Consider the following 57,671-nt stretch of genomic DNA (forward strand, 5'->3'; position numbering starts at 1 on the left):
GGCGTCTTCGAGGTGTGGGGCGCGCAGCTCAACGCCGGCGCCGCGGCGCAGGACTACCTGCCGACCACCGGCACGCCGCTCACCATCGAGAACCCCGACCCGGCCGAACTCGTCGTCGCCTCCACCCTCACCATCTCCATCCAGGGCACCAGCGAGATCTCGAATCTGAGCTTCGTGGACTCGTCACGCCCGGTGGTCGCCAGTCTGGTAACCGATGAATGGGCGTCTCCACTCGCCCTCATGCCGTTCGGCGATTCCATCACCTATGGCTGGAGTCTTCAGGACGATTTCGGCATCTCCGGCGAATCCGATGGCTATCGTGCGCCCCTGTGGTGGGACTTCGCTGCGCAGCATCTGCTGGTGGATTTCGTCGGTCCCGAGGATTCGGGTTCACCCAAGCTGCCAAGCCCGCACCACGCCGGCTTTCCGGGACGAACCGCAACCGAGCTTGCGCTGCGGGCCGACCAGCTTGCGCAGCTTCTGCCAGGCCTGCTGGACGATGAGGTGCCGGATGCCATCCTGCTGTTGGCCGGCACGAACGACATCACGCAGGAAACCTCGGCACAGAACGGCATCGGCCAGGACATCCGCGCCATCATCGACACCGTCGCCCAGGCCAGCCCCCAGGTTCACATCTACGTCGCGACCGTGCCGATGATGTCATCCGAGCATGCAAACCCGGCAGAGGTCGCCGCGGTGAATGCCGCGATCGCCAACACGGTCCAGCAGGCGATCACCGATGGCCGGAACACCAGCCTGGTCTCCATGTCCGGCATCACGCTGGCGGACCTGTATGACGGGAAGCACCCGAGCGAGGCTGGCTATGCGAAGATGGCCGGCATCTGGATGGATGCGATCCTGGCCCGGCAGCCCGCCGCGGGCGGCACGCCGGGCGGCACCGCAACGGCGATCGATTCCGCCATCCGCGACCTGGAAGGCAGCGCGTTCAACGACCTGCTCGTCGGCGATGCCGGTGCCAATCTGATCCTCGGCGGCAATGGCAATGACCGGCTGGTTGCCGGCGGGGGGAACGACACGCTGGCCGGAGGCGCAGGCGCCGACCAGTTCACCTTCGAGGCGCAGCCCGGAACCGTGACGATCACGGATTTCAGCAGCGCCGAAAGCGACTCGCTCGTCTTCCTGGGCTTCGCGGGCCTCAACGGCTTTGCGAATATTGCGGGCCAGGTGACGCAGGCGGCGGGTTCCACCATCATCGACCTGCACCCGATCGGCTTCGACCTCGCCATCACGCTTGCCGGCTTCACCGGCAATCTCAGCGACAGCAATGTCTGGTTCGGATAGCCCGGGCCCCTGATGCTGCGGAGCACGCCAGGGGGCGGCCCGGCGCGCGAACGCCAAGCGGTCACAGGCCATGCGTGCGGGTTCCGGGTGAACGATGCGTCCGGCCTTGAAGGCCCCTTCCGCGCGCGCCCGGCGGCACTGGAAGATCGATGGTAGCGGCGAGCGGACTTGAACCGCTGACCCCGGCATTATGAGTGCCGTGCTCTAACCAGCTGAGCTACGCCGCCCCAGGCTACTCGTGCCCACCGCTTAGGTGGACCCCGCAGGCGGGGCCGCGATTACGCCGCCGCCCCGGACCTGTCAATGTTCACCGCGCGCAGGAAGCCACCACCGAGCACCTGATCGCCATCATACACAACGCAGGCCTGGCCGGCGGCGACGATATTGGGCTCGTCCAGCGTCACGCGCATCACCTGCGCGGCGGCGTCCCAGGCCACGCGGGCGCCGCGCGGTGCTTCCCGCCCGCGCAGCTTCACCTGCACCGGGCGCGGCGAAACGGGGGGGTCCACCAGCCAGTTCACCTCGCCGGCCACGGCTTCCGTCTGCGCCAGGGCGGCGCGCGGTGCCACGACGATGCGGCGGCGGGTGGAATCGATCGCGCTGACGAACAGCCGCTCCCCGGCGCCACCCCCCAGGCCGAGGCCACGCCCCTGCCCCACCGTGTAGCGCCCGATGCCCTGGTGCTGGCCGAGCACTTGGCCGGAGAGGTCCACGATCTCCCCGGGCTCCGCCGTTTCCGGGCGCAGCCTCGCCACCAGGCGGTCGTAGCTGCCTTCCGGCACGAAGCAGATGTCCTGGCTATCCGGCTTGGCGGCCACCGCCAGGCCCAGCCGCTCCGCCACCGCCCGCACCACCGCCTTGTCCGGCATGTCACCCAGCGGGAAGCGGCAGAAATCGAGCTGGTCCCGCGTCGTGGCGAACAGGAAGTAGGACTGGTCCCGCACAGGGTCCGCGGCGCGGTGCAGTTCTGCACCCTCCGCCCCCTCAACCCGCCGGGCGTAATGGCCGGTGGCCAGCGCCTCGCAGCCCAGGTCTCGGGCCAGTTCCACCAGGTCCTGGAACTTCACCGTCTGATTGCAGCGGATGCAGGGGATGGGGGTTTCGCCACGGGCATAGGTCGCGGCGAAATCATCGATTACGGCGGCCCGAAAGCGGCTTTCGCGGTCCAGCACGTAATGTGGAATGCCGAGGCCCTCCGCCACGCGGCGCGCATCGTGGATGTCCTGGCCGGCGCAGCAGGCGCCCTTCTTCTGGGTCGCGGCGCCGTGGTCGTACAGTTGCAGGGTGGCGCCCACCACCTCATGCCCCTGCTCCACCAGCAGCGCGGCGACCACGCTGCTGTCGACGCCGCCCGACATGGCGACCAGGATTCTCATGACGCGGCGGCGTCCAGCCCCTGCTGCCAGAAGCGCTGCTCCAGCCGCGCCGCCTCCCCGAAGGTGGCCGTCAGCATGGGGAAGCGGGCGTGGCCGCCATGGCTTTCGCCCAGCGCATCGATGCGGGCCGCGGCCTCGCGCGCCAGCTTCTGGTAGCTGTCGGAGCCATAGGCCTCGATCCAGCTCTGATACGGGTTGCCCTGCAGCTTCCGCGCCGGGTCGGCCAGGATACGCAGCGCGACCTCGCCATACCCCACCGTGCAGGGGGCCAGCGCCACCTCCAGGTCCAGGATGTCGCCAGCCAAGCCGCGGTCGATGACGTAGCGCGTGTAGCTCACGGTCTCCGCCGATTCCGGCGTGGCGCGCACCTTGGCCTCCGGGATGCCCCATTCGGCGCAATAGGTCAGGTGCATCGTCGTCTCGGCCAGGATGGCGGAGATAGAGGCGGTCTTCTCCCGCATCGCCTCCAGGCTCTCAGCCTTGAAGACGGCCAGCGCCTTGGCGCGGGCGAACTGGATCAGGAACAGGTAGTCCTGGATCAGGAAGTCCTGGAAGGCGACGAGCGGCAGGCTGCCATCGGACAGGCGGCGGCAGAACTCATGCCAGGTATAGGCCTGCCAATCCGCCGCAGCATCGGCGCGCAGCCGGCGGAACAGCCCGCCTTCCCGGCCGAAATCCTCCCAAGGCGACATGCCCGCCTGCATCATCAGCCGCCGGCGTTGCGCGTGCCGGCCGGCAGCTTCACCACCAGCCCGTCCAGGGCCTCGGTCATGATGATCTGGCAGCCGAGGCGCGACGTCTCCTGCAGGTCGAAGGCGAGGTCGAGCATGTCCTCCTCGTCCTCGGTCGCATCGGCCAGCTTGCCGTACCAGGTGCCGTCAACCACCACGTGGCAGGTGGAGCAGGCGAGCGAGCCCTCGCAGGCGCCTTCGATGTCCACGCCGTGCTTGTGCGCAATCTCCAGCACCGACAGGCCGAGCGGCGCGTCCACTTCCCGGGCTACCCCGTTCCGCTCGATGAAGGTCATCTTCGGCATATCCGACTCTACTCCGCCGCGCTTGTCCTGGGGGTATCACCCGAGGCGCCATTGCTGTCCGAGGACTCCATGGCCCGGCGCCACGCGGCGGCCAGGGCCGCGGCTGCTCGATCCACATCCAAGGGCGAGGTAAAGCGGCCCACCCCGATGCGCAAGGTCGCTCGCGCCTGGGCCGGTGGCAGATCCAGGGCCTGCAACACATAGGAAGGCTCGACCTCGGCCGAGGAACAGGCCGAGCCGGTGGAGACGCAGACCTCCGGCGCCGCCGCCATGATGTCCTGGGCCGTGACGCCGCCGGGGAAGGAGACCGACAGGTTGCCGGCCACGCGCGCCTCGGTGCTGCCGTTGACGACGAGGCCCGGCACGGCGGCTTCCAGCGCGGACCGAAAACGGTCCCGCTGCCCGGCGATGCGGCCGGTATCCAGCGGGCCTTCCAGCGCGGCGATGCGGCAGGCCTCGCCAAAGCCCACCACCAGCGGCGCCGGCAGGGTGCCGGAGCGCAGGCCGCGTTCCTGCCCACCGCCGGAAAACAGCGGCGCCAGGCGCACCCGCGGCCGCCGGCGGACATAAAGCGCGCCAATGCCCTTCGGCCCGTACACCTTGTGGCCGGACAGGGAGAGCAGGTCGGCGCGGATCTCCGCCACATCCAGCGGAATGCGTCCCGCCGCCTGCGCCGCATCGGTATGGAACAGCGCCCCATGGTGCTTCACCAACGCGCCGATCGCCTCCAGGTCCTGCACCACGCCAATCTCGTTGTTCACCGCCATGACGGAAACGAGAAGCGTCGGCGCCTCCGCCAGGGCGGCTTCCAGCACCGTCAGATCGAGCAGCCCATCCGCCCGCACCGGCAGGATCACCGGCTCGAACCCTTCCGCCTTCAGGTCCTTCACGCTCTCCAGGACGCATTTGTGTTCGGTGGCCAGCGTGATGACCCGGCGGCGCTCGGTGCCCTGGGCCGCGGCGAAGCGCGCGGCGCCCTTGATCGCCAGGTTGTTGGCCTCCGTCGCGCCGGAGGTGAACAGGATCTCCGAAGGCTCGGCGCCGATCAGCTCCGCCACATGGGCGCGCGCTTCCGCCACCGCCGCCTCCGCCGCCCGCCCCATCTCATGCTCCACGGAGCCGGGATTGGCGAAATTCTCCTCCCACCACGGCCGCATCGCCGCCAGCACGCGCGGATCGGCCGGCGTGGTGGCGTGGTTGTCGAGGTAGATCGGGCGGTTCGCGCGGGTCATGACGTTCAATTGGCCCCGCCGGCGGCGCGACGCGAGAGCCGATTCTGCATGGCCGACCACGCGGCGAGGAAACGCTCCGGCGCATCATCGGGCGCGTTCCAGGGCAGGGAGACCCGGATGCCGCCCTCCGCCTGGCCCATCGCCGCCAGCACATGGCTGCGCCCGACCTTGCCGGAGGAACAGGCAGCGCCGGCCGAAACCTGCACGCCGGCGAGATCCAGCGCGATCACCTGCGTCTCCGCCGCCGCGCCGGGCAGGATGAGGTTGCTGGTATTGGGCAGTCGCGGCGCCGCCTGCCCGGCCACCCTCGCGCCCTGCGCCAGGCAGCCGGCCTCGATCGCATCGCGCAGCGCCGCCAGCCGCGCGGCCTGCGCCGGGTCCGCCGCTGCCGCCGCCGCGCCGAGGCCGGCGATGGCGGGCAGCGCCTCCGTTCCCCCGCGCCGGCCGCGTTCCTGGCCGCCACCGGCGATCAGCGGCGCCAGTTCCAGCCCGGGTCGCAGCAGCACCGCCCCGGCCCCCTTCGGCCCGCCGAGCTTGTGGCCGGAGATCGCCAGGCTGTCCGCGCCCAGCGCCGCCAGGGAAACCGCCCCCCGCCCGGCCGCCTGCACCGCATCCACATGCAGCAGCGCGCCCTGCGCCCGGCACAGCGCGGCGGCCTCGGCCAGGGGGTGGATCACGCCGGTCTCGTTGTTCGCCGCCATCAGGCAGACCAGCGCCGGCGGCCCCGCCAGCATGGCCTCCAGCGCATCCAGGTCCAGCGTGCCGTCGCTGAGCACCGGCAGCAGCGTGGCGCCCGGCGCGGCGGCCAGCACCGCGGGGTGTTCCGTGGCGCCCGCCAGCACCCGCCGGCCGGCGGCAAGGGCGCGGATCGCCAGCGCATTGGCCTCGGTGCCGCCGCTGGTGAAGACCACCTCCCCGGCCCCGGCGCCGAAGCGCGCCGCCACCTGGTCCCGCGCCGCCTCCAGCACCCGCCGCGCCGCGCGGCCGGCGGCATGGACGGAGGACGGGTTGCCGGCCAGGTCGAGCGCCGCCAGCACCGCTGCCCGCGCCTCCGGCCGCAAGGGCTCGGTGGCGTTGGCGTCAAGATAGAGGGTCATGGCTCCCAATTACCGGTGTTTCTGGTACCGGCGGTTCCGGCGCCTGGACGCAAAGCGGCCTGGTGGCGCGGCCGGCGATCTGGCCCCGCACCACATCTTCCAGCGACACACCCGACAGGAACAGGTGGATCTGGTTGCCGAGCTCGGCCCAGAGGTCGTGCGTCAGGCAACGCTCGCCGGCGAGGCAGCCGGGCCCGCCATCCTCGCAGCGCGTCGCCTGGATGGGCTCATCCACCGCATCGACGATGACGGCGATGGAAATCTCCCGCGCCGGGCGCGCCAGGCGGTAGCCGCCGCCGGGGCCGCGGGTGGAGGCGACCAGCCCGGCGCGGCGCAGCGGGCCGAAAAGCTGTTCCAGATAGGCGAGGGAAAGCCGCTGCGCCTGGGCGATCTCCGCCAGGCTCACCTGCTGGCGGCCTGCCTGCTGGCCCGGCGGGTTGACATGCCGGCAGGCCGCCGCCGAATCGCCGTCGCGCGCGGCCAGCTCGACCATCGCCATCACGGCATATCGACCACGGGTGGAAAGCCTCATCCGGGTCTCCCGTCCTGCGTGTCTGAGAGGCGGAAAACTGGTTCGGGCCGCGGTGCCAAATGATGAATGTCCGTACATATGACCCTGGAAACGCGCGCCCGGCGCAGGAACCTGCGGGCCGTGCCGTGAATCCGATATGAAATCTGAACCTGCCTAACCTATATTGTGGGAACCCTGGGACTCGGGAGCCTGCCCCGGGGGTGTCCACGGGCGCGGGCTGCCGCACTCACCAGAACCACGATTGAGGCTGAATGCCTGCGACCCCAGTCGCCTGCCCAAGGCTATTGTTCCCGACCAGCGGCGTCAACAATGGGCGTCGGGCCGCGGAGCCGGCCATGGGCTGGAATTTCCTGGACCAGCATCGGCAGGACGTCGATGGCGGTTCTTCACGTGCCTGTGGCGCGCCGCGATGGCGGCGATTGGCTTCCCAAACGGCCAGGAGGCGGGCGGAACGCGCACGCCCATCTCCGGCCATGGTCCATGGCAGACGGCGCCCCCCGGGGCCCGTCGCACCGTGGACCCAACATGGACTGGATCGACAGGACGATGCCTGAAGTCATGTTTGCCGGGCCGGATGGCCGGCTCGAGGGTCGCTACCACCATGCGAAGCAGGCCAATGCGCCCGTAGCGCTGGTTCTGCACCCGCATCCGCTGCATGGCGGCACCATGAACAACCGCGTCGTTCATGCGCTGTACCAGCGCTTCCAGACGATGGGCTTTTCCACCCTCCGCTTCAATTTCCGCGGCGTCGGCCGCAGCCAGGGCCGCTATGATGGCGGCATCGGCGAAATCTCGGATGCCGCGGCCGCGCTGGACTTCCTGCAGGCGGTGAACCCCAACGCGTCCTCCCTCTGGGTCGCGGGCTATTCCTTCGGGTCCTATGTCGGCATGCAGCTGCTGATGCGGCGGCCGGAGATGGGCGGCTTCGTCTCCGTCTCCGCCCCGGCCAGCCACTATGATTTCGGCTTCCTCGCCCCCTGCCCCTGCAACGGTCTGATCCTGCACGGCTCGGATGACGAGCTGGTACCGGAAGGCAGCGTGCGGAAGCTTGTCGACAAGCTGAATACCCAGAAGGGCATCGCCATCGACTACCGCGTGCTGCCCGGCGCCGGCCACATCTACACCCCGCCCCAGGCGGAACAGGTGGCGGATGCCTGCGAGGACCACGTGATGGGCATGCTCAACCGCAACCGCATGGCGCTCGCGGCGGACTGATCCAGCACGGGGTTGCAGGCGGGCCGCGCTGCCCGCCTGCGCCCCGTTCTAAAGGAGCGGCCCCACCAGCCGCCCTCCCGGCGTCGGCCCCGGCGCGCCGGTGGTGCCGGGGAAGGTCAGCGGCAGCCCGCGCCAGACGCGCGCCGCCAGCACCCCGAAGGCCTGCGCCTCCAGCGCATCCCCATTCCAGCCCGCCACCTCCACCGCCCGCACCGGCTCGGCCAGCGCGGCGCCCAATGCCCGCATCATCGCGGGATTCCGTCGCCCACCGCCGGCCACCAGCCATTGCACCGGCGGTTCCGGGAAGTGTCGCGCCGCGGCGGCAACGCAGATCGCGGCGAAGGCCACCAGCGTCGCGGCCCCATCGGCGGGCGACAGCGCCGGGGCGCCGGCCTCCTTCAGCGCCCGGTCGAAATCCAGCCGGTCGAGCGATTTGGGCGGCGGCGCGGCCAGCCAGGCATGCGCCATCAGCGGCGCCAGCACCCCGCCATCCGCCTGCCCCGCCAGCGCCAGGCGGCCATCCCGGTCATAGGCCTCGCCGGTCGCATGTCGGGCCCAATCATCCAGCGGGCCATTGGCGGGGCCGGTGTCGAAGGCCACCAATTCGCCGTCGCGGCCGATCCAGGTGACATTGCCCACCCCGCCCAGGTTGAGGATCGCCAGCGGCTTCGGCAGGTCCCGCGCCATCGCCGCATGCACCACCGGCACCAGCGGCGCCCCCTGCCCGCCCACCGCGACATCGGCGGACCGGAAATCATGCGCCACAGTCAGCCCGGTCTCCCGCGCCAGTCGGGCGGCGTCGCCCACCTGCCAGGTGAAGCCCGCCACGTTCGAGCCCGGCCGGTGCGGGCGGTGCAGGATGGTCTGGCCGTGGAAGCCGATGAGATCCGCCTCCCACTTCACCGCGCGCACCGCCTCGATATGCCGCTCCGTCAGCCGGTCGATGCAGGAAGCGAGGAAGGGGTCGTCGGCCGGGATCTCCCCCGCCCCGCTCCCTGAGGCACGATCGAGCAATTCGCGCAGGTCGCGGCGCAGGGAGGGATGGTAGGGCAGCGTCAGCACCGGGCCGAGCCGGCCGATCGCCTCCCCATCCGTTTCCACCCATGCGGCATCCACCCCGTCGAGGGAGGTTCCGCTCATCAGACCTATGGTTCGCAGCATGGCCCCAACGTGCTACGCCGCCGGCACTTCCGGAAGCCCCACAGGACCACCCGAACCCGCCATGACCGCCACCCAGGACTTCCTGCACGCCGCCCGTGAGCGCGGCTTCATCCACCAGGTCACGGATGCGGAGGGGCTCGCCGCCCAGGGGCGGGTGACCGCCTATGTCGGCTTCGACTGCACGGCGGACAGCCTGCATGTCGGCCACCTGCTGTCGATCATGCTGCTGCGCCTGCTGCAGAAGACCGGCAACCGCCCGGTGGCGCTGATGGGCGGCGGCACGACCAAGATCGGCGACCCGTCCTTCCGCGACGAGGCGCGCCCGCTGCTGACCGATGCGCAGATCGAGGTGAACAAGGCCGGCATCCGCCGCAGCTTCGACAGCTTCCTCGATTTCGGCCCCGATGCCGCCGTCATGCTCGACAATGCCGAATGGCTGGACAAGCTGGAATACATTCCCTTCCTGCGGGAAGTCGGCCGGCATTTCAGCGTCAACCGCATGCTGACCATGGACAGCGTGAAGCTGCGGCTGGACCGGGACCAGCCGCTCAGCTTCCTCGAATTCAACTACATGCTGCTGCAATCCTACGATTTTCTCGAACTGCACCGGCGGCTGGGCGTGACGCTGCAGATGGGCGGATCGGACCAGTGGGGCAACATCATCATGGGCGCCGACCTGGTGCGCCGCATGGCGGGTGCGGAAGCCTTCGGGCTGACCACGCCGCTGCTGACCACCGCCTCCGGCGCCAAGATGGGCAAGACTGCCTCCGGTGCCGTCTGGCTGAACCCGGACCGGCTGGCGCCCTACGACTACTGGCAGTTCTGGCGCAATGCGGAGGATGCCGATGTCGGCCGCTTCCTCGCTCTGTTCACCGACCTGCCGATGCCGGAGGTGACGCGCTTGGCCGCGCTGGCCGGCGCCGAGATCAACGAGGCGAAGAAGGTCCTGGCGACCGAGGCCACCGCCCTGCTGCATGGGCGCCAGGCCGCCGAGACCGCCGCCGAGACCGCCCGCCGCGCCTTCGAACAGGGCGAGGCGGCGGAGACCCTGCCGAGCCACAGCACCGCCCTGCCCGCCGCCGTGGTGGACATCCTGGCGGAGGCGAAGTTCGTCGCCAGCAAGGGCGAGGCGCGCCGGCTGATCGCCCAGGGCGGCATCCGCCTGAACGACGCGGCCGTCGGCGATCCGGCACAATCGGTCACCACGGCCGATTTGCGTGACGGCGCCGCGAAACTTTCGGTGGGCCGGAAGCGTCACCTGCTGGTGCGCCCGGCGTCCTGAACCGACCCGCGCCCGGCTGACCGCCGGGCACCAGCCGCCGCCGCACGGGACAACTTTGCCCGCGGGCTGCTCCGCCGGGTGGTTGGAGGCCGGCGTGCGGCAGGCAAGGGTATTGGAGGCGGTCCGATGGCCGGCCATGCCGGCCATTCCGGAGGCCTGGCTTGGCGCGCTGGCCGCCATGGCGATCGGCATCGCCGTCATCGCCGGCATCTATGGCTGGCATATCCTGCCCCCCTGGCACACCGGCTGGATGCTGGAAGGCACGATCGGGCCGGACCCGGTGCAGTATTGGCTCGGCTGGACCTATTTCGCCCGCAGCCCCTGGGCCTGGCCACCCGGTGCCAACCCGGATTGGGGGCTGGAGGTCGGCTCCGGCATCTTCTTCTCCGATTCGATCCCGCTGCTCGCCTTCGCCTTCAAGGCGCTGCGGCCGCTGGTGCAGGTGTCGCAATATTGGGGCCTGTGGATCTTCGCCTGCGGCGCATTGCAGGCGCTGCTCGCCTGGCGGCTGGTCGGGCTGGTCACCGCCGACCCGCTGGCACGCCTGGCCGGTGCCGCGCTGTTCGTGCTGCAGCCGATCCTGCTGAACCGGCTCGGCGGGCATTTCGCCCTGGGTGGGCAGTTCCTGCTGCTGGCCGCGCTGTATCTGTGCCTGACCTCCGCCCCGGCCTCGGCCCCGGCCTGGCGCCGGCTGGTCGCCTGGGCGGGGCTGGTGCTCGCCGCATCGCTGATCCACGCCTACCTGCTGCCGATGGTCGCGGGCCTCTGGGCGGCGGATTGGCTGGGCCGCGCGCTGCCACGCGACCGCCGGCCGAAGCCCCTGGCCGCGGAGGCGCTGGCGGTACCCGCGGCGGGTCTGGCCGGGCTCTGGGCCGGTGGCTTCTTCCTGCTCGGCGGCGGCATGGGCGGCACCTGGGGCGGGTTCGGGGCGATGCAGCTCGACCTGCTGGCGCCCTTCGACCCCAGCCAATGGGGCCGCTTCCTGCCGCAACTGCCGCGGCCGGATCACCTGGAGGCGCGCGACAGCTATCTCGGCCTCGGCACCATCCTGCTGTTGCTGGCAGGTGCGGCCGCCTTCCTCTGGCGCCCGAGGCCGGGCCTGCCGCGCCGCTGGCCGCTGCTGGCCGGGCTCGCCGTGATGCTGGCGCTCGCGGTCACCCACCGGGTTTCCCTGGGTGGGCAGGTGGTGCTGGTGCTGGCGGAGCTGCCGCCGCCGGTGCTGGCGGCGGCCGATGCGCTGCGCGCCTCCGTGCGGTTCTTCTGGCCGCTGGCCTATGCGCTGATCCTGGGCGCCATCGCCGCCCTGGCGCATGTGCTGGGCGGGCGGCGTACCGGGCTGCTGCTGGCCGCGCTGCTGCTGGTGCAGCTTACCGATCTGAAGCCGGGCTTCGACCGGCTCGATCGCTTCTTCCGCCCCGCCCCCGCCACCGCCGCGCTGCGCCTGGCGGACCCGTTCTGGATGGCGGCCACCGCCCGCTACCAGCGCATCCGCCTGGCGCCAACCGGCATGCAGGCCCGGCATTGGGAGGAGGTGGCGGTGCTGGCCGCCACGCGTGGCCTGCCCACCGATGCGGTCTACCTCGCCCGCATCGACCCGGCGCGGGTCCAAGCGCTGAACGCCGGAACGCTGCACCGCCTGGCATCCGGCCAATACGAGCCGGGCAGCCTCTATGTGCTCGGCGACGACGCCATGCTGGCGGCGGCCCGCGCCGGCATGGATCCGGCGCGGGACCTGCTGGCGCGCTTCGACGAGGTGTGGGTGCTGGCGCCGGGCTGGCATGCCCCCATCATGGCGTCGCCTGCTGGCCGATCCCGAACAGACCGCGGAGAAAGCCCGGTGTCAGCGCCGCCAGGGGGTTGACGCTCACCGCCGGGTCATCCGCCGGGCCGCTGACCCGGAAGGTCGCCGCGAAAAGCCCGCCGCCCGCCTCCGGCGCGAACAACCGGCCGAGGATCGGGATATTGCCGAGCAGGGAGTTGAAGAAATAGGCCGGCACGATGGTGCCCGCCATGTTCAGCCGCTGCCGTCGCCGGTCCAGCGTGCCCGTCGCCGTCAGGCCGAGCGAGGCGGAGAAGGCGCGCGCCTCCCCCAGCGTCAGCACATCCGGCGTCAGGCTGAAGGGCGCGATCAGCCGGCTGAAGCCGAGGCCGGGGCCGGAGGCGGCCTCCATCAGCCCGTACAGCGTCATCGCCTGCAGCAGCTTGGCCACCGCCGGGGCGCCGCGCACGGCGAAATCGCTCATCTCCGCGGTGCCGGATAGCGGCGCGCCGGGGCGGTTGCTGGCATAGCTGGCCTGCACCGAGAGCCGCCCGCCTTCCAGCCGCCGCAGCACGTCGAAGCTGCCAAGCAGCGCGCCGGCATCCTCCGCCTCCAGCCGCAGCGACCGGCCGGCACCGGCCGGCGTGATCCGCGCCTCGAACGGGCCGCGCGGCCCGGCCCGGCCGGACAGGGTGCCCGCTCGCACCACGCCGCGGCCGTCCACCCGCACCTGCGCAGTGACGGCCGCCAATTCGCGCCCGGGGCCGAGCAGCACCCGCTCGAACCGCGCATCGGCGGCGAAGGAGGGGCCGGTCTCGTTGTCCGGCGCGGCCGCGGCCGCATTGCTGCCGTCTTCCGACATGGTCCGCCGCAGATCCAGCACCTGGCCGCGCAGCGTCAGCGCCCAGGGGCCGCCCGGCTCCAGCGGCGGGCGGGCCTCGCCGGTGAAGCGGCTGTCCTCCACCACGCCTTCCGTCACCGCCACCCGTTCCAGCCGCGTGCCGCGGGTGAAGCTGGCGCTGCCGCGCAGGCGCATGGCGGGTCCTTCGACGCGGAAGCTCTCGATCGCCGTCAGATCCTCCCCGGCCAGGCGCAGCACCATCTCGCCGCCCGCATTCTGGCCGGGCGGCTTGGACCAGGCGAGCGGGTCGATCATCAGCCGGGCCTGGCTCAGATCGGCCCGCACCGTGGCGGTGCCCTGGCCGTTGCGGCGGCGCTCGGTGCGCACATCGAGGCCGACCTGGCCCTCGATCACCTCGGAAAAGGCGAGGCCCAGCGCCACCAGCTTCCGCGCATCGGTCTCCGCCCGCACCGTCTCCCGCATCACCACCTGGCCGGGCGGGCCGTTGCGGAAATCCATCTCCACCGTCAGCCGCGCGGCGATCTCGGCGAGCGTCGCGGTGCCGCTGGCACGCAGGCCGTTATTGTCCACCGTCAGTTCCACCGTGCCGCGTTCCAGCGGCCGGCCGAGCAGCACATCAGCCATCCGCACCTCCCGCAGCCGGGCCTGGACGCGCAGTTGAAGCTGCTCCACCGGCAGGTCGGACAGCAGCGGGAAGGCGATGTTGAGCCGCGCCTCCATGCTGCCGCGCGGGTCCTTCACCGGAAACGGCCGGCGTTCGAACAGCCGCAGGCGCGGGTGCTGCACCACGGCCAGCGCATCCGGGATGGGGCCGACCAGGTTGAATTCCATCTGCGCGGTTTCCTGCCCGCCCGGCGGCAACAGGAAGCGGATGGTTCCGTCCCGCACCGTCACCGCGCCACCGGATTGCCGGCCGCCGGTGACCTGCATGCGGATCTCCTCCAGCCCGAAGGTGACGGTGCCGGCGGCACCCTCGGCGGGCGGGATCGGGCGCAGCCAGTGCACGGTGGCCTCCGCCACCTGCAGCGTACCGTCCAGGCTGGTGATCCGCGCATCGGCCAGCCCCGGCGCGGCCTCGGCCGCGATGCGCCAGCGGCCGTCGCGGGCGGTGCCGGCGGTCAGGTTCTGCACGATCCAGCTTCGCACATGCGGTGCCAGGTCTTCCGGCCAGTGGCGGGGCAGGTCGGCGATCGGCACCGCATCCAGCCCCAGCGTCGCCTCCCCGCGCCAGCCCGCGCCGGCACGGGCGGCCTCCGCCTGCACGGTCAGACTGGGCGGCGTGGCGCCGTCCAGGCGCAGCAGGGCGCGCGGGATGGCGATGCGGCCCGGCTCCGCCGCCACATCCAGCTCCAGCCTGGACATGGCGACCCGGCGGCCCTCGCCGAGATCCAGCACGCCGGGGCCGGTGGTCAGCAGGGCCTGCAGGTTGCGGAAGCCACCATCGGCGCCGAGCCGGGCGCGCGCCTCGATCCGTGCGGTGGCGTCCAGCCGGGCCAGCGGCGCCAGCGCCGGGGCGGCCTGTGCCAGCAATGCGGGCCGCAATTCCGGCAGCAGCAGGTGCAGCGCCAGCGCGGCCGGCCCGCCACCCGGCACCGCATCCAGCTCCGCCCCGATGGTCACCGGCACGCGTTCGCCGCCCAGCAGCAGCGTCGCCACCGCCTCCCCGATCAATCCGCCGCCGAGCCGGCGGCGCAGCGTGACATCCGCGCCATCCAGCACCCAGGTCAGGCCGAGCGCCGCATCCTGCACCACGATCCGCCCACCGATGATCCGCAGCGACTGCAGGGCCGCAAGCGGCGTCCGGTCCGAAGCCGGGTTCAGCAGCTCGGCCAGGACGGATTCGAGGCCCGTATCGGAGAGACCGGTGTCTGGTGGCACCGTATCCGCCGGCACCGTATCCGCCGGCACCGTATCGGACGGCACGGCATCGGCGGGAACCGGATCAGCGGTGGCCGGCGCCGTGCCCGCATCCCCCAGCAGCAGGGAGAACCCGCCCCCCGCGTCGCGGCGCAGGGTCAGTACCGGCTGGTGGAATTCGATCCGGCGCGGCGCCAACTCGCCGCGCAGCAGCCAGGACAGCGAAAGGCTTACCGCGGCATCCGGCAGGTCCATCCGCACCGCGCCCCCCGGCTCCACGAGGCGGACGCCGGACAGGCGCAGCTCGACGGGTGTGAGATGACCCTCGCGCCAGCCCTGCCAGCCGATGCTGGCCTGGCCGACCTCCAGCAGCGCCTCCGGCGGGGTGCCGTCGGCGCCCGGGGCGTTCAACTGGTCCGCGATCGCCTCCGCCAGGAAAGGCAGCTCGATCGGCCCCTGCGAGAGACGGAAGGCCGCCGCCCCGGTGGCCAGCAGCAGCAGCACCGCAAGCGTGCAGCTCAGGCGCAGGGCGCGATGCGCCTCCCGCGCCACTTGACCGGCGGCGCGCCTCATCGCCACGCTGCACCCCAATGCCGAATACCCGGTCGTTCCCCGCCCAACCCGATCCCGCAAAGCCCGCCAGCGGGATGGGGCTGCCCGCCAATGGCTTGCCACGGCCGCATGATGCGGAGGCGGCCGCCGTGCTCGCCGGCCGCTTCGCGGAACGTGGCGCGGCGGAGCGCGGCTTCGGCGCCACGCCGGAAGGCGCCGCGCTGCTGGCGGCTCTTGGCGGGCACAGCCCCTATCTGGCGGACCTGGCGCTGCGCGAATCGGCCACGCTGCTGCGGCTGGTGGAACGCGGGCCGGATGCCGCCTTTGCCCTGGCGCTGGACCCGCTGGGCCGCGCCGACCCGGAAGCGACGCGCCCCGGCGTCGCCAGCCTGCTGCGCCAGGCCAAGCGACAGGCGGCGCTGATCGCGGCGGTGGCCGACATCACGGGGCTCTGGGCGCTGGACCGGGTGACGGGCGCGCTGTCCGACCTCGCCGATGCCTGCACGGACTACGCCTGCGCCCATCTGCTGCGGGAGGCGCAGGCCAGGGGCGACCTGAAGCTGGCCGGCGGCGCCGCACGGCATGACCCGCGCGCCACCTGCAAGGGGTCGGGCCTCGTGGTGCTCGGCATGGGCAAGCTCGGCGGGCGGGAGCTCAACTACTCCTCGGATATCGACCTCATGGTGCTGTATGACCCGGAGGTTGCAACCTACGACGCCGACCGCGCCGGCGCCATCTATGTCCGCCTCGCGCGTGATCTGGTTCGCCTGATGGATGAGCGGACGGAGGGTGGCTACTGCTTCCGGACCGATCTGCGCCTGCGGCCGGACCCGGCGGCCACCCCGCTGGCCGTCAGCCTGCCGGCCGCCATCATCTACTACGAGAGCATGGGCCAGAACTGGGAACGCGCCGCCATGATCAAGGCGCGCCCGGTGGCGGGGGACCGCGCGCTGGGCGAGCATTTCCTGCGCGAGATCCGCCCCTTCGTCTGGCGCCGCCACCTGGATTTCGCCGCCGTCGCGGACATCCACTCGATCAAGCGCCAGATCCACGCCCATAAGGGTCACAAGGGCGCGCATGCGGAGGTGCAGGTCGCCGGCCACGACGTGAAGCTCGGCCGCGGCGGCATCCGCGAGATCGAGTTCACGGTGCAGGTGCTGCAGCTGATCTGGGGCGGCCGCGACCCGGTGCTGCGCGACCCGACCACCCTCGGCGCCCTGGCCGCGCTGGCCGCGGCGGGCAAGATCGAGCGGCGCGCGGCGGCCGACCTGGCCGATGCCTATGGCTTCCTGCGCCAGGTGGAACACCGGCTGCAGATGGTGGCGGACCGGCAGACCCACCGGCTGCCGGAGGATGCGGAGGGCCTGGCTAATATCGCCTCCTTCATGGGGTTCGAGGGGCCGGAGGCCTTCTCCGCCGCGCTGGTCGGCCATCTCAGGCGGGTCGAGCGACGCTATGCCGGGCTGTTCGAAACCTCCCCCGATCTTTCGGCCGGCGACGATGTGCAGGGCGATCTCGTGTTCACCGGGGTGGAGGACGACCCGGCGACGCTCGCCACGCTGCGCGGCCTGGGCTTCCAGAATCCGGCCGCGGTCGCCGCCACCGTGCGCGGCTGGCATCACGGCCGGGCGCGCGCCACGCGCAGCGAAAGGGCGCGGGAGTTGCTGACCGCGCTGATGCCCAGCCTGCTGGCCGCGCTGGCGAAGCAGCCGCAGCCGGATGCCGCGCTGATGCGGCTGGATGCCGCCCTGGCGCGGATGAGTACGGGTGTGCAGGTGCTGTCCCTTCTGGCGCGCAACCCGGCGCTGCTCGACCGGCTGGCCTTCGTTCTGGGGGCGGCGCCGCAACTGGCCGACCACTTCGCCCGCAACGCCGCGGCGCTGGACGGGTTGCTGGCCGGCCACGCCGCACCCGGCACCGACCCCGCCGCCTCCCTGCCCGCCTTGGTGAAGGACGCCCGCTTCCTGGAGGAGGCGCTGGAGGCGGCGCGGCGGCTGGTGACGGAGGGCAAGTTCGAGATCGATGCCGCCGCGCTGGAAGGCCGGCTGGACACGGATGCCGCAGGCCTCGCCCGCAGCGGGCTGGCGGATGCCGCGATCGGCGCGCTGCTGCCGCGCATCACGCAGGATTTCGCCCAGCGCCACGGCAAGGTGGCAGGCGGCGCGCTGGGGGTGGTGGCGCTCGGCAAGCTCGGCGGGCGGGACATGCTGCCGGGCTCCGACCTCGACCTGATCCTGGTCTATGACCATCCGGCGGAGGCGCCGGAAAGCAAGGGCGGCGCCAAATCCCTCGCGCCCTCCCAGTATTTCGCGCGGCTGGCCAATCAGATGGTCGGCGCGCTGACGGCGCCGGGGGCGGAGGGGCGGCTGTACGAGGTGGATATGCGGCTGCGGCCCTCCGGCTCGAAGGGGCCGGTTGCGGTCTCATTGTCCTCCTTCGCCCGCTACCACACGGAATCGGCCTGGACCTGGGAACGCATGGCGCTGACCCGGGCCCGCTTCGTCGCCGGCGCCCCGGCGCTGAAGCGCAAGGTGGAGGCGGCGATCCGACAGGCGCAGACCCGGGCGGCGGATGCCGCGCAGGTGCTGGCCGATGCGCGGGCGATGCGGGCGCGCATGCTGCGCGACCTGCCGGCGGATGGACCGTGGGATGTGAAGCACATGCCGGGCGGGCTGGTGGAGGTGGAGTTCATCTCCCAGGCGCTGCAGGTGGCGCATGCCCATCGCCTGCCGGCGGTGCTGTCCCCCACCACCCGCCTGGCGCTGGCGGCGCTGGCCAAGGCGCGCATCCTGCCGGAGGCGGAGGCCGCCGCGCTGGTAGCGGCCGACCGGCTGTGGCGGGCCATCACCGCGCATCTGCGCCTGACCGTCGGCCGCTGGCCGGAGGAAGCGCTGCCGGAGCCGGTGGCGCTGGCGCTGGTCGCCGCCACCGGGCACCTGCTGCCCGCAGCGCCTGCCGCCGGGGCGGCGATTGACCAACCGGCCTACCGCGCACAGATGCGCGCCGTCGCGCAACAGGTGCGCGCCAGCTTCATCCGCCATGTCGGCGACCTCGAGACGTCCTGAACGGAGCCCCCGATGACGAATGCGACCGAAGGCGCCCCTGCCCCGGATTTCTCCATGCCCGCCTCCGGCGGCCGCACCGCCAGCCTGGCGGAACTGAAGGGCAAGCCCTTCCTGCTGTATTTCTACCCGAAGGCGGATACCCCCGGCTGCACCAAGCAGGCCTGCGGGGTGCAGGAGGCCTTGCCCGCGCTCGGCAAGATCGGCCTGACCGTGATCGGCGTCTCGCCGGACCCGATGAAGCCGATCGAGAAATTCGCCCAGAAGTTCAACCTGACCTTCCCGCTGGCCTCCGACGAGGATCACAAGGTGGCGGAGGCCTATGGTGTCTGGGTCGAGAAGTCGATGTATGGGAAGACCTACATGGGCATGGAGCGTTCCAGCTTCCTGGTGGCTGCCGATGGGCGCATCGCCAAGGTCTGGCGCAAGGTGAAGCCCGAGGCGCATGCCGCGCAGGTGCTGGAAGCCGCGAAGGAGTTGTGATGGAGCAGCAGGCAGGACAGGGATACTCGCCCGAGGCGCAGCCGAAGCTCAGCGCGGACGCCGTGGCCTGGGCCTTCCGCCTGTTGATCGGCCGCGACCCCTTCTCGGCCGAGGAGGTGGAGGCGCATCGCAACCTGCCGGACCTGGCGACCCTGCGCCGCGCCTTCTCCAACACCTGGGAATTCTACGACTTCTTCGACGCGGCGGTGGAAGGCGTGCCGGCCTATGGCATGCCGCTGTTCCTGCTGCGCCCGCCCGCCGACCCCGCCTTCCCCTACCGGTTCGAGCCACCGAGCCTGGAGAATCCGGTGGGCCAGATGTGCACCGCCGCCCAGTTCGAAGATCCGGTCTTCGCCGAGATCGCCGAGGCGATGGGCATGGCGCCCACCCAGTCCCGCCGCAGCTGGGAACAGGCCTGGATCGTCTCCCTGCTCGCCACGCACGGCATGATCGCGGCCGGCCGGCAGGGGATCGGCTTCGGCGTCGGTCGGGAACGCATTCCCTCCCTGCTCGCCTCCCGCGGCGTGCGGGTGCTGGCGAGCGATGCGCCGCGAGGGCCGGACGATGTGCAACTGCCGCCCGGGGCGCAGCAGATGGCGCTGTTCCACCCGGAAATCCTGCATCTGGAGGATTTCGAGGCGATGGTGGGCTACCGCGACATCGACATGAACCACCTGCCGGCCGACCTCGACGAGCAGTTCGATTTCTGCTGGTCGGCCTCCGCCGTGGATCGCCTCGGCTCGCTCGCCGCCGCCAGCGCCTTCCTGGAGGAAAGCCTGCGGGTGCTGAAGCCGGGCGGCATTGCGGCGCATACCTTCACCCTGAACATCACCTCCGACGTGGCGACGGTGGACCACCCGACGCTCGCCATGCTGCGCCGGCGGGACCTGGAGGCGCTGGCGGCGCAGATCCAGGCACAGGGGCATGAGATGCTGCCGGTGAACCTGCATCCGGGGCTGGAGCCGCAGGATGCGGAAGTGGCCACCAAGCCGGATGGCCCGCCCCGCCCGAAGCAGCGGCACGGCGCGCTGGTCATGACCTCCTTCGGCCTGGCGCTGCGGAAGGGCGCGTGAAACGGCGCGAACTTCTTTTTTGCGGGGGGTTCGGCTAGATCGCCCCGACTCAGGCAACCTGGCTCAGGCAATATGCCAAGGCTTCGGGCGCTGCTGGCCTGATTCGTCATCCTGCTACGCGTTCCACGCTTCCGGGGCGGAAGCCGGGCCCGCTGCCCGCCGCCCCGTTGTCGCGCCCGATCGGAGGCTTTCTGCCGCATGCTGCGTGATCTGCTGTCGCTCCCCGGCCGGGTCTTGCACCTGCAGCGTCGGCTGGAGGCTGCCGTCGCCTATTTCGCCGCCCGCACGCATCCGGTGCACTACACGCCGACCGCCTATCTGGGCGACCACACGGCGCTGACGGTGCTGCAGGGCCGGCTCAAGATGTTCGTCGATACCCGCGGCAACGACATCGCGCCGCACCTGCTGATCGAGGGCACCTGGGAAACCAACTACACCAGCCTGTATGAGAAGCTGATCCGGCCGGGCGACACGGTGCTCGACCTCGGCGCGCATCTCGGCGTCTATGCGCTGCTCGGCGCGCTGGCCACCGGCCCGACCGGCCGGGTCGAGGCGTTCGAGCCCAATCCGCGCTACGCGGCCCTGCTGAAGCGGTCCCTCGCGGTGAACGGCCTGTCCGGGCATGCCACGGTCAACAACATGGCGGTGGGCGCGGAGGAAGGCATCGCGGAGCTTCTGTTCTCCTGGGAATGGGGCGGCGGCGGGCATCTCTCGGTGCATCCCGGGCATGTGCCGGATGACGGCGTGGCCCAGGCCTGCCGGGTGGTGGCGCTGGACACGATGTTCCCCGACCCGGCCTTCCAGGTGGACATGGTGAAGATGGACGTGGAGGGCACCGAGGCGCGGGCCGTGCACGGCATGTGGAACCTGCTGGCCCGGTCACCGCGGGCCAAGGTGATGTTCGAATTCGCGCCCGGCATGCTGGCCGCGCAGGGCAGCAGTGCTGCGGACCTGGTTCAGCTTTTCGTGCGGCTGGGCTTTCGTTTCTGGAATATCGGCGAGCGGTCCGAGTTGGAAGCCGTGGAACCGGAGACGCTGGGCGCCATGACCGATGGCGTACGGAACATCCTGGCGGCGCGGGAATTGCCCGCACTGGCCTGACGCCCTCCGCCTGAACCGGGGGCCTGAATGATAAGGAGGCCCGCCGGATGACATCCCGCCCCGCCGTCACCGCCGCCGTGCTGATCACCTGCGGGGTGCTGTGCGCCGCGCTGGCGATGGGGCTGCGGAATTCCTTCGGCCTGTTCCTGGCGCCGATGACGGAGGCCAATGTCTGGACCGCCTCCGGCTTTTCCTTCGCCATCGCGCTGCAGGTGCTGTTGAACGGCATCAGCCAGCCGATCTGCGGCCAGGTGGCGGATCGCTGGGGCGGCCGTGCGGTGGTGATGGGTGGCGCGGTGCTCTACGCCATCGGCATCCTCGGCATGCTGATGGCCGCGCAGCTGGGCGTGTTCACCTTCTTCGCCGGCGTGGTGATGGGCATCGCCGTCTCCGCCGCCGGCATGCCGGTGATCATCGCGACGCTGACCCGGCTGCTGCCGGAAAACCAGCGTGGCCGGGCGGTGGGCCTTGGCACCGCCGGGTCTTCCTTCGGCCAGTTCCTGGTGGTGCCGCTGGCCGGAATCGGCATCGCGGCCCTGGGGTGGGAGACGACGCTGGCGCTGATGGCGGCCGCCGCGCTGCTGATGATCCCGCTCGCCTGGACCCTGGGGGAGCCGCCGCGCGCCAAGGTGGCGCCGAAGGACGAGGAGACGGCCCGCCAAGCGCTGAGCCGCGCATTGCGCACGCCGAGCTTCTGGTTCCTGTTCTTCGGCTTCTTCGTCTGCGGCCTGCACATCTCCTTCCTCACCACGCATCTGCCCGGCTTCGTGCATTACTGCGGCCTGCCTGTCGCGGTGGGTGCGGGTGCCATCGGGCTGATCGGGCTGTTCAACATCGGCGGGTCGCTGGCGGCCGGGGAGCTGACGCAGCGCTGGAAGCGGCGGGAGCTGCTGGTGATCATCTATGCCGCGCGCGGCGTGCTGATCACCGGCTTCATGCTGCTGCCGAAGACCACCACCACGGTGATGATCTTCTCCGCCATCATGGGGCTGCTGTACCTTTCCACGGTGCCGCCGACGGTGGCGCTGGTGGCGCGCAATTTCGGCACGCGCTGGCTGGCCACCATCTTCGGCCTGGTCTTCCTGGGCCACCAGCTCGGCGGCTTCACCGGCGCCTATATGGGCGGCGTGGTGCTGGACATGACCGGGTCCTACGACCTGATGTGGTGGATCGGCGTCGGCGCCTCCGCCTTCGCGGCGCTGGTGCACCTGCCGGTGAAGGACCCACCGATGCCTCGCGCTGCAGGCGCGGCGGCGTAGGGCGCCGCAGGCGCGGCGGCGTAGAGCGCTGCAGGCGCGGCGGCGTAGGGCGCTGCAGGCGCGGCGGCGTAGGGCGCGGCGGCGTAGATGGGCAAGCACGCCTGAAAGCCCTCTCCCCCACTTCCTACGGAGGAAAGGGCTTTTCCGCAGCGGCCCTAGGATGCGGGATAGGGCGGCCTGGTGAACCCGGCGGGCGAGCTCGTAAAAATCTCGCAGCCAGTCTCGGTCACGCCGACACTGTGCTCGAACTGGGCGGACAGGCTGCGGTCGCGCGTCACGGCGGTCCAGCCATCGGCCAGCACCTTTACCTCCGACCGTCCCGCATTCACCATCGGCTCGACCGTCAGGAACATCCCCGGCCGCAGCTCCGCCCCCTGCCCGGGCCGGCCGAAGTTCAGCACATCCGGCAGGTCGTGATAGACGCGCCCCAGGCCGTGGCCGCAGAAATCGCGGACGACACTGAACCGCGCCGCCTCCACATGACGCTGCATGGCGAAGCCGATATCGCCCACCGTCGCGCCGGGGCGGATCGCCGCGATGCCCTGCATCATCGCCTCATGGGTCACGTCCATCAGGCGCATTGCGCGCGTGGAGACCTGGCCGACGCCATACATGCGGCTGCTGTCGCCATGCCAGCCATCCAGGATCGCCGCCAGGTCGATGTTGAGGATGTCGCCCTCCACCAGTGTCCGCGTGCCGGGGATGCCGTGGCAGACGGTGTGGTTGACCGAGATGCAGGTCGCATGGGCATAGCCGCGATAGCCGAGCGAGGCGGGCCTCGCCCCGTGGTCCAGCACGAATTCATGGCACAGACGATCGAGCTCGGCCGTGGCGATGCCAGCCCGGACATGCGCCGTGATCATGTCCAGCGCGGCCGCGACAAGCCGGCCGGCGGCGCGCATCCCGGCGAAATCCTCGGGCGGGTGCAGCTTGATGCTTCGGGCTACGGCAGGGTCGTCCATCGGTCTTCCAAGGTGGCTGGGGGCGGAGTTCGGAACAGCGGGGCGCCGTCAGGCGGCGGCGGCAGCCGGCGTGCCCTGGCCGGCGACAAGGGGCATCCCGGCATGCAGCTCGGCGATCATCCGCCCCACGAAGGGCGGCAGCGCGCCGCCCTGGACCAGGTAGGGGCGGAGGATGGCGATGGGCCCGTCGAAGATCAGGAACCTGGCCCGCGCCAGATCCTCCTCCCGCGCGGCGCCATCGCCGCAGGCGGTGACGCAGGCCCGGAAGGCGGCGTCGAATTCATCCTCCAGCCTCTCGAGTGCCAGCCGCAGCGGCGCCGGGGGCGGCGAGTCCTCGAACAGGGCGACCGGCTCGTGCAGCAGCAGGAAGCGGGCGCGGCGCTCATTCTCCCCGCACCAGGGCAGGATCGCCAGCGCCGCCTCGCGCGGATGGCCGCCAAGCAGGAAGGGCGCCAGCGCTGCGACGAATGAGGCATAGGCCGCATTCCAGGCGGCGCCGAGGACGGCCGAGCGGGAGTCGAAGCGATGGTAGATCGAGCCCGTTGGCGCCCCCACCCTGCGGGCGATGGCCTGCATCGTGGCGGCGGTGGGCCCACCCTCGGCGACCAGCGCCATGGCTGCATCGAGAAAGTCGTCGCTGGAGAAGCGTGCGGTGCGGACCATGTCAATTAGAATGCACATATTAGAATGCACTGTCTACTTGGCCAAGCCGCCTCGGACGGCTCGAACAACACCGCGGCAGAGCCGGCCGCGCGGCGATGGTCGCCACCCCCCTGCCCGCGCTATGCTGGCCGCCAATGGTGAAGGAGCGCGGGATGCGACGGTGGATGCTGGTGGCGGCAGCGGCGGCAATGGCACTCGGCGGCAGCGCCGGGGCGCAACAGGGAACTCAGCAGGGCGATCCCCCGCATGCCTGGGTCTTCGGGTCCTGGACCGGCGGCATCTTCCCGCCCGGCGAGACCAGCGGGCCAAGCTGCACCGGGCGGCCGACGGTGATCTTCACCAAGGACGTGGTGCTGCGCGCCTCCGTCTTCGATGTCGCCTACCGCCAGCGCATCATCGAGACGGTGGCGACCAGCCCCGACGTGCTGGAATTCCGCTTCGTGCCGGCCGCCGGCCCGGCCGGGCCGCTCGCCTCCCGCCTGCCGGCCGATCTCGGCTTCGGCTGCGCCACCGGGCCGAATGCGCTGCGGGTGGAACGGCGCGGGCCGAACGAGATCGCCTTCCCGAACTGCACCGACTTCCCCTCCCCGTTGCAGCGCTGCGTCGGGAACTGAAGGCGTGCGTATCGCGCTGATCCACGCCCTGCGGCATTCGCCGCCGCCGATCGAGGCCGCCTTCGCGGAGGCCTGGCCGGAGGCGCGGCTGATGAACCTGCTGGATGACAGCCTCTCGGCCGATCTGGCGCGGGACGGCGCGCTGACGCCGGCAATGACGGAGCGGTTCCTGACGCTCGGCCGCTATGCGCGCGGCACCGGGGCGGATGGGGTGCTGTTCTCCTGCTCCGCCTTCGGACCCTGCATCGAGGCTGTGGCGGCGGAACTCGCGCCGATCCCGGTGCTGAAGCCGAATGCGGCGGCGATCGAGGAAGCGGTGGCGATCGGCCCGCGCATCGGCCTGCTGGCGACCTTCCCCGGCACGCTCGCCTCCATGCCGCCGGAATTTCCGCCCGGCGTACAGGTGGTGCCCTGCCTGGCGGAGGGCGCGCTGGCGGCGCTGGATGCCGGCGATGTGGAGGCGCATGACCGGCTGGCGGCGGAGGCGGCGCGGCGGTTGGTGGACTGCGACGTGATCCTGCTCGGCCAGTTCAGCCTGGCGCGGGCGGCCCGGGCGGTTGCCGCCACCACGAACTTGCCCGTGGTGACGACGCCGGGGAGCGCGGTGCGGCAGCTGAGGGCGCTGCTGGGCGCATGACCACGGTCGCGTCCGCGTCGGGCGCCGCGATCTCCGGCAGGTCGCGCGCGCCGGCGTAGCGTTGCAGCGCCTCGATCCGCTTCTCGATCGGCGGATGGGTGGCGAACCAGGCGGGGCCGAGGCTGTTCGCGCCGTCATGCAGCAACAGGGCGCGGACCTGGCTGGGCATGCCCTCCATCGCCTCCTGCCCCGCCAGCTTGCGCAGCGCGCCGGCCATGGCGTCCGGGTCCGCCGTCATCTCCACCGCACCGGCATCGGCCAAATATTCGCGGTTGCGCGAAAGCGCCATGCGCAGCGCGATGGACAGCACCCAGGCCAGCGCCGCGATGGCCAGCGCCAGCAGCACGAGCAGCATGGCGCCACCCCTGCCCTTGCCGTTGCCGCTTCCGCTGCTACCGGTGCCACCCGGCAGGCGGCGGATCCGGCCGAGGCGCAGGCCGCGCCACATCACCTCCCCCACCATCGAGATCACGCCGGCGAACACCGCCGCCACCACGCCGAGCCGGGCATCGCCGTTGCGGATATGGGTCAGTTCATGCGCCAGCACGGCGCGCAGTTCACGCGGCGCCAGCGCGTTCATCAGCCCACGCGTCACCGTCACCGCGCCCTTGTCGCGCGTCAGGCCGGAGGCGAAGGCGTTGCGCGCCTCGGTCTCGATCACCGCCAGGCGGGGCATCCGCATGCCGCGGCTGATCGCCAGTTCCTCCGTCATCGCCCAGAGCGCCGGTTCCTGGTCCCGCGTCACCGGCCGGGCGCCGGAGATCACGTCCAGGATCCATTGGTTGGAGAACCAGGCAATGGCGAACCAGATGCCGGAGATCAGCAGCGCCACCGGGATGGCGGCCGGCAGCAGGCCTACCGAATCCCGCAGCCCCTGGCCGAAATCATCGGTGCCTGCCGCCGCGAACAGCAGCGCGACGGACCAGGTGATCAGCGCCAGCAGCACCGGGAAGCCGGCCAGCAGCAGCAGCGACCGCAGGCCGGTATTCCAGATATGCGTGCGCAGGCCATGGGTCGGCAGCATCGCGCCGGCCCCGGTTCAGAACTTCACCTGCGGCGCATTCTTCGTCGCCGCCCGCTCGGCCTCATCCAGCTCGAAGAAGCCCTTGGGGCCGAAGCCGAGGGAGCCGGCGAAGAACACCGCCGGGATCGACTGGATCGAGGCGTTGTATTCCGCGACGCTGTTGTTGAAGAAGCGCCGGGCCGCGGCCAGCGTGTTCTCCACATTGGACAGCTCGCTCTGCAGCGACAGGAAGTTGGTGTTGGCCTTCAGGTCCGGATAGGCCTCGGACAGCGCGAACAGCCGGCTGAGCGCGGCACCGAGCTGGCCTTCGGCGGCGGAGGCCTGTTCCGGGCCCTGCGCGCGCACGGCGGAATTGCGCGCGGCGATCACCGCCTCCAGCGTGCCGCTCTCATGCGCGGCGTAGCCCTTCACCGTCTCGACCAGGTTGGGGATCAGGTCGTGCCGCTGCTTGAGCTGCACCTCGATATCCGCCCAGGCCTGCGCCACGGATTGCCGCAGCGAGACCAGGCGGTTGTAGATGACGACCAGCCACAGCAGCAGCAGGACGACGAGACCGAGCAGCACCCATTCCACGGGCAGTATCCCCCAATGCCGGCGCGGATGTTACGCGGCCGATGCGCGCTCCGATAGGATGGCGTCGGCGCGGCGGAACGCATCCGCCATGCGGGCCGCCGGCATGGCGCCGCTGAACAGCAGGTGCCGGTCCATCAGGAAGGAGGGCACGCCGGAAATGCCGCCCTGGCGTGCCGCCAGGTCCTCCGCCAGCACCTCGGCCTTGAGATCCTCGCCCGCCAGCATGGCGGCGACGGCATCCGGCGGCAGCCCGGCGGCGCCGGCCAGCTCCACCAGCGTCGGTACGTCGCCGACGTCGCGGCCTTCGTGGAAGTAGCCGCGGAACAGCGCCTCCAGCACCTCGTTCTGCAGGCCCGCGGCGGCGGCCATGCGGATGACGCGGTGGGCCGCCACGGAATTCGGCGTGCGCTGCATCAGGTCGTGCCGGAACTCCACCCCGGCGGCGCGGCCGGCCTCGGCCACATTGGCGTCCAGCTCCCGCCCACGGGCCTCGGAGCCGAATTTCTGCGCCCGGTAGACCGCCCGCACCACGCCTTCCTGCGGCATGTCCGGGTTGAGCTGGTAGGGGCGCCAGCGGACGTTGAAGCGCAGCCCTTCCGCCGCCAGCTCGGCCAGCGCGGCATCCAGGTTGTGCTTGCCGATCCAGCACCAGGGGCAGACCACGTCGGACAGCACATCGAGGGTACGCATCGTCGTCATGGCCGGGCTCCTCCCGCGGGTTGGATCGATCTGTCGCCCATCCTGGGGTCCGGGCGCAACCTCCGGATGCGGCCGATTTACCATGGGTTAGGTGATTGAGGCGCATTCTGGACGCTTCGAGGACCCAGCAATGCAAGTCTCCGCCACCTCCAGCGCGGCCGGGGCGCGGCACCTCGCCACGCTGCTCGCCAGCCTGACCACCGGGCAGATCGGCATGCTGCAGCCGGAGATCTTGGGCCGGGTGCCGCCGGTGGCGTTGGCGGGGCTTGCAACCGGCCAGGTGGCGGCGCTGTCCACCAGCCAGGTCGCGGCGCTGAAGCCGGCGCAGATCGCCGGGCTGGGCAGCACGCAACTCGCCGCGCTCGACAGCACCCAGGCGGCGGCGCTGACCAGTACGGCGCTGGCTGGGCTGACCGGTGCGCAGGCGGCTTCGCTTTCCGCCACCGTCTTCGGCGCGCTGGCCACCTCGCAGATCGCCGCCCTGCCGCCGGCCGCCATCGCCGGGCTGTCCACGGAAAGGCTGGCCGCGCTCGGCGCCACCCAGGCGGCAGCGCTGGACCGCAAGCAATTGCTGGCGCTGAAGCCGGCCCAGGCGACGGCGCTGGCGACCACGGCGATCGCGGCGATGGGCACCAGCCAGATGGCGGCCTTGCCCACCTCGGCCATCGCGGCGCTTGGCACGGCGCAGCTTGCGGCGCTGGCGACGACCCAGGTGGCGGCGCTGAGCCGGTCCCAGGTCGCGGCCTTCGGCGTGGCGCAGATCAGCGCGCTGGCGCCGGCGCAACTGGCCGTGCTCGGCCCGCAGCAGCTTGCAGGATTCACCGGGGCGGAGGTGGCGGCGCTGTCCACCACGGCACTCGCCGGCCTGTCCACGGACCAGATCGGCGGTCTCGGCGCGGCGCAGGTGAAGGCGATTGCGCCGGACCGGCTGGCGGCGCTGAGCGAAAGCCAGGTCGCCGCGATCTCGGCCTCCGCCATGGCGGTGCTGACGCTCGGGCAGGTGCAGGCGCTGGCAACCACCCAGGCGGGCGCCCTGACCACGACGCAGATCCGCGCGCTGGGCAGCGTCCAGGCCCGGGCGTTGACGACGATGCAGATGGCGGCGCTGTCCACCACCCAGCTTGCGGCTCTGACCCCGGCGGCGCTGGCCGGGGTGGAGGGGGCGGATTTCGATGCGCTGTCCACCGGCCAGATCGCCGCCTTCGGCACCGCGCAGATCGCGGCGCTGAAACCGGCGCAGGTCGCGGCGATGGGCACCACGACGCTGGCGGCGCTGGACACGGCGCAATTCGCCGCACTGTCGCGCAGTGCCATCGGCGGGCTGACCACGGCACAGCTCGGCAGCCTGGGCACCACGCGGCTCGCCGCGCTGACCACGACTCAGATCGGCGGGCTGGGCAGCGCGCAGGCGGCGGCGCTGGACCTTTCGGCGCTGGGGACCACGCAGATCGCGGCGCTGGCGCGCACCGCGGTGCCGGGGCTGGCCGGCACGGCGCTGGCGGCGCTTGCCTCCACCGCGCTGGCCGCGCTCGGCACGGCGCAGCTTGCCAATCTCGGCTCCGCCCAGGTGGCGGCGTTGGGCAGCGCGCAGGTGGCGGGGCTGGCCGGAACCCAGGTGGCGGCGCTGTCGAAGGCCGCGTTGGCCGGGCTGGCGACGACGCAGCTTGCGGCGCTGGCCACCAGCCAGGTTTCCGCCATGGGCAGCGCGCAGCTGGGTGGCCTGGGCAGCAGCCAGCTGGCCGGGCTGGCGGCGACGCAGCTGGCCGCTTTGTCCAGCAGCCAGGTCGCCGGGCTCGATGCGGCGGCGCTGTCCGGGCTGGTCGGCGCGCCGCTGCAGGCGCTGGATGTGGCGGGGCTGGGCAGGCTGCAATTGATGGGCTTCGGCAGCGCGCAGCTTTCGGCGCTGGCCCCCTCGCAGATCCAGGCGCTGTCGAGCACGCAGCTTGGCGGGCTGGATCGCTACCAGGTGCAGGCGCTGCCGGATGGCATGATGGCGCTGCTCGGCACCGCGCAGATCGGCGCGCTGACCGCCGGCGGCATGCTGGGGCTGGAGGCGGCGGACCTCGCCGCGCTGTCCACCGACCAGGCGGCGGCGCTGAAGCGCACCCAGGTGGCGGCGCTCGCCAGCACCCAGGTCGGGTTGCTGGGTGCCACCCAGCTCGCGGCGCTGACGACCACGGGGCTGGCCGGGCTGGGTTCGGCGCAGGCGGCGGCGCTGGGCAGTACGGCGCTGGCCGGGCTGGGCAGCGCGCAATGGGCGGTGCTCGGCACCGCCGCGCTTGGCGGCCTCGCCGCCACGGCGCTGGAGGGGATCGGCAGCGCCGGGCTGGGCGCGCTGGGCGCGACGCAGATCGCCGCCCTCGGCACGGCGCAGTTGATGGCGGCGACCAGCAGCCAGCTTGCGGCGCTGGACACGACCCAGCTCGCCGGGCTGGGCGCCACCCAGATCGGCCCGCTGGACGGCAGCCAGCTGGCCGCGCTGGCGACCGGGCAGGTCGCGGCCCTGGCGCCCGCCGCGCTGGGCGCCCTCGGCACCGCGGCCGCCGGGCAATTGGCGGCGACGCAGATCGCGGCACTCGGCACGGCGCAGATGGCAGGGCTTGCCGCCACCGCGATCGGCGCGCTGGGAACGACGCAGTTGGCGGCGCTGGCGACCAGCCAGATGGCGGCGCTCGGCACGGCGCAGCTGGGCGCGCTCGGCAGCAGCCAGGTGGCGACGCTGGCAACGACGCAGCTCGCCGCGATCACCGCCCCCGGCATCGCCGGCCTGGCGGTCGCGGGGCTGGACGGGACGCAATGGGGCGCGCTGGCGACCGGCCAGCTTGCCGCGCTCGGCTCGGTGCAGGTCGCGGCCGTGTCCTCCGCACAGGTGGCGGCGCTGGCGAGCACGCAGTTGCAGGCGCTGTCGGCTGGCGGCATGGCGGGGCTGGCGCCGCAGGGGCTCGCTACGGCGCAGATCGCGCTGTTCGACACGGCCCAGCTGGCGGCACTCGGCAGCGGTCAGGTGGCGGCGCTGGCGGCGACCCAGGTGGCCGCCCTGGCCTCCACCCAATTCGCCGCCCTGTCGGCCACGGCGCTGGCCGGGCTGGACCTGGCGCTCGCCCTGGACCGGCTGCCGGCGCTGACGGCAATTCAGGCCGGCGGGCTGGGCGCGAGCCAGGTCGCGGCGCTGTCGACCACGGCGCTGGCCGGGCTGGCCGATACGCAGCTTGCCGGCCTGTCCGCCACCGGCATCGGCGGCCTCGGCACCACGCAGCTGGAGGCGCTGGGCACGCGGCTCGGCGGGCTGGGATCGGCGCAGATGGCGGGGCTGGGATCGATGCAGGTCGCCAGCCTGTCCACCACCACCATCGCGGCGCTATCCGCCAGCCAGATCGGCGGCCTGTCCTTCGGCGGCACCAGTGGGCTTGCCACCAGCCAGATCGCGGCGCTCGGCACGGCGCAGGTGGCGGCGCTGCGCGGCCAGCAATTCCTGGCGCTGGGCACCGCGCAGGTGGCGGCGCTGTCCCTCACCCAGCTTGCCGCGCTGGGCGGCACCCAGGTGCAGGCGATGTCCCCCGCCCAGCTCGGCGCGTTGGACAGCGCCCAGGTTCAGGCTCTGGGCGCCACCGCCATCGCCGCGCTCGATGCCGAGCAGGTGGCGGCGCTGGCGCCGGCGGATGTGGCGGCGATCGAGCCGGGAGACTTCCTCGGCATGGCGACGGCCGCCGTGCAGGCGCTGGATGCCGGGCAGATCGCGGCGGTCACCACGGACCAGCTTGCCGCCATGCGCGCCCGGCAGATCGAGGCCTTCAGCCGGACACAGCTCTATCAGATGACGCCGGCGCAGCTGACCGCGCTGTACGGCTGATCAGACCGCGTTCTGCGCATCGCCAGGCGAAGCGGCCTGAGGGGCGAAGCTTCGAGCCCAGGCCTGCAACCGTTCCGGCACCTGGGCGAGCACCTCCGCCCCCGCATTGGCGAAGGCGAGCCGCAGGTGGCGCTGCTGGCCGGGACCGAAGAAGGGGCCGGGCAAGGTCATCAGCCCCTGTTCGGCGGCCAGGGATTCGGCGGCTGCCTCGGCATCCGGCGCGCCTTCCGGCAGGCGGAGATAGGCGAAATAGGTGCCGATGGCGTCCAGCCGCCAGCCGGGCAACTGCCCGACCCCGGCGCGGAACAGCCGGGCACGTTCCGCCATCAGGGCGCGGTTGCCGGCGCGCCATTCGGCCAGCGCCGGGATGGCCCAGGTGAGCGCCGTCTGCGCCGGCCGCGCCGGGCAGATCTGCCAGGTATCCAGCGCCTTCGCCAGTTGCGCCCGGAAGCCCGGCCCGGCCGCCACCGCGCCGACCCGGTGGCCCGGCACGCAATAGGCCTTGGAGAAGGAGTACAGATGCACCAGCCCGTCCCGCCAGGCGGCATCCGCGAACAGGGCGTGCGGCGGGGATTGGGCCTCGGTCAGGAAGTCCCGGTAGGTTTCGTCCAGCACCAGCCAGACGCCGCGGGCGCGGCACAGCTCGGCGAAGGCGTGGATAACCTCCGGCGGATAGACCGCGCCGGTCGGGTTGTTCGGCGTGACCAGCACCAGGGCGCGCACCGGGTTGGCATCCATCAGCGCGGCGGCCTCGGCCGGGTCCGGCACGAAGCCGGCCTCCGCACGGGCCGGCAGCGGCACGGCGCGGACCCCGCGCATGGTCAGGGCCATCTGGTGGTTGAAGTACCAGGGGGCAGGCAGCATCACGGCATCGCCGGGCGCGGCCAGCACCGCCATGGTCATGGCGAAGGCCAGGTTGCAGCCGGCGGTGATGGCGATATCCGCCGCCGTGACCCCGGCCCCGTAGAAGCCGGAGATGTCGGCCGCCAGGGCTTCCCGCAGCGGCGCATCGCCGTCGTTCGCGCCATAGCCGGCGCAGGCGACGCTGCCGGCGGCCTCCGCCAGCCTTGCGAGCAATTCGGGTGGCGGCGGGTAGCCGGGCACCGCCTGGGTCAGGTCCAGCGCCGGGCCGGCGCCGCCGGCATAACGGGCCGCCCAGGCGCGGGCGGCCGGGATCGGCGGTTCGGCGGTGGCGCGCAACGGGCCGGAGAGTGGGGCGGAGAGCATCATCCCGCCAAACTGCCGCCAGCCGCTTCCGCCGGCAATGCATCCTCGATCAGCGGCCGGCCGGTAACCTGCCGCCAATGGTGCCAGAACAGCCGCGCCGCCAGGCCGCGCCAGGGCTGCCAGGCGCGGGCGATTTCCGCCAGTTGCTTCGGCGTCGGCCGCGCCGGCAGCCGCTTCAGATGCGCGACGGCGGCGGCCAGCGCGATGTCGCCGCTCGGGAAGATATCCGGCCGGTCATGTGCGAACAGCAGGTGCACCTCCGCCGTCCAGCGGCCGAGGCCGCGAATGGTGCAGAGATGCGCCACGGCTGCCTCATCCGCCATGCCGTCCAGTGCATCCAGCCGCAGCGAGCCATCCAGGCAGGCGGCGGCGAGCGCCCGGGCATGCGCGGCCTTGGGGCGCGACAGGCCGCCGATGCCGCAGAGCACATCATCATGAAGGCCGACCAGCACCGCAGGGTCCAGCGCGCCCGGAATGGCAGATAGCCGGCGCCAGATCGCGCCCGCCGCCTGGTTCGAGATCTGCTGGCCGCAGATGGTCCGCAGCAGGCCGGGCAGGCCCGCCGGGCGGCTGCGCCAGGGCAAGGGGCCAGCGGCTGCCTCGATGGCGGCGAGGTCCGGATCGGCCTGGACCAGCGCCGCCATCGCCTCCCGCACCCAGGGGGGCGGGTCCGGGAAGAAGGGCGGCGGGGACGCAGGAGAGAGGGTCATCCCCGCCGCCAGTACAGCACGCCACCCCGGGGCGGGAGGGGGGATTCCCGCGGCCAGGAGCCGGGCCGAGTCCGGGATGGCGCCTGTGCTTCGCTACATGCGGCCGGCGGGTTACGGCGAAAGGCCGAAAAGCATGATGAAGTGCAACGCTCCGTAACCGGCACCCCCAGGGTCACATGCCGCAACATCCGCCGGGCTTTCCCGCTAGGGGCCGGCGCGCGGCGCGCTATGTTACAGCCATGGACGCAACAGCCCCGCATATCCTGGTGGTCGATGATGACCGCGAAATCCGCGAACTGCTCGGCAAGTTCCTGGAGAAGCAGTCCTTCCGCGTGACCGCCGCGCGCGATGCGCGGGAGGCAAGGAAGCTCTGGCCGCTCGGCCGCTACCACCTGGTGGTGCTCGACCTGATGATGCCGGGCGAATCCGGCCTGGACCTGGCGCGCTGGCTGCGCACCCAGTCCGAGGTGCCGATCGTGATGCTGACGGCGATGGGGGAGGAGACGGACCGCATCGTCGGGCTGGAACTCGGTGCCGACGACTATGTGGCGAAGCCCTTCAACCCACGCGAATTGCTCGCCCGCATCCGCGCCGTGCTGCGCCGCGCGACGGCGGATAGCAGCACCGGTCCCTCCCAGGAACCGCCCGCCCGCGTGCTGCGCTTCGCCGGCTGGGTGCTGGAGCCGACGCGCCGCCGCCTGCTGAACCCGCAGGGCGCGGAGGTGCCGCTGACCGGCGGCGAGTATGAATTGCTGATGGTGCTGGTGGAGCGGCCGAACCGCGTGCTGACGCGGGACATGCTGATGGATTTGCTGCGCGGCCGCCAGGCCGGGCCGTTCGATCGCGCCATCGATGTCGCCGTGTCCCGCCTGCGCCGCAAGCTGGAGGATGACGGCCGCAACCCGCAGGTCATCAAGACCGTGCGCGGCGGCGGCTATGTGCTGTCCGCCACCGTCGAGCGCGGCTGATGCGCCGCCTGCCCGGGCTGCGCTGGCTATGCTGGCTATGGCCGCGCAGCCTGGCCGGGCGCACCGCGCTGGTGCTGCTGGTCGGCCTGGTGGTGGTGCAGGCGGCGGGGCTGACCATTCATGCGCTGGACCGCGTCGATCTGCAGCGCTTCCAGCACGCCCGCGAAATCTCCCAGCGTTCCTTCGGCGCCTGGCGCAGCCTGCTGCAATTGCCGCCGGAGCGGCGCCGGGCGCTGGTCGAGGACCTGGACATGCCGCCGGGCCTGCGCGCCACGGTGGACGATGTGGCGCTGGCCCAGCCCGGCTTCCCGCCGCCGCCGCCCAGCCTGGTCCGCCTGCTGCGGCTGGACGCGCTGCGTCATGCCCCTGCCCGCTTCCGCCCGCGGGAGGTGCTGATCGCTACCCATGGCCACCCCGGGCGGCTGATGGTCAGCCTGCGCTTTCCCGACCAGGGCTGGCTGAACCTGCGGCTGGAGATGCCGCCGCCGCGGCCCTGGCATTCCTTCACCTTCCTCGTCGCCTTCGTGGTGATGACGCTGGCCGCGCTGGCGCTGACGCTGTGGACGGTACGGCGGCTGATCCGGCCGGTGACGGCGCTGGCCCAGGCGGCGGACCGGCTCGGCCGCGACGTCAACGCACCGCCCCTGCCGGAGACCGGCCCTATCGAGGTCGCCACCGCCGCGCGCGCCTTCAACACCATGGCCGAGCGCATCCGCCGCTTCGTCGGCGACCGCACCCAGATGCTCGCCTCGATCGGGCATGACCTGAAGACGCCGATCACCCGGCTGAAGCTGCGCGCCGAATTCCTGGATGATGACGAGCAGCGGCGGAAGATGCTGGCCGATCTGGACGAGATGGAGGCGATGATCGCCGCCACCCTCGCCTTCGCCCGCGACGATTCGCGGCGCGAGCCATCGGTTGCCGTCGATCTCGCCGCGCTGTGCCGGACGGTGACGGATGAGGCGGCTGATGCCAGCCCGGATTTCGCGGAGCTGATCACCTATATCGGCCCGGAACACCTGACGGCAGTGGCGCGGCCCGGCTCGCTGAAGCGGGCGCTGGCCAATCTGGTGGGCAATGCGGTGGCCTATGGCGGCTCCGCCACCCTGCGGCTGCAGCCGCCGCAGGCCGGGGTGGTGAGGATCGCGGTGGAGGATGACGGCCCCGGCGTACCGGAGAGCGAGCTGGAAAACGTGTTCCAGCCCTTCCATCGGCTGGAGGCGAGCCGCAACCGGGAAACCGGCGGCACCGGCCTCGGCCTGCCGATCGCCCGCAACATATTCCGCGCCCATGGCGGCGACGTGGTGCTGCGGAACCGGGCGGGCGGCGGGCTTTCGGCGCTGGCCACGCTGCCGGTCTAATCGGCCGGAGGCGTCAGGGGCCGAACAGGGCCAGTGCAACCTCCCCGGCGGCCAGGCTGGCGGTCAGCCCGAACAGCGACCAGCGCATCGCCTCCCGCCACGCCGGTTCCCGCGCGGCCGGCCGATCGAGGGTTTGCCGCAGCCCGCGCGGGCGCGGCGGGATGCGAAGTTCGGCCGGGATATCGGCCTGGGTGGAATATCCGAGGGCGATGGTGCTCATGGGCTGAGAGGAACATAAGAGGAACATGAACGCAAGCCGAATCATTGCGTCCTGCCGCATCACGCCACTGCGCCACCCACCTGCGTATCGTGGCCCTTGTGAAATTCCCGGCGCACCGTGAACATGGCCGGAGGGAAGGAGCGCCGCATGTCCGTATCCGATGGAGCGCCGCCGGGCCGTCGCCTCCTGATCCTCCGGGTCACGACGCTCTGCGTGGCGACGCTGCCATGGGCGGCCGGGGCGCAGGGCGCCAAATCCGGTGGCGGAGGCGTGCCGGACACCAAGCGCAATGGCGGCGCCCCCTCCCCCAGCGGACAGACCGACAGCGATCCCGGCGACCCGCCTGGCCGCGGCCGCGGTGGCAGCCGCCCGCCGGCCGGGGTGACCGACCAGGATCCGGGCGACCCGCCCGGAAACGGTCGCGGTGGCCGGGGGCCCGGCGGCGCGACGGATAGCGACCCAAGCGACCCGCCCGGTCGTGGCCGCGGCGGCAGTCGCCCGCCGGCCGGGGTGACGGACCAGGATCCGGGCGACCCGCCTGGAAACGGTCGTGGTGGCCGCGGACCCGGCGGCGCGACGGACAGTGATCCGGCCGATCCGCCCGGCCGCGGCCGCGGCGGCAACAGGGCGCCGCTGGGCCCGAGCGACAGCGACCCTACGGACCCGCCAGGCCGTGGCCGCGGCGGTAGCCGGCCGCCGCGCAAGGGCGCGGATGGGCCGACGGATAGCGACCCCTCCGACCCGCCCGGCCGCGGCCGCGGCAATGCGCCGGAGACGAAGCGGATCTAGCTGGCCGCGGCAAAGGACATCCTGTTCAGGGGGAAGCGACTTCCCCCGAACGGCCGCAGCCTGCCAGGCGGCGAAGCCGGCTAGAAAACGCGCATCCGGTCGTCCTGGTCGCTGTCCCGGCGGGTCAGCGCATCCCGCGCCAGCCCTGTGGCCGAAGCCGCGCGGGGCAGCGGCGGCAATGCCGCCAGCCGCGCCAGCGCCGCCTCCGTCCCACCCGGCCCGGCCAATCCGGCAAGCCGGGTGCCGGCCGTGGCGCGGTCGCCCTGGCGCAGCGCAGCGGAAGCGCCGTAAAGCGCGTTCACCGCGACCTGCGGCGAGGCATCCTGCCGGAAGCCCAGCGCGGCACGCGTTTCGGCCCGTGCCCGGCGAAGTTCCGTCGAAACCAGCGGGTTCATGTCCCGCCAGGCGCCGCCGAAGCCCAGTTCCACGGTGAGATATTCGAGTTGCGCCAAGGCCTCCGCCGCCGCGGCCGGGTCGCCCGCCAGGCTGGCCGGCGTGGCGAAGGCATAGGAGGAAGCCAGGATGGCGCCCCGCGTGGGGTCACCTGCGCCGCGCCCCTCGGCGCTCGGTGGCAGGAACACCGATTCGGGCGGGGGCATCGGCGCGCACCCCGCCGCGAGCAGCAGGCCGGTGGCAAGGGCGGCGTGGACAAGGCGCATGGGGGCCTCTCCTGGCAAAAGGACGCTGACAGCAGAATGGTGCGCCCCGCCGGCCCCGCCAAGTCACGCCTCGGCGCGTCCTACCCCCGCGCCACGCTGGCGCCCTTCAACCCCGCGCCAGGCTGGCGCCCTCAACCACGCGCCAGGCTGGCGCCCTTCAACCACGCACCAGCCTGGCGCCCTCAACCACGCGCCAGGCTGGCGCCCTTCAGCCACGCGCCAGGCTGGCGCCCTTCAGCCACGCGCCAGGCTGGCGCGATGCCGCTTGGCCAGTGCGACATAGCTGGGCGCGGTCCGGTCGAACTTGCCGCGTTCCTCGGCGGACATCACCCGCACCAGCTTGGCCGGGCTGCCCATCCATAGCTCGTTCGGGCCGATCACCTTGCCGGGCGGCAGCATGCCGCCGGCGCCGAGCATGCCGCCCTCCTCGATCACCGCGCGGTCGAGCACCGTGGCGCCCATGCCGACGAAGGCGCGGTTCTTCAGTGTGCAGGCATGCACGATGCAGGCATGGCCGATGGTCACGTCATCGCCGATGATCAGCGGCTCCGCCCCCGCATTCAGGTGCAGCACGCTGCCATCCTGGATGTTGGTGCGGGCACCGATCCGCATGATGTTCGTGTCGCCGCGCAGCACGCAGTGGTACCAGACGCTGCTGTCCTCGCCGATCTCGACATCGCCGATGACGATGGCGGTCGGCGCCACCCAGGCCTCCGGATGAATCTTGGGGGTCTTGTCCTCGAAGGGGATCACGGGACCGGTCATACGTTCTTCTCTCCCTAGGCGGCCAGCGGCAGGGCGGCGGTGACGTCCACGCCCAGCATCAGGCCGATATTCTGCACAGCGGCACCGGAGGCACCCTTGCCCAGATTGTCCAGCTTGGCCACCAGCACCGCCTGGCCCTGGGTGGCATTCCCGAAGACGCGCAGCTCCAGGAAATTGCTGCCGTTCAGCTCCTCCGGCGCCAGCCGCGCCTTCGGATCCGCCGTCTCCACCCGCACCCAGCCGCTGCCGGCATAGGCGCTCCGCAGGCAGGCTTCGAGATCGGCCGGACTCGGCTTGCCGTTCAGCAGGTCGAGATGCAGCGGCACGGAAACCAGCATGCCCTGCGCGAAATCGCCGACGGACGGCACGAAGATCGGCCGCCGGGACAGCGCGGAATAGAGCTGCATCTCCGGCACGTGCTTGTGCTCGAGGTTGAGCCCGTACAGGAAGAAGGGCGCGGCGGTGCGGTTCGGCTCGAACTCCGCGATCATCTGCTTGCCGCCACCGGAATAGCCGGAGACGGCATTGACGGTGATGGGGTAGTCCGCGGGCAGCAGGCCCGCCTCGACCAGCGGACGGATCAGCGCGATGCCGCCGGTCGGGTAGCAGCCGGGGTTGGAGACGCGCATGGCGCCGGCGACCGCCGCGGCCTGCACCGCATTCAGCTCGGGGAAGCCATAGACCCAGTCGGGGTCCACCCGATGCGCGGTGGAGGCATCGATCAGCTTCGGCGCATCGGCACCGAGGCCGGCCGCCATGGCGGCGCTTTCCTTGGCCGCGGCATCCGGCAGGCAGAGCACCACCAGATCCACCTCCGCCATCAGGGCGCGCTTGGCTTCCGGGTCCTTGCGCCGGTCGTCGGGGATGGAGCGCAGCGCGATGCCCGGAAAATGCGCCAGCCGGTCGCGGATCTGCAGCCCGGTGGTGCCGGCTTCGCCATCGATGAAGACGCTGGGGGTAGGTCCCTTGGCCATGGTCGTGTTCCCTCGGATCGCACGCATGCCGCCCTCCGGCGGCCGAAAAAGCAAGAGGGGCAGGCCCTTGCGGACCTGCCCCCCTGTATATCCAGCCATGCGGCCGGGCGTGACGCCCGTCCGCGAGGCGTCAGCGCTTGGAGAACTGGAAGGATCGGCGGGCCTTGGCCTTACCGTACTTCTTGCGCTCGACCACGCGGCTGTCGCGCGTCAGGAAGCCGGCCTTCTTCAGGATGCCGCGCAGGCCCGGCTCGTAATAGGTCAGCGCGCGGGTGATGCCGTGGCGCAGCGCGCCGGCCTGGCCGGACAGGCCACCACCGACCACCGTCGCGAAGACGTCGAACTGCTGGTCGCGATCGGCGACCAGGAAGGGCTGGCCGATCACCATGCGCAGGACGGGACGCGCGAAATAGGTGGTGGAGGGCTTGCCGTTGACCACGATGTTGCCCTTGCCGGGCTTCACCCAGACGCGGGCGATCGCGTTCTTCCGGCGGCCGGTGGCGTAGGAACGGCCCTGCGCGTCACGCTTCGGCGCGACGACGACGGCGCCTTCGGCAGCGGGGCCACCGGCGGCCGCAACCAGGTCCTTCAGTTCGGCCAGGGATCCACCGGTGCGCGGGGCATCGGTGCGGGGCGCGTCGGCCTGGGGTGCTTCGGTCTCGCTCATGGTCAGGCAGCCTTACCAGCGGCGGCCTTCGCAGGGGCGCCGAAGACGTTCTTGCGGTTCATGGCGCCGACATCCAGCGCAGCCGGGGTATTGCCGGCATGCGGGTGTTCCGGCCCGGAATAGACATGCAGGTTGCGCATCTGGGCGCGGCCGAGCGGGCCACGCGTGATCATGCGCTCCACCGCCTTCTCCAGCACCCGCTCGGGGTGCGGGCTGGCCAGGCGCTCGGCCAGGGTGCGGCCCTTGATGCCGCCGGCGTAGCCGGTGTGCCAGTAGAACACGGACTGTTCCGCCTTCTGGCCCGTCACGCGCACCTTCTTCGCGTTGATCACGACGACATGGTCGCCGCAATCCACATGCGGGGTGAAGGTGGGCTTGTGCTTGCCGCGCAGGCGGTTGGCGATGACGCTGGCGAGGCGGCCGAGCACGAGGCCCTCCGCGTCGATCAGCACCCAGTTCTTGGTGACCTCCGCCGGCTTGATGGAGGTGGTTTGCCGAGTAAGCATCTGCTTCGTAATTCCGAGTATCGGTCTGGCGCGCTGTATCGGGGGACAGGCCCGGAAAGTCAAGCGAAACCGGGCTTTTCGGCTGACGGTATCAGGATACCGTCAGCCACGCAGAACCGCAACACCCGTCAAGCCAGCCCGTGGCACGCAGCGCGACCGCAACCCAGGAGAACCCGCATGTTCAGCCACGCCACCCTCGGCACCAACGACTTCCCCCGCGCGCTGGCCTTCTATGACGCACTGCTCGCCCCGCTCGGCCTTGGCCGCTTCCACACCGATGAAGCCCAGGGCCAAGCCGGCTATGCCGCCAACCCCGAGGCGAGCCCGCAATTCTGGCTGATGCGCCCGATCGATGGCCGCCCGGCCAGCCCCGGCAACGGCACCACCCTGGCCTTCGAGGCGCCGGACCGCGCCACCGTCCGCGCCGTCCATGCCGCCGGCCTGGCGCAGGGCGCCACGGAGGAGGGTAGCCCTGGGCTGCGGCCGCATTATCATGCCGACTATTACGGGGCGTATCTGCGCGACCCGGATGGCAACAAGCTCTGCTGCGTCTGTCACCGCCCGGAAGACCGCCCGGAATAAGGTGGGCGGCGCCGGAGCATGGGGAGACAGCAAGATGACCGGCAAGACAGACGCGCCGAAGCCGCATGGCCTGGGCAGGAATGCCTCCAACTACGGGGACCGCGACTTCGCCCTGTACCTCCGGCGCAGCTTCGCCAAATCCATGGGCTACAGCCAGGCGATGCTGGACAAGCCGGTGGTCGGCATCGCCGATACCGGGTCCGACTACAACAACTGCCACCGCACCGCGCCGGAGCTGATCGAGGCGGTGAAGCGCGGCGTGCTGGCCGCCGGCGGCCTGCCGCTGGCCTTCCCGACCATCAGCATCTGCGAACCGTCCCTGTCCCCCTGCTCCATGCACTACCGCAACCTGATGGCGCTCGACACCGAGGCGATGCTGGCGAACCAGCCGATGGACGCCGCGGTGCTGGTCGGCGGCTGCGACAAGACGGTGCCGGCGCAGCTGATGGCCGCGATCTCGTCCGGCACGCCCAGCGTCATGCTGGTGGTCGGGCCGATGCTGGCGCAGTCCTTCGCCGGGGAACGCCTCTCGGCCTGCACCGATTGCCGTCGCTACTGGGCGCGCTACCGCGCTGGCGAAGTCTCGGGCGAGCGGATCAAGACGCTGGAGGGCAAGCTGGCCACCACCGCCGGCACCTGCGGCGTGATGGGCACCGCCAGCACCATGGCCTGCATCGCCAGCACGCTCGGCTTCATGCCGCTGGATGCCGCCTCCGCCCCCGCCGTGCATGCCGACCGGCTGCGCATGGCGGAGGAAGCCGGCGCGCAGGCGGTGCGGCTGATCAACAAGCCCGTCACGCCGCTGTCGCTGATGACCCAGGGCAACCTGGACAACGCCGTGCGCGTGCTGCTGTCGATCGGCGGGTCCACCAATGCCGTGGTGCACCTGGCCGCCATCGCCGGCCGCGCCGGGCTGAAGCTGGACCTGAAGCGCCTGGACGAGCTCAGCGAGACCACCCCGGTGCTGGTCGACCTGAAGCCGACCGGCGAGGGCTACATGGAGGATTTCCACGCCGCCGGCGGCATGCAGGCGCTGCTGTGGGAGATCCGCGACCTGCTGGACCTCGATACGCTGGACCTGGATGGCGTGACCCTGCGCGACCGGATCGGCGATGGCAGCCACTTCGTCGACCGCAAGATCATCCGGGCCAGGGAAAAGCCGGTGAGCCCGGTCGGCGGGCTGGTGACGCTGTATGGCTCCCTCGCCCCGGATGGCGCCATCCTCAAGCGCAGCGCCGCCACCGAATCCCTGTTCGAGACCGAGGCGCGCTGCCTGGTGTTCGACGGGCTGGAGGATCTGGCCAACCGGGTCGACGACCCGGAGCTGGACGTGCTGGCCACCGATATCCTGGTGCTGAAGAATGCCGGCCCGCGCAGCCCCGCCGGCATGCCGGAAGCCGGCTACCTGCCGATCCCGAAGAAGCTCGCCCGCCAGGGGGTGAAGGACATGGTGCGGATCAGCGATTGCCGCATGTCCGGCACCGCCTTCGGCACCATCGTGCTGCATGTGGCGCCGGAAGCCTCGGTTGGCGGGCCGCTGGCGCTGGCAGAGACCGGCGACCGCATCCGGCTTTCCGTCAAGGACCGCCGGATCGAGCTGCTGGTGGCGGAGGATGAGATGGCACGGCGCCGCGCCCTGTGGTCCCCCGCCCCTGCCCCGGCCCGCGGCTGGGACCGGCTTGTTCACGAACAGGTGACCCAGGCACCCCAGGGCGCCGACCTGGCGTTCATGCTGCCACCGGGACGCTAGCCGCCGCCGCCCCGGGGCCTGTGCGCTGGCGGCCGGAGGGTGCCGCCACGCTTGCTATCATCGGGGCTTCCGGCCGAACCGGGGCGGCGCTGTGCCGCGCCCTGCTGGAGGCGGGGCGGCCGTTCCGCCCCCTCGTCCGCAACCTGGCGCGCTGGCGGGCGCTCAATCTGCCGGCCGCCGCCCGGCCGGCGGACCTGACCCAGTATGACGGGCTGGCGCAGGCACTGGAGGGCGCCAGCATCATCGTGTCCTGCGCCCATGCCCGATATACGCGCTGCCTGTTGACCGCCGCGCCGCCCTGGGCGCGCCTCGTGCTGCTCGGCTCCACCCGCCGCTTCTCACGCTGGGCGGATGAGCATGGGGATGGGGTGCGCTTCGGCGAGGAAACCCTGCTGCTCTCCGGCCGTCCCGGGGTGATGCTGCACCCGACCATGATCTATGGCGCACAGGGCGAGGACAACGTCCAGCGCCTGGCCGCGCTGCTGGAATGGCTGCCGGCGGCGCCGGTGCCCGATGGCGGCCGCGCCCTGGTGCAGCCGATCCATCAGGACGACCTGACCCGCTGCATCCTCGCCGCCATCGACCAGGTCTGGACGGGGCCGGAGGCGCTGGTGGTGGCGGGGCCGCGGCCGGTGGCCTACCGGGATTTCCTGACCGCCGTTGCCCGCGCCGCCGGGCTGCGCCCGCCGCCCGTGGTTTCCCTGCCCGGCCCGCTGCTGCGGGCGATGGCCCCGCTCAGCTGCCTGCTGCCCGGCCTGCCGCGCATCCGCATGGCCGAGCTGCGCCGGCTGTCGGAGGACAAGGCCTTCGACGTGCGGCCGATGCGGGAACGCCTCGGCGTGGTGGGCGTGCCGCTTGAATACGGCCTGGCGCGCTGCTTCGGCACGCCCCTTGCCGTGGGCCGGAACCGGACGCAAACAGGGCGGGTCCAGGCGGAGCTGCACCATGCCCATCATCAATCGTATCGCTGAATTCCACCCCGAGATGACGGAATGGCGGCACGACCTCCACCAGCATCCGGAACTCGGCTTCCATGAAACCCGCACCAGCGGCGTGGTCGCCGCCAAGCTGCGTGAATTCGGCTGCGACGAGGTCATCACCGGCATCGCCACGACCGGCGTTGTCGGCGTCATCCACGGCCAGGGCGGCCCGAACGGCCGCGCCATCGGCTTCCGCGCCGACATGGACGCGCTGCCGATCGAGGAAGCCACCGGCAAGCCCTGGTCGTCGCGGACCCCTGGCATCATGCATGCCTGCGGTCATGACGGGCACACCACCATGCTGCTCGGTGCCGCGCGCTACCTGGCGGAAACGCGCAACTTTGCCGGCACCGTCTACCTGGTGTTCCAGCCGGCGGAGGAGAATCTGGCGGGCGGCGAGGTGATGGTGAAGGAAGGGCTGTTCGAACGCTTCCCGATGGACCGCATCTTCGGCCTGCACAACTGGCCCGGCGCGCCGGCCGGCGTGTTCCTCCATGCGCCCGGCCCGGTCATGGCCGCCGTCGCCAATCTGGAAGCCACCATCACCGGCCGCGGCGCGCATGGCGCCATGCCGCATAACGGCATCGACCCGATCCTCATCGCCTCCCACATCGTGACGGCGCTGCAATCCGTGGTGGCGCGCAACGTGAACCCGCTGGAAGCCGGCGTCATCACCATCGCGCATATCAAGGGCGGCTTCACCTTCAACGTCATCCCGGAAAGCGTGCAGATGCAGGGCACCGCGCGCTGGTTCCTGCCGGAAGTGGGCGACCTGCTGGAGGCGAACTACCTGCGCATCGTCAACGGCGTCGCCGCCAGCTTCGGCGCCACGGCCGAGGCCAGCTTCACCCGCGCCTACCCGGCCACGGTGAACGAGGCGGAGAGCACCGTCATCGCCGCCAAGGCCGCCGCGACCGTGGTGGGCGAGGCGCGTTCCCGCCCGCTGCCGCAGCCGACCATGGGGGGCGAGGATTTCAGCTTCATGCTGAACGAGAAGCCCGGCGCCTACCTGTTCCTGGGCGGCGGCAAGGGCGAGGGCGATGCCATGGTCCACCACCCGAAATACGACTTCAACGACGAGATCCTGCCGGTCGGCGCAAGCTGGTTCGCCACCTTGGCGGAGCAGGTGATGCCCCGCCGGTAGGGCCCGGGGCGGCAGGCCTTCTGGTCGGCGGGCTTCAGGGCGCGACGGCGCGCGCCCGCAGCCCATCGATCAGGCCGAGCAGCCGGCGCGTCTCGAAGGGCTTGCGGAGCACCGCGTCGAAGCCGGCGGCGCGGCAGCACTCCTCCACCTGCTCGGCCGGGTCCGCGGTCAGCGCGATCAGCGGCAGGCGGGATTGGTCGCCGGGCAGCGCCCGCACCGCGCGGGCCACGCCCAGCCCGCCGAGGCTCGGCATATGCAGGTCCAGCACCGCCAGGTCGAAGCTGGCCCGGTGCAGCGCGGCCAGGGCGGCGGGGCCGTCCGAGGCGGCGGTCACGGCATGGCCGGCGCGTTCCAGCACGGTGGTCAGCAACAGGCGGCTTGCCGCCACATCCTCCGCCACCAGGATCCGCAGCGGCGTCCCGGCGCGGGTCAGCCCTGGCGAGGCGCCAGGACGGAACGGCACCCAGAATACGAAGCGCCTGCCCTGGCCCCCGGGGAACTGGCTCCCTGAGGCTTGGACCCCGGAGGATTGGCCCGCCGAAGCTTGCCCGCCAGAAGCTTGCCCGCCAGAAGCCTGGGCGGCCAAAGCCTTGCCCGACCCGCTCTCGGCGCCGATCGCGCCACCCATCGCCTCCACCAGCCGGCGGCAGATCGCCAGGCCGAGCCCGCTGCCGCGGCCCGCCAGCAAGGCGGAGGCCGGTGCCACGCCTTCCGGCCCGGTGTCCCGCGCCGGATCGAACAGGCGCGGCATGTCGGCCTCGGCAATGGCCGGCGCCTCATCGGCCACCGTGATCTCCACCCGCTCCGGCCGCGGCGTCAGCCGGGCGGAAAGCACCACCTGCCCCGAGGGGGCGGCGCGGATGGCATTGTCAAGCAGCTTGGTCGTCACCTCCCGCAGCCGCATCGGATCGCCGCGGATCCAGCGTGGCAGGCCGGGGTCGATCGCCAGGCGCAGCACCAGGTCCTTATCCGCCGCGGCGGGCCGCATCAGCGCGATGCATTCCTCCAGCAGCGGCGCGATCTCGATGTCCGTGTCCTCAAGCTCGATGCCGCCATCCTCGAGACGCGCGAAATCCAGCACGTCGCCCACCAGGGCGAGCAGCGCCTGCCCTGCCTGGCGCTGCCGTTCGACCAGCAGCCGGGCGGGTGCCGGCAGTTCGGCCTGTTCCAGCCGCTCGCAATAGTCGAGCAGGCCGCTCAGCGGCGCCCGCAATTCCTGGCTGACCGCCAGCATCATCTCGCTGCGCCGGCGGTCCTGTTCGGCGGCGCGGGCCAGGGCTTCCTGCTGGCGCCGCTGGTGCTGCGCCTCCTGCCCATGGTCGCGCAGGGCCATGCGGGCGGCGACGCCGAGGCTGGCCACGAAGGCGGCGGCACCGAAGGCGGCCAGCAGCCACCACGCGGCGGCCCGCGTCAGGCTGCTGGGCGGGGCGGCCACGACCAGCGACCAGCGGCTGGCGCCGACCGGCTGCGCCAGGGCGAAGACGCCATTCACCTCCACCGGAGCGGGAGAATGTCCGAAGGCCGGGCGCAGCGCCTCCGGCTCCGCACGGCCGGTGGCGGCGCGGGCGACCAGCCGGCCATCGCCGTCCAGCAGCAGGGCGGACCAGTCGGGCGGCAGGCCGGCGCGGTCCAGCATTTGTGCGAAGGTCGTCGCCTCCTGCGTCGCGACCAGGGCAAAGCGCACGGCGCCATCCACCCGCACCGGGACGCGGAAGGAAATGCGCCCCTGCATCAGCCCGCCCGGCGCCGATTGGCCGGTACGCAGCACGCTGCCGACGGCGGCCAGATCCTCGACCGGCGGCAGCGCGGCGCCTTCGGGGTAGCGCAGGTTCAGCAGCTGCTTCTCGCCATCGGTCAGGGCGATGGTGAACCAATGCGGCTCCCGCGCCAGCAGGCGCTGTGCCTCCTGCCGGAAGCCGGCGAGGTCGCCGGATTTCAGGTGCTGCGAGCCAGCCAGCGCATCCAGCGCGCGCAGCCCGGCGCGCATTTCGGAATCCAGCCCGGCGACGAGGGTTGTGGCGGTCCGCTGCAGGTCATCCTGCCGGTCCGCCCTGCGTTCCGCCTGCACGCTGATCAGCAGCAGCAGGCCGAACAGCGCCAGCGGCAGCAGCGCGAGGAACGGGGACAGCAGGCTCAGCCGGCGCCAGGCACGGCCCGAACGCTGATCCGTGGCGCGAGGCGGATCGGGGAACGCTGCGAAAGGGTACACGTGCGCGCGGCCGCCTTCGGGTACGGGTGCAGGGCGAGACAAGGCCGGAGGCAGTGCCGACCTTACATCGATCTAACCATTCCGAAGCGCAATGTCACCCATGGTACCGCGCGCTGGCTGCAGCGCGGCACCCGACCGCAACCGGGCTACGCCTGACTGGAAATGGGGCTATTGCGGCTGGATGCGGGCAGCGGCAACCAGCGCCCTGTTGCGGGCGATCTCCGCGGCAATCACCTCGGCGAAGCGGCTGGCGCTCTCGGCCAGCGCCGTGAGGCCAAGATCCGCCATGCGCGCGGCCACCGCCGGTTCCGCCGCCGCCTGGTTCACCGCCGCATTGGCGCGGGTGACGAAGGCCGCATCCAGCCCCTGCGGGCCCCATACGCCGGTCCAGCCCTCATAGACCATGTCGGCGAAGCCGGCCTCGACCAGCGTCGGCACATCCGGCAGCACGCGCTGGCGGGCGGCGGAGGTGACGCAATAGGCGCGCAGCCTGCCGTCCCGCACCAGCGGGATCGCCGGCCCGAGCGGCGCGAAGAACAGGCTGACAGCGCCGGAAACCAGGTCGTTCATCGCCGGGCCGGTGCCGCGATAGGACACGAAGGTGCTCTCGACCCCCAGCTTCTGCCACAGCGCCGCGGTGGCGAGCTGCCCGACGGAGCCGAGCGAGGATCCGGCGAAGGAGAATTGCTCCGGCGTCGCACGCAGCCCGGCCAGCAGCGCCGCCATGTCCCGCGGCGCCAGCCCGGTGCCGCCGACCAGCACATAGGGGATGGAGACGGTGCGGGCGACGGGGGTGAAATCCGCCTGCAGGTCGAAGGGCACGTTGCGCTGCACGAAGGGCAGCACCGTCAGCACCTCGTTCGAATAGAGCAGCGTGGTGCCATCCGGCGCGCTGCGCGCCACCAGTTCCGCGCCCACCACGCCATTGGCGCCGGAGCGGTTCTCGATCACCCAGGCGCTGCCCAACGCTTCCGCCGCGCGCGGCGCGATCAGCCGGGCGGTGAGATCCGTGGTGCCGCCGGGGGGATAGGGCACGACCAGCCGTGCGTTGCGGCCGCCCTGGGCGAAGCTTGCCCGGCTGAGCAGCGGTGCGGCCAGCGCACCGAGACCCAGGGCAAGCGAGGCACGGCGCGTCAATCCCGCAGCGTCAACCATCCGGCGTTCTCCCAGCGGACCATCTTTTCCGCGCCCTGGCAGGCGCGGCCGACGATACTTCACTGCCTAAGCATGTGCCGGAAGAACGCGGAGGGTCAAGCGGCGCCCGGGCAAGCCGGGCGCCGATGGTGTCACAGCGCGAAGTCGGAATTGAACAGGGTGTGCAGCCCCGCAACCCGGATCGCCATCTCCGCCGCCCCGCCATTGCCGGCATCGACCAGCACCAGCGTATCGCCGCCATCATGCTGGTAGCGGACGGAGCCCTGGCCGCCGCCGACGAAGGCACCCGTGCCGGCGAAGGCGAAGGCCTGGTTGCCACCCAGCCCGGCATGGGCATCGATCTGGCTGAGATCGATGCGGTCACCCTCGAACCAGGACAGGTCGAGGATGCTGTCCGGCGCCGCCACCGCGCTTTCGCCCAGGCTGGCGAAGATGAAGCGGTCGGCGCCGGCGCCGCCGGTCATCTCATCCTGCCCGGCGCCGCCGAGCAGCACGTCGTTGCCGCCACCGCCCGCGATGGTGTCGTTGCCGGCGCCGCCGGTGATGCGGTTGGCGGCGTTGTCGCCGGTCAGCCGGTCCGCATGGGCGGAGCCGAGCAGGTTCTCCACCTGGATGAAGACATCCCCCGCCGCAATGCCGGTGTTGAGCGACGGATCGGCGAAGGAGACGGTGAGACCGGCGGCGGACGCCGCATAGGTCGCCGTATCCACTCCCGCGCCGCCATCCAGCACATCCGCGCCGGCGCCGCCGTTCAGGATGTCGTTGCCCGCGTCGCCGATCAGCGTATCCGCGCCGCCGCCGCCGCCGAGCACGTCATTGCCCTGCAGGCCCTCGATCACATCGGCGCCGCCGGTGCCGGCCAGCGTGTCGTTGCCGAAGGTCCCGGTGATCGGTGCACGTTCCACCGGCAGGCCGGGGGCGACATTGGTGCCGGGGACGAAGGTGATGCCCGGCATGCTGCCATCGGTCGGGTAGTAGTCGTTCATCACGATGGCGCTGTGGGTGCCCAGGTAGATCACCGTGCGCCCATCTACCCGCTGCACCGCGGCCGCACCGCCATAGCCGTAGATGGTCAGCGTATCGCCCTCGCTCGGCTTGAAGTCGAGCAGCAGGTCCACGCCATCCCCCTTCTGCCAGACGAAGCGGTCGGCGCCGCCATCGCCGGAGACGGTGTCGCCGATCACCACGCCGGTGATGGCACCGCCCACCAGGGTGGCGCGGCCATCATCCTTGCCGCCGACGACCACGTCATTGCCATCATGGCCGGCGACGCGGTCATTGCCGGTGCCGCCCTGGATGGTGTCGTTGCCGCCATTGCCCTCGACGATGTCGCGGCCGGCGCCGCCGAACAGCACGTCGTTGCCGCCCTCGCCCTGCATGCGGTCATCGCCATTGCCGCCCTCGGCCCAGTCATGGCCCTCGCCGGCCTCGATCGTGTCATTGCCGTTGCCGCCGAAGATCACGTCGTCGCCGGCATTGCCGTGCAGGTTGTCGTTGCCGCCGTCGCCCTGGATCTTGTCGTTGCCTTCATGGCCGTTGATGGCGTCGTCGCCGTCATTGCCACGCAGGCAGTCGTCGCCGCGCAGGCCGTTGATGTTGTCGTTGCCGCCCAGGCCATCGATGTGGTCGCCCTGCTCGGTGCCCGGGAAGGCATCGTTGCCGGGGGTCAGCAGCGTGGCGGGCAGGTCGCAGGTGCCCACCACATCCGGGATGAAGCCGGCATCGACGGTCAGCAGCACGGTGCCCTGGCCCACCGAGATGATCCCGGTGCGGCCATTCGCCGCCGCGTCGCTGTCAGCCGCATCGTCGCCGACATTCTGCAGCGTGGCGCTGTGGCCGGACGGCGTGTTGAAGCGCACCACGTAGTCGCCCGGCCGCAGCCCGTCGAACAGGTAGAAGCCGGAGGCATCCGTGGTGGTGGTGGCCAGCACCGTGCCGCCGGTGCTGAGCAGGCGCACGGTGACGCCACCGATGCCCGGCTCCTCCGCATCCTGCTGGCCGTCGCCATCGCGATCCGCCCAGACCCGGTCGCCGATGGAGGCGGCGAACAGCAGCCCCGCATCCAGCGTCTTGTTCACCTGGCCGGAGGTCAGCGTGACCTGCTGCGTCTTGCCGGTGACGAGGTCAGCATCGCTGTCCTTGGCGTCCGCGCCCTGGTCCTTCGCGGTGAAGACGGAGCCGCCCAGCGGGACGAACTGCACGGAATAGGTGCCGGGCAGCAGGTCCTTGAAGGCGTAGGTGCCGTTGATCGCCGTGGTGGTGGTGGCGATGACGGCACCGCCCGCATCCAGCAGCCGCACGGTGATGCCGCGCGCGCCCGGCTCGCCCTGGTCCTGCACGCCATTGGCATTCAGGTCACGCCAGACGCGATCGCCGATCTCCACCCGCTTGAACAGGCCGGCATCGAGATCCGTGCGCGCATCGCCGGAGAACAGCATGATCGGCGGGATGGTGCCATCCGCCAGCGCATCGCTGTCCTTCGCATCATTGCCGCCGGCATCCTTCGGCGACAGCTCGTAGCCGGGCAGCGCATCCACCTTCACGCCATACAGGCCGGGCGCCAGGCCGTCGAAGCTGTACAGCCCGCCGGCGTCCGTCTGCGTGGTGCCGATGACGTTGCCGCCGCCATCCAGCAGCTTCACCGTCACATTGGCCAGGCCCGGCTCATTGCCATCCTGAACGCCATCGGCATCGAGGTCGTGGAAGACGCGGTCGCCGAGCGAGGCGGGAATGTAGAGGCCCGCATCCAGGTCGCGCGTCACCTCGCCCGGCAGCACCTGCACCGCGGCGGTGCGGCCGTTGTTCGGGTTGGCGTCGCTGTCCACCGCATCGTCGCTGCCGGCATTGCGGATGGTCAGCCGCTCACCGGCCGGCGTGACGAAGCGCACGCTGTAGAAGCCGGTGATCAGATCCTCGAACAGGTATTCGCCATTCGCATCGGTAGTGGTGGTGCGGCCGGTCGGACTGCCATTGGCATCGAGCAGGATGACCGTGACGCCAGCGCGCGGCGCCTCCCCCGCCTCCTCGATGCCGTCGCCATCGCGATCCACCCAGACGCGGCCGGTGAGGTCACCCAGATAGAGCAGCCCCGCATCGACATCCGTGCGGTCCTGGCCCGAGGTCAGGGAAATGACATCGGTGCGGCCGGTGGTGCGGTCCGCGTCGCTGTCCAGCAGGTCCCCGCCCTGGTCCTTCTTGGCGAAGGCACGGTCGGCCGGGGCCAGGAATTCCACGCGGTAGTCGCCGGGCTTCAGGCCATCGAAGCTGTACAGCCCATCAGCATCGGTCTGCGTGGTGCCCAGCACCGTGGCGCCATCGGCCGAGAGCAGGCGGACGGTGATGCCGGCGATGCCCGGCTCCCCGCCATCCTGGATGCCGTCATTGTCCAGGTCGTCGAACACCTTGTCGCCGAGGGAGACCAGCCGCACCAGGCCGCCATCGACCGTGTTGTCGGTCTCGCCGGAGGAGAGGTTGACGAAGCCGGTGCGGCCATTCGCGCCGATGTCGCTGTCGCTGGCATCCGCGCCGATGTTCTGCACGGTCGGCACATAGCCGGCCTTGCTGATCTCGACGCGGTAATCGGCAGGCGCCAGGCCGGTGAAGCTGTAGAAGCCGTTGCCATCCGTGGTGGTGGTGCCGAGCACGGTTCCACCCGCATCCAGCAGCTTCACCGTGGCGCCGGCGATCGCCGGCTCCCCGCCTTCCTGCTGGCCGTCGCCGTCCAGATCCTCCCAGACGTAGTTGCCGAGCGCGGCCGGGTTGTAGACGCCGGCATCCAGCGAGCGGTCATCGCCACCCGAGACGATGGTCACCTGTTCCGTCTTGCCGGTCAGCGGGTTGGCGTCGCTGTCCTTCTCATTGTCCGGACCGATATCGGCCTTGGTGAAGGGCTGCGCGCCATTGGGCGCGAAGGTCACGCTGTAGGTGCCGGGCGCCAGATTGTCGAAGACGTAGTCGCCGTTGCCATCGGTGATGGCGGTGCGGCCGGTGGAGATGCCGTTGGCATCCAGCAGCGTCACCAGGCGGCCGGAGATGCCGCCCTCGCCGGCATCCTGCAGGCCGTCGCCGTCCACATCCTCGAAGACCGTGCCGCCGAGCTTGGCGCCGCGGTAGAAGCCGGCATCGAGGCGCGGCTCATCCTCGCCGGATTCCAGGTTGAACACGTCGCTTCGGCCGGTGCCGTCCACGTCGCTGTCCCCGGCCTCGTTCGCCGGGGCATTCTGCGTGGTGGCGGTGAAGCCGGCGGGCAGGACCTGGATGGAATAGTCGCCGGGGACCAGGCCGATGAACTGGTAGAAGCCATTCGCGCCGGTGACGGTGCTGCCGACGACATTGCCGAGGCCATCGAGCAGCGTGACGGTGGCGCCGACGATGCCGGTGGCGCCGTCATCCTGGCGGCCATTGCCGTTGGTGTCTTCCCACACCCGGTCGCCGATGGTGGCGAGCTGGTAGAAGCCCGCATCCACGTCGCGGCGATCCTCGCCATTGGCCAGGGTGTAGAGCACGGTCAGGCCATTGCCTTGATGCGCGTCGCTGTCCGTCAGGTCGCTGCCGATATTGGTCAGCGTCCGCTCCTCGCCCGGGATCTCGTCGAAGCGCACGCGGTAGGTGCCGGGCACGAGGTCGTCGAACAGGTAGGATCCATCGGCGGCGGTAACCGCGGTGAAGCCGGTGGGCGTGCCATCCGCGTTCAGCAGCGTGACCGGGATGCCGGCCAGCACCGCCGTCTCATTCGCATCGCGGATGCCGTTGCCGTCCGTGTCGCGCCAGGCAATGCCGCCCAGCGAGGCGCGAACGACCGTCACCGCCTCGTTCTCGCTCACCGTGGTCGACGAGGAACCCGGCGTGACGCCATAGGGGTTGACCGGCGCGGCGGAGACCACCTGGCCAACATTGGTCAGCACCTTGCCGGCGGTGTTGCCGACGATATCCGCCACCTGCGCGGTGACGCGGAACACCACCTGGTCGCTGGGGCTGGAGAGGTTATCCCAGGGGTTGCTGACATCGCCCAACGCGTAGCTCAGCGTGCGGCTGCCGGCGTCGTAGCTGCCCTCGGCGCCCAAGACCAAGGCGGAGCCGGCGATGTTGCCCAGTGAAAGCAGCTCGCTGTCCAGATAGGTCAGGCCGACCGGCAGCACATCCTTCAGCGTGATGCGCTGCGCCCCCTCGCCCAGCGTCGCGGTGACCAGGAAGGTCACCACCTCACCAATGCCGAGGGCGGCGCCGAAAGTGGTGTCGTAGCTGGTGGTCTCCAGCGTCTTCACCACCGTATTGACGATATCGACCGTGGTGGCCGCCGGATCGCTTTCCGTGACGGAGACGCCGAGCACGGGGGCGGAGCTGTAGGTGACCTGGGCCGTGTTGTTGATGACCTGGCCATCCACCACGTCGCTGTCGTAGCGCGCCTGGTAGGTGATGGTGATCGGCGCCGAGCCCAGCAGGTACTGGTTCAGGCTGAAGCCGATATTGCCGCCGGTTTCCGTGATGGCGCCGGCCGAGGCGGTGGCGCTGCCGGCCACCAGGGTCACGCCATCCGGCAGCAGGTCGGAGAGGTTCACCAGATAGGCCGGGGACGTCGAGCCCGCGGCATGGCTCAGCGTGACGGTATAGGTGACCAGGTTGCCGGCATCGCCGTTGCCCGGCGCCGCGGTCTTCACGATCACCAGATCGGGCCGCACCACGTCTATCTTCGCATCATCCGTGGCGGAACCGAGGCCCGGCTTGCCGCCGCCCGGCGCGAAGGTCTCGACCTTCGCCGTGTTGGTCAGCGTGCTGCCGGCGGTGGCGCCGGGGGCGACGCGGCCGGTGACCAGGATGGTGACGGTGTCGCCCGCATCGCGGTCATTGTCGCCGGCATTGGTGATGGTGCCGAAATCGAAGCTGTAGGCGCCGCCGGCCAGGCCGGTCTGCGTCGCACCTACGGCGAGGGAGGAGCCGCTGATGGTCCCGCCGATGCTCTCGACGCTGGCGGATTCGAAGACCAGGCCGGTCGGCAGCGTGTCGGAGACGACGAGGCGCTGCGTACCCTCCCCCACCGTCACGGTCAGGCGATAGGTCACGGTCTCGCCGGGCGCTGCATCCGGGTTGCCGGCATTGACCTGGCTGCTGCCGGTATTGGCGTCGCCGGTGGCGATCACCGCCTTGTCGATGGTCGGTGCCAGCACGACGGTGCGGGTTTCCGTGTCCTGCGTGCCGTAGCTGCGGCTGGCGAGGTCCTCGGCCGCGGTCGGGTTCAGCGGGTCCACCGGATCGGCGGGGTTGCTGTCATAGACCAGGGTCGCGGTGTTCGAGAGCACCTGCGCGGGCGTCACGCTGTCCAGCAGCTTCGCCTGGTAGGTGATGACGATATTGGCGGCACCCAGCAGATGCTGGTCGGCCGACCAGGAGATGGCATTGCCGAGCGCGCTGACGCTGCCTGTGCTGGCCGAGAGCGTGCCTGCCACCAGTTCCATCCCCGCCGGGATCAGGTCCGACAGCGCCAGGTCATAGGCCGGCGCATCGCTGTTGTTGGCGTGGCGGATGGTGATGGAATAGGTGACGACGGCGCCGGCATCCAGCGCCTGGCCGCCGGTGGAGGAGGTCTTGTCGATGCTCAGCGCCGGCTCCACCACGTCGATTTCGACATCGGCGGTGCCGGTGGTGGTCGGCGTGCCATCCGTCTGCACGGTGGCGGAATTGCGGAGGTTGTCGGCGTCGTTGTTCTGCGCGACGTCGTTCACCACCGCCTTGATGCGGATGGTGATGACCTCGGCATCGGTATTGGTGTTGACCGAGGTGTTGCGGACATCGCCGAAGTTCAGCGTGAAGCTGTCATCGCCCGCCGTGCTGCCGGGCGCGGCGGTGGTCAGCACCGGATTGGGCAGCGCGCCGCCGCCGAAGGTCTTCAGCGCGGAGCCGACGGAAACCACCTCCAGCGAGCCGGCCACATAGGTCAGCGTGCCGTTGCCGGCGCTGGTCGCATCCTCCAGCAGGTCGGTGATGCGCAGATTGGCGCTGTCGCCCTCCGGCAGCCGCACCTTGATCTCATAGGTAACTTCCTCGCCGATCCGCAGATCGGTGCGGCCCGTGTCGTGGCGGGCGGCGGAGGTGTTGGCGTCGCTGCTGGCAACGATGCTCTTGGTGATCGCCGGCTTGGCGATGGTGACGGTGTGACTGTCCGCGTCGTTGACGATGCGGTCGTCCGCGCTGGTGTCGCCATCCATGGAACTGCCGGCGACCGTCGCCTCGTTCAGCAGGACCTCCCCGGCATCGACGTCATGCTCGACCACCACTTCGAACTTAACGGTGATCTTCTCGCCCGGGTCGAGGTAGTCGAGCGTGATATCGATCGGCGTCGCGCCGTAGCTGATCCGGCCGGCGGCGATGCCCGTGACCGCCAGGGTCGCGCCCTGGTAGACGGCATCGAGTTGAACATCGGTCAGCAGGTCCTTCAGGTTCACATCCCAGGCGCGGGCGGTGAAGCTGCTGTCGTTGCCGGCCGCGGGAACGCCCTTGTTCTCCACCGTGATGGTGTACTTGATGGTGTCGAAGGCATCGCCCGTGGTGCGGTCCGCCGCCTTGTCCACATCGAGGTTCGGCGCCACCACGTCGATCTGCGCCGTGGCGCTCGCCGTGCTGCGGCCGCCCGGGGCATCGGGGTCCACCGCGCTGACAACCACCGTGTTCGTCAGCACATCGCCGCGATCATTGGCGGCCAGGTTCCGCACCACTGCATCAACCTCGACCGTCACCGTCGTCGGCGCGCTTGCCGTGGTGTCGGAGGTGTTGAGCACGTCGCCGAAGCGGAAGGTCGCGGTGTCGTTGCCGTTGATGCCGTCGCGATCCGACAGCGCGATGACCGGCGTCGTGTCGAACACGCTGGCGCCGCCGAGGCCGGTCACGCCGATGAAGCGCGCCGCCAGCACTTCCATCACGCCGCCGCCAGCGGCATCGGAGATCGGCAGGTAGTCCTCGATGCGGAAGTCGGTCATCGCACCTTCCGGCACGCTGACGGTGATGCGGTAGGTGACCGTCTCGCCGATCGTCGCGTCCACGCGGCTGTCATTGCCGGCCAGGGCGCCCGTATGCGCCTCGCTGGTCGCGGCCACCACCTTGGCCGGGCTCGGCGCCTGGGTGCGGACGAGGGCGGTGTCGGTGAGGTCGCCGGACGGGGTATAGTCCGTGCGGTCGATGCCGCCTTCCATGGCGGCGAAATGCTCGATGGTCGCGGTGTTGATCAGGTCCGCGCCGAACACCGGCACGTCATCCACCAGTTCCAGGTCGTAGGTGATGACGACGATGTTGTCGCCGCTGGTGGCATGGCGGGCGCCGATGCTGCCGCTATTGGCCGCATCGCCCAGGCGGATTCCTGCGGCCGGGTCAAACAGGCCGCTGCCTTCCAGGGTGAAGGGAATGGCGTTGCCCGCGCCATCCGTCACGCGCAGGTTCAGCCCGCCCGCCGGAACCTCGAAGCCGGTCGGGATGGTGTCGTGGATCAGGACGTCGAAGGCGCCCTTCAGGCTGCTGCCGGTATTCTCCACCACGATGGCGAAGGACACGCGGTCCCCCGCATCGGCGCTGGTCAGGTTCGCATCGATCGGCGTGGTGTCGAGATTGCTGCTGTTGATGGTGCCGGTGAAGCGGTTGCCCGCGGAACCCGGTGCGGTGAAGGCCACCGGGCCAGCCGCGCCCGTCAGGTTCGCGTTCGGGTTGCTGTCGGCGATCACGCCCTTGGTGATGTTCAGCTCCGGCTCGCCGAGCACGAACTGCACGATGGCGTTGTCTTCCGACACGTCGCCGAAGCTGTTGGTCTCGGTGGAGGTGACCTGGTTGGTCAGCAGCAGGCCGTCGCCGAATTCCTCATCCAGCACCACCACGGTGAACAGCAGGTCGATGCGGCTGGCCGGATTGCCCGGGGCCACCGCATCGCCGAAGTCGAAGCGCAGGAAGTTGCTTTCGGCATCGAAGGAGATGCTCGGCGTCGTGGTCGGGTCGCCGGAGGCGTCGAAGGTGGCGCCGGGGCCCCACTTCGCCTGGTTGGCGGCCGGCACGGCGCCGTTCACCAGGTCCGTGAAGCTCATGCCGCCCAGCGCCTTCAGCACGGGCAGCGGCAGGAAGTCCGTCAGCGCCACGTCATGCGCGCCGGTCAGCGGCATGTCGAGCGTCAGGCGGAAGGTGATCTGGTCGCCGGCTGAAATCGGCCCCGGGGTGAAGGCGGTATTGCCGTTGATGGCGTAGATGGATTTGCCGACTTCGCTGACCGGCAGCACCACGCCGGCGCCGCTGTCATCGCCCTTCGGGTTGCCGGTCTCGTCCACCACGCCGTCGAAGACCACGCCATTGTCCAGCGGGTCGCCCTGGTCCACCAGCGGCTCGTTGGACGGCGCCGGGGCGGTGGAGATGTAGCTCTCCTCGATGGTGGTGTGGAACTTCACCAGGACGGTCGCCTGGTTGTTCACGCCGCCCGGCTGGCCGTTCAGCACATCGTCGATGCCGCGGTCGCGCATTTCCTGCGACACGTCGAAGGTGATGGTGGAGATGCCGGTGGCCGCATCCCGCACCACGGTCACATTGGCGGGGTCGATGGTGCCGGTGAACAGCACCGCGCCGCCTTCACGCATCGTGATGGTCGGTGCGAAGGACGGGTCATAGACCTGGCCGTCGGACAGCGTGTCCACCAGCAGCAGGTCGTCCATGTTGAAGTAGTTGGAGACTTGGCCGTCCAGCGTCCATTCCAGGTGGCCGCCGGCCTTCAGCGCATCGA

At 71.3% G+C, this 57,671-nt stretch carries 43 protein-coding genes and 1 tRNA gene (1 of these 44 running past the window's edge); 19 read left to right on the forward strand and 25 right to left on the reverse strand.

What is annotated here, in order from left to right; translation table 11 throughout:
• The coding region (locus tag HB662_RS29280; protein ID WP_245185698.1) for a GDSL-type esterase/lipase family protein at positions 1 to 1,302 on the forward strand (1,302 nt) is incomplete at its 5' end.
• 150 nt (positions 1,303 to 1,452) lie between these two features.
• Here HB662_RS29280 and HB662_RS16280 read toward each other — a convergent pair.
• From HB662_RS16280 to HB662_RS16310, 7 genes are all read right to left on the reverse strand, one after another.
• Positions 1,453 to 1,529: transfer RNA gene (locus HB662_RS16280), tRNA-Met, on the reverse strand.
• Between the two features lie 51 nt (positions 1,530 to 1,580).
• Entirely contained in the window at positions 1,581 to 2,678 is a 1,098-nt protein-coding gene (mnmA, locus tag HB662_RS16285; RefSeq protein ID WP_168050893.1) for a tRNA 2-thiouridine(34) synthase MnmA, read from the reverse strand.
• Positions 2,675 to 3,370 (reverse strand): TenA family protein, encoded by a 696-nt coding sequence (locus HB662_RS16290; RefSeq protein ID WP_168050894.1) that lies wholly within the window; start codon positions 3,368 to 3,370, stop codon positions 2,675 to 2,677. Before HB662_RS16290 ends, mnmA begins: the two co-directional genes overlap by 4 nt.
• Before the next feature lie 14 nt (positions 3,371 to 3,384).
• Positions 3,385 to 3,714, reverse strand: coding sequence for a ferredoxin family 2Fe-2S iron-sulfur cluster binding protein (locus tag HB662_RS16295; RefSeq protein WP_168050895.1), 330 nt, complete (start codon positions 3,712 to 3,714; stop codon positions 3,385 to 3,387).
• A gap of 8 nt (positions 3,715 to 3,722) precedes the next feature.
• Positions 3,723 to 4,946, reverse strand: coding sequence for a cysteine desulfurase family protein (locus tag HB662_RS16300; RefSeq protein ID WP_168050896.1), 1,224 nt, complete (start codon positions 4,944 to 4,946; stop codon positions 3,723 to 3,725).
• A 5-nt stretch (positions 4,947 to 4,951) separates the two neighbouring features.
• Positions 4,952 to 6,043 carry a cysteine desulfurase family protein gene (locus HB662_RS16305; protein ID WP_168050897.1) on the reverse strand — a complete coding sequence of 364 codons (1,092 nt, stop codon included), beginning with the start codon at positions 6,041 to 6,043 and terminating at the stop codon, positions 4,952 to 4,954.
• Positions 6,027 to 6,575, reverse strand: a complete 549-nt coding sequence (locus HB662_RS16310; protein ID WP_168050898.1) for an Rrf2 family transcriptional regulator — start codon at positions 6,573 to 6,575, stop codon at positions 6,027 to 6,029. The genes HB662_RS16305 and HB662_RS16310 overlap by 17 nt, the downstream gene beginning before the upstream one ends.
• 546 nt (positions 6,576 to 7,121) lie before the next feature.
• Here HB662_RS16310 and HB662_RS16315 point away from each other — a divergent pair.
• Positions 7,122 to 7,790 carry an alpha/beta hydrolase gene (locus HB662_RS16315; RefSeq protein ID WP_168050899.1) on the forward strand — a complete coding sequence of 223 codons (669 nt, stop codon included), beginning with the start codon at positions 7,122 to 7,124 and terminating at the stop codon, positions 7,788 to 7,790.
• A 48-nt stretch (positions 7,791 to 7,838) separates the two neighbouring features.
• Here HB662_RS16315 and HB662_RS16320 read toward each other — a convergent pair whose 3' ends face one another.
• Positions 7,839 to 8,948, reverse strand: coding sequence for an anhydro-N-acetylmuramic acid kinase (locus tag HB662_RS16320; protein ID WP_168051772.1), 1,110 nt, complete (start codon positions 8,946 to 8,948; stop codon positions 7,839 to 7,841).
• A gap of 64 nt (positions 8,949 to 9,012) precedes the next feature.
• Here HB662_RS16320 and tyrS point away from each other — a divergent pair, with 64 nt between their 5' ends.
• Both tyrS and HB662_RS16330 read left to right on the forward strand, forming a co-directional pair.
• Entirely contained in the window at positions 9,013 to 10,233 is a 1,221-nt protein-coding gene (gene tyrS / locus HB662_RS16325; protein WP_168050900.1) for a tyrosine--tRNA ligase, read from the forward strand.
• Positions 10,234 to 10,369: 136 nt separating this feature from the next.
• Positions 10,370 to 12,094 (forward strand): DUF6311 domain-containing protein, encoded by a 1,725-nt coding sequence (locus HB662_RS16330; RefSeq protein WP_168050901.1) that lies wholly within the window; start codon positions 10,370 to 10,372, stop codon positions 12,092 to 12,094.
• On the opposite strand, the gene HB662_RS16335 is transcribed toward HB662_RS16330, so the two are convergent.
• Positions 12,021 to 15,284 (reverse strand): DUF3971 domain-containing protein, encoded by a 3,264-nt coding sequence (locus HB662_RS16335; protein ID WP_168050902.1) that lies wholly within the window; start codon positions 15,282 to 15,284, stop codon positions 12,021 to 12,023. The two genes, HB662_RS16330 and HB662_RS16335, sit on opposite strands and share 74 nt — an antisense overlap.
• 95 nt (positions 15,285 to 15,379) lie before the next feature.
• On the opposite strand from HB662_RS16335, the gene HB662_RS16340 reads away from it, so the two are divergent.
• The 5 genes from HB662_RS16340 to HB662_RS16360 all read left to right on the forward strand — a co-directional run bounded on the left by HB662_RS16340 (position 15,380) and on the right by HB662_RS16360 (position 22,241).
• On the forward strand, positions 15,380 to 18,328 hold the full coding sequence (locus tag HB662_RS16340; RefSeq protein ID WP_245185699.1) for a bifunctional [glutamine synthetase] adenylyltransferase/[glutamine synthetase]-adenylyl-L-tyrosine phosphorylase: 2,949 nt from the start codon (positions 15,380 to 15,382) through the stop codon (positions 18,326 to 18,328).
• 12 nt (positions 18,329 to 18,340) lie between these two features.
• The gene (bcp, locus tag HB662_RS16345; RefSeq protein WP_168050904.1) at positions 18,341 to 18,808 is read left to right on the forward strand and encodes a thioredoxin-dependent thiol peroxidase; all 468 of its coding nucleotides are present in this window, start codon (positions 18,341 to 18,343) and stop codon (positions 18,806 to 18,808) included.
• Positions 18,808 to 19,881 carry a methyltransferase domain-containing protein gene (locus tag HB662_RS16350; RefSeq protein ID WP_168050905.1) on the forward strand — a complete coding sequence of 358 codons (1,074 nt, stop codon included), beginning with the start codon at positions 18,808 to 18,810 and terminating at the stop codon, positions 19,879 to 19,881. Before bcp ends, HB662_RS16350 begins: the two co-directional genes overlap by 1 nt.
• Before the next feature lie 198 nt (positions 19,882 to 20,079).
• Positions 20,080 to 20,982, forward strand: coding sequence for an FkbM family methyltransferase (locus HB662_RS16355; RefSeq protein WP_168050906.1), 903 nt, complete (start codon positions 20,080 to 20,082; stop codon positions 20,980 to 20,982).
• Positions 20,983 to 21,029: 47 nt separating this feature from the next.
• On the forward strand, positions 21,030 to 22,241 hold the full coding sequence (locus HB662_RS16360; protein WP_168050907.1) for an MFS transporter: 1,212 nt from the start codon (positions 21,030 to 21,032) through the stop codon (positions 22,239 to 22,241).
• 155 nt (positions 22,242 to 22,396) lie between these two features.
• Here HB662_RS16360 and map read toward each other — a convergent pair whose 3' ends face one another.
• Positions 22,397 to 23,203, reverse strand: coding sequence for a type I methionyl aminopeptidase (gene map, locus HB662_RS16365; protein ID WP_168050908.1), 807 nt, complete (start codon positions 23,201 to 23,203; stop codon positions 22,397 to 22,399).
• A gap of 48 nt (positions 23,204 to 23,251) precedes the next feature.
• Positions 23,252 to 23,866, reverse strand: a complete 615-nt coding sequence (locus HB662_RS16370; protein ID WP_168050909.1) for a TetR/AcrR family transcriptional regulator — start codon at positions 23,864 to 23,866, stop codon at positions 23,252 to 23,254.
• Between the two features lie 152 nt (positions 23,867 to 24,018).
• On the opposite strand from HB662_RS16370, the gene HB662_RS16375 reads away from it, so the two are divergent.
• Positions 24,019 to 24,480 (forward strand): hypothetical protein, encoded by a 462-nt coding sequence (locus HB662_RS16375; protein ID WP_168050910.1) that lies wholly within the window; start codon positions 24,019 to 24,021, stop codon positions 24,478 to 24,480.
• A gap of 4 nt (positions 24,481 to 24,484) precedes the next feature.
• A complete protein-coding gene (locus HB662_RS16380; RefSeq protein ID WP_168050911.1) occupies positions 24,485 to 25,117 on the forward strand; it encodes an aspartate/glutamate racemase family protein in 633 nt (210 codons plus the stop codon).
• On the opposite strand, the gene HB662_RS16385 is transcribed toward HB662_RS16380, so the two are convergent.
• The 3 genes from HB662_RS16385 to HB662_RS16395 are packed head-to-tail and all read right to left on the reverse strand — an operon-like array spanning position 25,011 to position 27,413.
• Entirely contained in the window at positions 25,011 to 26,141 is a 1,131-nt protein-coding gene (locus HB662_RS16385; RefSeq protein WP_168050912.1) for a M48 family metalloprotease, read from the reverse strand. The genes HB662_RS16380 and HB662_RS16385 overlap by 107 nt on opposite strands.
• 15 nt (positions 26,142 to 26,156) lie before the next feature.
• Positions 26,157 to 26,714, reverse strand: coding sequence for a LemA family protein (locus tag HB662_RS16390; protein WP_342449523.1), 558 nt, complete (start codon positions 26,712 to 26,714; stop codon positions 26,157 to 26,159).
• A 30-nt stretch (positions 26,715 to 26,744) separates the two neighbouring features.
• Positions 26,745 to 27,413, reverse strand: coding sequence for a DsbA family oxidoreductase (locus HB662_RS16395; RefSeq protein WP_168050913.1), 669 nt, complete (start codon positions 27,411 to 27,413; stop codon positions 26,745 to 26,747).
• A gap of 130 nt (positions 27,414 to 27,543) precedes the next feature.
• On the opposite strand from HB662_RS16395, the gene HB662_RS16400 reads away from it, so the two are divergent.
• On the forward strand, positions 27,544 to 31,263 hold the full coding sequence (locus tag HB662_RS16400) for a beta strand repeat-containing protein (protein ID WP_168050891.1): 3,720 nt from the start codon (positions 27,544 to 27,546) through the stop codon (positions 31,261 to 31,263).
• Here the strand turns inward: HB662_RS16400 and HB662_RS16405 are convergent, their stop codons facing one another.
• Positions 31,264 to 32,493: an aminotransferase gene (locus HB662_RS16405; protein ID WP_209443339.1), complete on the reverse strand. Its 1,230-nt coding sequence runs from the start codon at positions 32,491 to 32,493 to the stop codon at positions 31,264 to 31,266. It abuts the gene before it with no gap.
• Positions 32,490 to 33,200 carry a DNA-3-methyladenine glycosylase family protein gene (locus HB662_RS16410; RefSeq protein WP_168050914.1) on the reverse strand — a complete coding sequence of 237 codons (711 nt, stop codon included), beginning with the start codon at positions 33,198 to 33,200 and terminating at the stop codon, positions 32,490 to 32,492. Before HB662_RS16410 ends, HB662_RS16405 begins: the two co-directional genes overlap by 4 nt.
• 239 nt (positions 33,201 to 33,439) lie before the next feature.
• On the opposite strand from HB662_RS16410, the gene HB662_RS16415 reads away from it, so the two are divergent.
• Entirely contained in the window at positions 33,440 to 34,168 is a 729-nt protein-coding gene (locus HB662_RS16415; protein WP_168050915.1) for a response regulator, read from the forward strand.
• Positions 34,168 to 35,529 (forward strand): ATP-binding protein, encoded by a 1,362-nt coding sequence (locus HB662_RS16420; RefSeq protein WP_168050916.1) that lies wholly within the window; start codon positions 34,168 to 34,170, stop codon positions 35,527 to 35,529. The genes HB662_RS16415 and HB662_RS16420 overlap by 1 nt, the downstream gene beginning before the upstream one ends.
• Positions 35,530 to 35,542: 13 nt before the next feature.
• On the opposite strand, the gene HB662_RS16425 is transcribed toward HB662_RS16420, so the two are convergent.
• A complete protein-coding gene (locus HB662_RS16425) occupies positions 35,543 to 35,749 on the reverse strand; it encodes a hypothetical protein (RefSeq protein ID WP_168050917.1) in 207 nt (68 codons plus the stop codon).
• Positions 35,750 to 35,896: 147 nt separating this feature from the next.
• Between HB662_RS16425 and HB662_RS16430 the strand changes: the two genes are divergently transcribed.
• The gene (locus HB662_RS16430) at positions 35,897 to 36,538 is read left to right on the forward strand and encodes a hypothetical protein (RefSeq protein WP_168050918.1); all 642 of its coding nucleotides are present in this window, start codon (positions 35,897 to 35,899) and stop codon (positions 36,536 to 36,538) included.
• An 80-nt stretch (positions 36,539 to 36,618) separates the two neighbouring features.
• Here HB662_RS16430 and HB662_RS16435 read toward each other — a convergent pair whose 3' ends face one another.
• The 5 genes from HB662_RS16435 to rplM all read right to left on the reverse strand — a co-directional run bounded on the left by HB662_RS16435 (position 36,619) and on the right by rplM (position 40,109).
• On the reverse strand, positions 36,619 to 37,197 hold the full coding sequence (locus HB662_RS16435; RefSeq protein WP_168050919.1) for a hypothetical protein: 579 nt from the start codon (positions 37,195 to 37,197) through the stop codon (positions 36,619 to 36,621).
• 234 nt (positions 37,198 to 37,431) lie between these two features.
• Positions 37,432 to 37,962: a gamma carbonic anhydrase family protein gene (locus HB662_RS16440; RefSeq protein WP_168050920.1), complete on the reverse strand. Its 531-nt coding sequence runs from the start codon at positions 37,960 to 37,962 to the stop codon at positions 37,432 to 37,434.
• Positions 37,963 to 37,976: 14 nt separating this feature from the next.
• Positions 37,977 to 38,936 (reverse strand): N-acetyl-gamma-glutamyl-phosphate reductase, encoded by a 960-nt coding sequence (gene argC, locus HB662_RS16445; protein ID WP_168050921.1) that lies wholly within the window; start codon positions 38,934 to 38,936, stop codon positions 37,977 to 37,979.
• Positions 38,937 to 39,066: 130 nt separating this feature from the next.
• The gene (rpsI, locus tag HB662_RS16450; protein ID WP_168050922.1) at positions 39,067 to 39,603 is read right to left on the reverse strand and encodes a 30S ribosomal protein S9; all 537 of its coding nucleotides are present in this window, start codon (positions 39,601 to 39,603) and stop codon (positions 39,067 to 39,069) included.
• Positions 39,604 to 39,605: 2 nt separating this feature from the next.
• Positions 39,606 to 40,109: a 50S ribosomal protein L13 gene (gene rplM / locus HB662_RS16455; protein ID WP_168050923.1), complete on the reverse strand. Its 504-nt coding sequence runs from the start codon at positions 40,107 to 40,109 to the stop codon at positions 39,606 to 39,608.
• Between the two features lie 177 nt (positions 40,110 to 40,286).
• Between rplM and HB662_RS16460 the strand changes: the two genes are divergently transcribed.
• The 4 genes from HB662_RS16460 to HB662_RS16475 are packed head-to-tail and all read left to right on the forward strand — an operon-like array spanning position 40,287 to position 44,565.
• The gene (locus HB662_RS16460) at positions 40,287 to 40,691 is read left to right on the forward strand and encodes a VOC family protein (protein ID WP_168050924.1); all 405 of its coding nucleotides are present in this window, start codon (positions 40,287 to 40,289) and stop codon (positions 40,689 to 40,691) included.
• A gap of 34 nt (positions 40,692 to 40,725) precedes the next feature.
• Positions 40,726 to 42,441: a dihydroxy-acid dehydratase gene (locus tag HB662_RS16465; RefSeq protein WP_168050925.1), complete on the forward strand. Its 1,716-nt coding sequence runs from the start codon at positions 40,726 to 40,728 to the stop codon at positions 42,439 to 42,441.
• A 20-nt stretch (positions 42,442 to 42,461) separates the two neighbouring features.
• Positions 42,462 to 43,412, forward strand: a complete 951-nt coding sequence (locus tag HB662_RS16470) for an NAD(P)H-binding protein (RefSeq protein ID WP_168050926.1) — start codon at positions 42,462 to 42,464, stop codon at positions 43,410 to 43,412.
• The gene (locus HB662_RS16475; protein WP_168050927.1) at positions 43,387 to 44,565 is read left to right on the forward strand and encodes a M20 aminoacylase family protein; all 1,179 of its coding nucleotides are present in this window, start codon (positions 43,387 to 43,389) and stop codon (positions 44,563 to 44,565) included. Before HB662_RS16470 ends, HB662_RS16475 begins: the two co-directional genes overlap by 26 nt.
• A 34-nt stretch (positions 44,566 to 44,599) precedes the next feature.
• Here the strand turns inward: HB662_RS16475 and HB662_RS29970 are convergent, their stop codons facing one another.
• From HB662_RS29970 to HB662_RS16490, 3 genes are all read right to left on the reverse strand, one after another.
• Positions 44,600 to 46,774, reverse strand: a complete 2,175-nt coding sequence (locus HB662_RS29970) for an ATP-binding protein (protein ID WP_168050928.1) — start codon at positions 46,772 to 46,774, stop codon at positions 44,600 to 44,602.
• A 168-nt stretch (positions 46,775 to 46,942) separates the two neighbouring features.
• Positions 46,943 to 47,929 (reverse strand): Bug family tripartite tricarboxylate transporter substrate binding protein, encoded by a 987-nt coding sequence (locus HB662_RS16485; RefSeq protein ID WP_168050929.1) that lies wholly within the window; start codon positions 47,927 to 47,929, stop codon positions 46,943 to 46,945.
• Between the two features lie 131 nt (positions 47,930 to 48,060).
• A protein-coding gene (locus HB662_RS16490) for an SdrD B-like domain-containing protein (RefSeq protein ID WP_168050930.1) crosses the window boundary here: on the reverse strand, positions 48,061 to 57,671 show its 3' portion. The gene runs 1,066 nt beyond the window's last position; 9,611 of the gene's 10,677 nt are visible here — the last part of the coding sequence; its start codon lies beyond the right edge, outside the window; it ends in the stop codon at positions 48,061 to 48,063.

The sequence above is a fragment of the Falsiroseomonas frigidaquae genome, assembly GCF_012163145.1.
GTDB lineage: Bacteria > Pseudomonadota > Alphaproteobacteria > Acetobacterales > Acetobacteraceae > Falsiroseomonas > Falsiroseomonas frigidaquae.

Coding starts and splice junctions, on each gene's coding strand:
- map (WP_168050908.1), bottom strand. CDS start 23,203: ATGGACGACCCTGCCGTAGCCCGAAGCATCAAGCTGCACCCGCCCGAG.
- bcp (WP_168050904.1), top strand. CDS start 18,341: ATGACGAATGCGACCGAAGGCGCCCCTGCCCCGGATTTCTCCATGCCC.
- HB662_RS16410 (WP_168050914.1), bottom strand. CDS start 33,200: ATGACCCTCTCTCCTGCGTCCCCGCCGCCCTTCTTCCCGGACCCGCCC.
- HB662_RS16405 (WP_209443339.1), bottom strand. CDS start 32,493: ATGATGCTCTCCGCCCCACTCTCCGGCCCGTTGCGCGCCACCGCCGAA.
- HB662_RS16310 (WP_168050898.1), bottom strand. CDS start 6,575: ATGAGGCTTTCCACCCGTGGTCGATATGCCGTGATGGCGATGGTCGAG.
- mnmA (WP_168050893.1), bottom strand. CDS start 2,678: ATGAGAATCCTGGTCGCCATGTCGGGCGGCGTCGACAGCAGCGTGGTC.
- HB662_RS16440 (WP_168050920.1), bottom strand. CDS start 37,962: ATGACCGGTCCCGTGATCCCCTTCGAGGACAAGACCCCCAAGATTCAT.
- tyrS (WP_168050900.1), top strand. CDS start 9,013: ATGACCGCCACCCAGGACTTCCTGCACGCCGCCCGTGAGCGCGGCTTC.
- HB662_RS16420 (WP_168050916.1), top strand. CDS start 34,168: ATGCGCCGCCTGCCCGGGCTGCGCTGGCTATGCTGGCTATGGCCGCGC.
- HB662_RS16370 (WP_168050909.1), bottom strand. CDS start 23,866: ATGGTCCGCACCGCACGCTTCTCCAGCGACGACTTTCTCGATGCAGCC.
- HB662_RS16430 (WP_168050918.1), top strand. CDS start 35,897: ATGTCCGTATCCGATGGAGCGCCGCCGGGCCGTCGCCTCCTGATCCTC.
- HB662_RS16290 (WP_168050894.1), bottom strand. CDS start 3,370: ATGTCGCCTTGGGAGGATTTCGGCCGGGAAGGCGGGCTGTTCCGCCGG.
- HB662_RS16400 (WP_168050891.1), top strand. CDS start 27,544: ATGCAAGTCTCCGCCACCTCCAGCGCGGCCGGGGCGCGGCACCTCGCC.
- HB662_RS16335 (WP_168050902.1), bottom strand. CDS start 15,284: ATGAGGCGCGCCGCCGGTCAAGTGGCGCGGGAGGCGCATCGCGCCCTG.
- HB662_RS16375 (WP_168050910.1), top strand. CDS start 24,019: ATGCGACGGTGGATGCTGGTGGCGGCAGCGGCGGCAATGGCACTCGGC.
- rplM (WP_168050923.1), bottom strand. CDS start 40,109: ATGCTTACTCGGCAAACCACCTCCATCAAGCCGGCGGAGGTCACCAAG.
- HB662_RS16385 (WP_168050912.1), bottom strand. CDS start 26,141: ATGCTGCCGACCCATGGCCTGCGCACGCATATCTGGAATACCGGCCTG.
- HB662_RS16485 (WP_168050929.1), bottom strand. CDS start 47,929: ATGGTTGACGCTGCGGGATTGACGCGCCGTGCCTCGCTTGCCCTGGGT.
- HB662_RS16300 (WP_168050896.1), bottom strand. CDS start 4,946: ATGACCCGCGCGAACCGCCCGATCTACCTCGACAACCACGCCACCACG.
- HB662_RS16460 (WP_168050924.1), top strand. CDS start 40,287: ATGTTCAGCCACGCCACCCTCGGCACCAACGACTTCCCCCGCGCGCTG.
- HB662_RS16350 (WP_168050905.1), top strand. CDS start 18,808: ATGGAGCAGCAGGCAGGACAGGGATACTCGCCCGAGGCGCAGCCGAAG.
- HB662_RS16305 (WP_168050897.1), bottom strand. CDS start 6,043: ATGACCCTCTATCTTGACGCCAACGCCACCGAGCCCTTGCGGCCGGAG.
- HB662_RS16435 (WP_168050919.1), bottom strand. CDS start 37,197: ATGCGCCTTGTCCACGCCGCCCTTGCCACCGGCCTGCTGCTCGCGGCG.
- HB662_RS16425 (WP_168050917.1), bottom strand. CDS start 35,749: ATGAGCACCATCGCCCTCGGATATTCCACCCAGGCCGATATCCCGGCC.
- argC (WP_168050921.1), bottom strand. CDS start 38,936: ATGGCCAAGGGACCTACCCCCAGCGTCTTCATCGATGGCGAAGCCGGC.
- HB662_RS16415 (WP_168050915.1), top strand. CDS start 33,440: ATGGACGCAACAGCCCCGCATATCCTGGTGGTCGATGATGACCGCGAA.
- HB662_RS16395 (WP_168050913.1), bottom strand. CDS start 27,413: ATGACGACGATGCGTACCCTCGATGTGCTGTCCGACGTGGTCTGCCCC.
- HB662_RS16360 (WP_168050907.1), top strand. CDS start 21,030: ATGACATCCCGCCCCGCCGTCACCGCCGCCGTGCTGATCACCTGCGGG.
- HB662_RS16355 (WP_168050906.1), top strand. CDS start 20,080: ATGCTGCGTGATCTGCTGTCGCTCCCCGGCCGGGTCTTGCACCTGCAG.
- HB662_RS16475 (WP_168050927.1), top strand. CDS start 43,387: ATGCCCATCATCAATCGTATCGCTGAATTCCACCCCGAGATGACGGAA.
- HB662_RS16465 (WP_168050925.1), top strand. CDS start 40,726: ATGACCGGCAAGACAGACGCGCCGAAGCCGCATGGCCTGGGCAGGAAT.
- HB662_RS16330 (WP_168050901.1), top strand. CDS start 10,370: ATGCCGGCCATTCCGGAGGCCTGGCTTGGCGCGCTGGCCGCCATGGCG.
- rpsI (WP_168050922.1), bottom strand. CDS start 39,603: ATGAGCGAGACCGAAGCACCCCAGGCCGACGCGCCCCGCACCGATGCC.
- HB662_RS16315 (WP_168050899.1), top strand. CDS start 7,122: ATGCCTGAAGTCATGTTTGCCGGGCCGGATGGCCGGCTCGAGGGTCGC.
- HB662_RS16295 (WP_168050895.1), bottom strand. CDS start 3,714: ATGCCGAAGATGACCTTCATCGAGCGGAACGGGGTAGCCCGGGAAGTG.